Raw genomic sequence first — 55059 nt, 5'->3', positions numbered from 1 at the left:
GCCCAGCGGCTCGGCAGCATCGAGCGGGTCACGGCGGAGCGGCACGGCGCGATCCGCGTCGGCACGCCACGCGAACTGCGTCAGGCTGCGCAGATCTTCGCCGCGCTCGGCATGGAGCCCGTCGGTTTCTACGATCTGAGGGACGCGACGTCGAGTGCCGTACCGGTCGTCTCCACCGCCTTCCGGCCGGTGCTGCCCGAAGAACTGGACCGCAATCCGTTCCGCGTCTTCACCTCGATGCTGACTCCTGCCGACCGCCGATTCTTCGACGCCGGCCTGGAGAAGCGGCTCGCGGCGTTCCTGGAACGCCGCGAACTGTTCCCGCCGGAGCTGCTGGATCTGGCGGCGCGGGCCGAGCGGGAGGCGGGCCTGCCCCAGAAGCGGGCCGAGCGGTTCCTCACGCTCGCGGTCGGCGCCTTCGAGCTGTCCCCGCAGCCCGTGGACCGCGCCTGGTACGCCGAGCTGGAGAAGGTCTCCGCGGTCGCCGCCGACATCGGCGGTGTGACCAGCACCCACATCAACCACCTCACCCCCCGTGTGCTGGACATCGACGAGCTGTACCGGCGCATGGAGGAGCGGGGCATCACGATGATCGACCGGATCCAGGGGCCGCCGCGCTGGGCGGGCCCGGATGTGCTGCTGCGCCAGACGTCGTTCCGGGCACTGGCCGAGCCGCGGACCTTCCGGGAGGCCGACGGCAGCGTCACCACCGGTTCGCTGCGGGTGCGCTTCGGTGAGGTGGAGGCGCGTGGCATCGCGCTCAGCCGCGAGGGCCGGGCCGTGTACGAACGGCTCGTCGACGGACCGGTCGAGGAGTGGGCCGCGCACTTCCCGCGCACCGAGCGCCAACTGGCCGTGGAGGGGCTGGGGTTCTTCACGTACGAGGCGGTCACGGACCGTCCGCGCGACGGGCGGCGTGCGCCCGACGATCTCGCCGGCCTGCTCGACGGCGGCTGGCTGACGGCCCGTCCCCTCGTCTACGAGGACTTCCTGCCGCGCTCGGCGGCCGGGATCTTCCAGTCGAACCTCACCGATCCGGGTGCCCGGGACTCCGCCCAGGCGGGCGCCCAATACGACCGGCACTGGATGTCGGGGGCGATCGGTCGCACGGTGCACGACCCGTTCGACCTCTACGCCGCGCAGCAGGACGAATCGCTGTCCCGGGCCCGACAGGCCCTGGCCGCAGCGTGAAACCGCAGCGGGTTCGCGGCACCGATCGCGGCACGAATCGCAGGGTCAATCGCAGCAGGAGCAGAGGAGAGCGACGCATGACCACCACCGCACTGCCCGGCACCGACGCACTGCGGGCGCGGGCCGAGGAAGCCCTGAGCCGCTGCGGTGCCCAGCCGCCGACCGGTGGCCAGGGCGTCACCGCCCGTACGCCGCTGACCGGCGGCACACTGTTCAGCCTGCCCGCCACCACCCGGGAGGGCGCCGATGCGGTGATCGCGGCGGCCGACACGGCCTTCCGGGAGTGGCGCACGGTCCCGGCGCCACGCCGGGGCGCCCTGGTCAAACGGCTCGGTGAGCTGCTCACCACGCACAAGGAGGATCTCGCCGAGCTGGTCACCATCGAGGCCGGGAAGATCCATTCCGAGGCGCTCGGCGAAGTGCAGGAGATGATCGACATCTGCGAGTTCGCGGTCGGTCTCTCGCGGCAGCTGTACGGGCGCACGATGGCGTCCGAGCGGCCCGGCCACCGGCTCTCCGAGAGCTGGCATCCGCTCGGCGTGGTCGGGGTGATCTCCGCGTTCAACTTCCCGGTCGCGGTCTGGTCCTGGAACACGGCGATCGCGCTCGTCTGCGGCGACCCGGTGGTGTGGAAGCCGTCCGAACTGACCCCGCTCACCGCTCTGGCCTGCGACGCGCTGCTCGGCCGCGCGGCGGCGGACAGCGGCGCGCCCGCGGGTGTGCACGGGCTGCTGCTCGGTGGCCGGGAATGCGGCGAGCGACTGGTCGACGACCCGCGGGTGGCGCTCGTCAGCGCCACCGGGTCCGTGCGGATGGGGCGGGAGGTGGGGCCGCGCGTGGCGGCCCGCTTCGGCCGCTGCCTGCTGGAACTGGGCGGCAACAACGCGGCGGTCGTCACCCCGTCCGCCGACCTCGACCTGTCGGTGCGCGGCATCGTCTTCTCGGCGGCGGGAACGGCGGGACAGCGCTGCACCACCCTGCGCCGGCTCATCGTCCACGAGGACATCGCCGACGAGCTGGTGGGGAGAATCGTTCACGCGTACGGCCGGCTGCCGATCGGGGATCCCTTCCGGGCGGACACGCTGGTCGGCCCGCTGATCTCGACGGCGGCGTACGACGCGATGACCAAGGCCCTCGAAGCGGCGCAGGCCGACGGCGGCAAGGTGCTGACGGGCGGCGACCGGAGGCTGCGGGACGAGGCTCCGGATGCCGCGTACGTCCGCCCGGCGGTGGTCCGCATGCCCGGGCAGACGGCGATCGTCCGCGAGGAGACCTTCGCGCCGATCCTCTACGTCCTCGCGTACCGCACGCTGGACGAGGCGATCCAGCTGCACAACGGTGTTCCGCAGGGGCTGTCCTCGTCGATCTTCACGCAGAGCCAGCGCGAGGCCGAACGGTTCCTGGCCGCGGACGGCTCCGACTGCGGGATCGCGAACGTCAACATCGGCACCTCGGGCGCCGAGATCGGCGGCGCGTTCGGCGGCGAGAAGGAGACGGGCGGCGGCCGTGAGTCGGGCTCGGACGCGTGGCGCGCGTACATGCGCCGGGCGACGAACACGGTGAACCACTCCGCCGCCCTGCCACTCGCGCAGGGGGTGAACTTCCTCTGACGCACCGGCCGAGGCACCGGGGAAGATCCATGACCCCTCCTCGGTTGGTGGAAGCGTGAACAAATTCGGGGCGCGGGACGTCGACGTGGTCGTCATCGGCGCCGGACAGGCAGGCCTGTCCGGCGCCTATCATCTGCGGCGCGCGGGGCTGCGCCCCGACGTGGACTTCGTGGTCCTGGACCATGCGCCACTGCCGGGCGGCGCCTGGCAGTTCCGCTGGCCGTCGCTCACATACGGCAAGGTCCACGGCATGCACGCGCTGCCCGGCATGGAGCTGACGGGCGCCGACGACAGCCGTCCGTCGTCCGAGGTGATCGGCGACTACTTCACGCGCTACGAGCGCGCCTTCGATCTACGGGTGCACCGGCCCGTGGATGTGCGCGCCGTGCGCGAGGGCGAGGGCGGGCGACTGCTGGTGGAGGCGTCGGAGGGTACGTACGCGACGCGGGCCCTCATCAACGCCACCGGCACCTGGGACCGGCCCTTCCTGCCCCGCTACCCGGGACAGGAGACCTTCCTCGGGCGCCAGCTGCACACGGCGCAGTACCCGGGGCCCGAGGCGTTCGCCGGCCTGCGGGTGGTGGTGGTCGGTGGTGGAGCATCGGGGACCCAGCACCTGATGGAGATCGCCGAGGTCGCGGCGGAGACCACGTGGGTCACGCGGCGCCCGCCGGTGTTCCGGGAGGGCCCCTTCGGCGAGGATCAGGGCCGGGCGGCCGTCGCCATGGTCGAGGAGCGCGTTCGGCGCGGGCTTCCTCCGCTCAGCGTGGTGTCGGTGACGGGGCTGCCCCTGAACGACGCGATACGGCGTGCCCGTGCCGAGGGCGTCCTGGACCGGCTGCCGATGTTCGACCGGATCACGCCGACCGGGGTGGCCTGGGACGACGGCCGGACGGTCGACGCGGACGTCATCCTCTGGGCCACGGGCTTCCGTGCGGCGATCGACCATCTCGCGCCGCTCAGACTCCGCGAGCCCGGCGGCGGCATCGCACTGGACGGCACCCGGGCCGTACGGGACCCACGCATCCACCTCGTCGGCTACGGCCCGTCGGCCTCGACGATCGGCGCCAACCGCGCGGGCCGCGCCGCCGTCCGGGAGATCCAGCGCCTCCTGGGCTACGACCCCGCGGGCCAGGACCCCACGCTCGTGGGCACGCCCGCCTGAGGAGCTCGGGCCGCGCGGCACCACGGGGCCGGGGCCGAGCGGCACGCCGGGGCCGAGTGGGACCGGGACAGGGGCGGGCGCGGAACCGGCAGCGGTCACGCCGTGACCACTGCCGGTTCTGCGTCGCGCCGCACGAGCGCCGCGTACCGCCCGTCGCGGTCCAGGAGCTCCGCATGGCTGCCGCGCTCCGCGATACGGCCTCCGTCCAGCACGACGATCTCGTCCGCCTCGCGCACCGTCGAGAGCCGGTGGGCGATCGTGATGGTGGTGCGGCCGGCCGACAGGGCGTCGATCGCCTGCTGCACCGCATGTTCCGTACGGGTGTCGAGGGCGCTGGTCGCCTCGTCCAGGATCAGCACCGGCGGGTCCCGCAGGATCGTGCGCGCGATCGCCAGGCGCTGCTTCTCACCGCCCGAGAAGCGGTAGCCGCGCTCGCCGACCAGGGTGTCGTAGCCCTCGGGCAGCGACGCGATGTGGTCGTGGATCTGGGCGGCGCGGGCGGCGGCCTGGATCTCCTCGTCGGTGGCGTCGGGCTTGGCGAAGCGCAGATTGTCCGCGACGGACGCATGGAAGAGGTACGTCTCCTGGGAGACGACGCCGACGGCCCGGGAGAGGCTGTCGAAGTCCAGGTCACGCACGTCGACGCCGTCGAGCGTGACCCGGCCGCCCGTCACGTCGTACAACCGGGGCACCAGGTAGCTGAGCGTGGACTTGCCGGATCCGGTGGGCCCGACGACGGCCAGGCTGCCGCCCGCCGGGACGGTGAGGTCGATGCCGTGGAGCGTCGGCAGCCCGCCCTTCCCGTCATAGCTGAAGTGGACGTCCTCGAGGCGCACTTCGCCGTGGACGACCTCCAACCGGACCGGCTTCTCCGGCTCGGTGATGTCCACCGGCAGGTCGAGGTACTCGAAGATGCGCTGGAACAGGGCGAGCGAGGTCTGCACCTGCACTCCGGTGGAGAGCAGGCTCACGGCCGGGCGGAAGAGGCCCTGCTGGAGCGAGACGAAGGCGACGAGCGTACCGATGGAGATCGCCGGCCCGCCGCGCTGGAGAGTGAGTCCCGCCGCCCAGTACAGCAGCGCGGGCATGGCGGCCATGACCATCCCGATCGTGGACATCCGCCAGCGCCCGGCCATGCTGGAGCGGACCTCGAGGTCGACCAGCCGCTCCGACTCGTGGGCGAACGAGCGCGTGAGCGAGTCGGCACGGCCCATGGTGCGGCCCAGCAGGATGCCGCTGACCGACAGCGATTCGGTGACCGTGGCGGCCATGGCCGCCATCTGCTTCTGCCGCTGTGTCGTGATCTTCTTGCGCTCACTGCCCACCAGGCGGCTTATCCAGACGAACACCGGCAGCAGGAGCAGCGAGACGACGGTGAGCCGCCAGTCCAGCGCGAGCATCGCGGCGATCGTGGCGACGACGGCCGTGAGATTGGAGACCAGGGACGTCGCGGTGGAGGTGACGGTCGCCTGCATGCCGCCGATGTCGTTGGCGATGCGCGACTGGACCTCGCCGGTGCGGGTCCGGGTGAAGAACGCCAGCGGCATGCGCTGCAGCTGGGCATAGACACCGGTGCGCAGGTCGTGCATGACGCGCTGGCCGACGGTCGTGGAGATCAGGGTCTGCAGCACGCCGAAGACACTCGTCGTCACGGCGATGAGGATCATGCCGAGGGCGAGCAGTGAGAGCAGGCCCGTGCGGCCCTGCGGGATCGCGGTGTCGAGGATCTCGCGCAGCAGGAACGGCGAGGCGACCGAGACCAGCGACGAGGCACCGACGAGCAGCCCGACGAGGGCGAGCCGGCCTCGGTAGGGACGGAAGAGCCGGAGGATGCGCCGCACCTGCGCGGGCGGCGCCGGCCGTGCGGGATCGAGCGGACGGCTGGGAGGGGTCCAGGACGGACCGTCGTCGTGAGGACGCATGGGCTCCTTCTGAGGCAGGACGGACAGACTTCAGGATCATAGCTCATTGTTACCTATACTCACAATGAACCTTGTCCTGATATTGTTCCCGTATGACCACCCCAGTCCCCGCACCCGACGCCGACGGCCTGCTGGCCGAGCAGCTGCTGCGGCTGACGCGCCGGCTCCACCGCATCCAGAAGCTGCATCTGGAGCCGGTCGGCATCACGCCCGCGCAGTCGCGGCTGCTGCGTGTCGTCGCGCACTACGACGGGCCGCCGCGGATGGCCGACCTCGCCGACCGCCTGGAGGTCGTGCCGCGCGCCGTGACCACCCTGGTCGACGGGCTGGAGGCCGGCGGCCGGGTCCGCCGCGTGCCGGACCCGACCAACCGTCGCGTGGTGCGCGTGGAGCTCACCGAGACCGGCCGCACCACGCTCCGGGAGCTGCGCACCGCGCGCCGCGCGGCGGCGGAGGACATCCTGGCCCCCCTGACGGCGGACCAGCGCGAGGTGCTCGGCGGCCTGCTGACCGCTCTGGTCGACGGAGTCCCTGCGCCCCGGTGCCAGGCCACGCCGGCGGCCCCTCACGAGGACCGCGCGCCCAGACCGAGCAGCTGACCCGGAGATCGGCCCAGTCCGCGTGGTCGTTGCCGTTGCCGTCGTCGGTCGTGGTGGAGACGAGGCTCACGAACTGGGCTCCGCCGACGTCCACTTCGAGATGCCGGGCCGGGTCCTGACAGGAGACCTTCCCCGTGTCCGCCACCTTCTGCCGGTCCTTCCACACCTCGAAGGTGACGGTGCCGCGCTGCGCCGCCACATGGTCCTGGCATCGTCGACACCGACGTCGGCGCTGAGTGTCGTGCAGCGGCCGGCCGTCGGGCCCGTCGCCAACTACATGGACGTCAATCGCGGCGACCGCGTCGTGAGCATCAGCAGCTTCGGCACGCCGGCGCTCGGCCTCGCCGAGTACCGCGCGGCGAACATGCCGCCGGGCGACCCGAGCTGGAAGGAGACGTACATCGAGAGCGACCGCACCATCAGCATGGTGCGGACGGCCAAGGGCCGGGTGATCCGCCTGGAGCACGATGTGTCGTCCCCACACCCCTACACCCGGATCTACAGCCTCGGTGGAACCAAGGGTGTCTTCGAGGACTACCCGGCCCGCATCTACAGAGAGCCGGACCATAAGGACGACCAGTGGAAGGACTTCGGCGCTACGCCGACTGGGACCACTGGCTGCGGAAGGAGCACGCCAATCCGCCCGGCGGCCACGGCGGCATGGACTACATCATGGTGTTCCGGCTCATGCAGTGCATGCAGCTGGGCCCTCGTACCCGACTTCGACGTGTACGACGCGGCAACGTGGACGCGGTGCCGCCGAGTCATCTGTCGGTGAAGGCGGGCGGCGCCCCGCGGAAGATACCGGACTTCACCCGGGGCGAGTGGAAGAACGCACGCTCCGGAGGGGACTCGGTGAAGCCATCGGTGTGAGCGCCGCGGGGCCCGGCCACCGGGACCGGGCCCCGCACACGCCGCCTCACGCGGAACGCCTCTTCTGCCGTCAGCAGCGCCTGCGGTCCTTCGTGAGCACCCCCTGCACCGATGTCAGGCTTCGGTCGTAGCAGCCGTCGGGCGTCTGCGAACCGTGCAGCCGGTAGCGTTCCGCGGTCGTGCCGACCGCGTGGCGCTGGTCGCGCGGCACATTGGCGGTGTATGTCGCGTCCCCCGCGTACGAGTCGTCGAGCCGCGACCATGCGAGGCGCTTCCCGCCGCGCAGCACCACAGTGTCGGCCCTGTCCCCGAGCGTGAGCACGGTCCGCAGCCGGTCGCCGGCGCCGAGGGTCGTCTCGCCGTCCATCGTGTACGTGCGGTGGGTGCGGGTGGCGGTCCGGCCCGAGGTCACGGTCTCGTCGTCGGTCCAGGTGCCCTCGAGGGCGTCCGGGTTCTCGCCCTCGCCCCAGCGGTGCACGGAGGTGTGGGCGAGCGAGCGGGACACCGTGGTCGCGATGCGCCCGTGCGAGGTGTTCAGGTATCCGGCGACGGTGAGCCGGTGCCCGGCTTCCGTGTCGAGCCGGTGCTGGGGTGAACCTGGCGTGTAGGTGGAGGAGTTGGCAAGGCCGCTCTCCTCGTGGCGCGTCAGGGCACCGGTGACGACCGACCGGCCCTCGTCCTGCCAGATCAAAACGTTCGTGGGCGTGCTCCAGCCCGTCTGCCCGGCAGGCACCCCGGCGACGGACACCTCGATCCGGTGCGGCCGGCCGTCGTTGAGCAGGCCCGCGAACGGTGTGAGGTCGTACTGGACGGGCTTGATGTCGAAGGCGCGCGGGCCCGGAACCACGTACCAGAGGAAGGGGTTGGACCAGCCGCCGGTCCACACGGTCGGGAACGGCGTGGCGATTCCCGCGAGTCGGCCGTCGACCCTGATCTGCACTTCGCGGTACGGCCCTTCGCCGGCCTTGCAGGAGTACGGGGCCGCGTCGGGGACCGTGAGGTACCAGTACTCCTCGCAGCCGCCGCCCGAGCCCGTCGCATACACCTCGGCGAGGATCCGTTCGGAGTTGCGCGGGGTGGTGAGCGGGGAACCGTCCAGCGGGAGCACGCGGTCCGGGGTCGCGGTCCGCTGTGTGCGGCCGTCCGAGGTGTAGAACGTGAGCGTCACCTTGACGTCGATGATCCCCGTGTACGTGTCGTTGACGACGTTGCCGATGAGCATCTCGACCGGCTGAGCCCGGCGCAGGGTGTCGCTGTAGCGGGTGACGTCCTTCTCGACGGACCAGGTGATGCCGTCGGGCGAGGGCTGCGGGGTGGACGTTCGGAAGATCTCGACGCCGCCGACGGTGAGATGGCCGAGCCGGTCGTACTGACGGCCCTTGACGTTGCCGTCGAGCCGCAGCACCACCGCGCTCCAGCGGTCGCCGCACTCCTCCGGGGGCGTGTAACTCCCCTGGTACGGCGTGAAGTCGCGGAACTGCGCCTCGGCAAGAGTGACCGAACAGGATCTCGTGGCCGGCCTGGTCACCGGCGGCGCCGCGGTGAGCGGATCGTGCCAGTCGCTGCCGAACTCCGCGGGCGGCGTCGGCCCGGCGTCCGGTGGTGTCGCCGCCCCGGCAGGGCTCGCGCCGAGCAGGGATCCGGCCGCCAGGGCAAGTCCCGCGAACATGGACATGATCTGTTGTCGTCTCATGCGTCGGGAGTGAAGCGCGAGCGGCCGTGCGGGCGCCAGGGGGCGTGGCGGCCCGGCCGGTGATCATGGCGGGATCTGTGCCATGACGCCCGAAAATCGGTTGCTACGGACAACTGCGGAGAGCGATCCTTGCACGTCCGAGCCGACTTTTCCGAACGATCTGGGACGTCATGCAGATTCGCGATCTTCCGTTTCCCGATCCTGGTGTGCCGGACACCCGGTCGGGATTCCGGTTTCTCGTCTGGCTCGGGCTGGGGCAGCTCCGCGGCCAGTTCAAGTCTCTCGCCTGGGGCATGCTGCACTTCGTCTCCGTGATGGCCCTTCCCTACGGCGTCGGTTTCGCCGTGCAGGCCGTCGTCGAGCGCTCCGGCTCCCGGCTCGCGCTCGCGGGCGGGCTGATCGCCCTGGCGACCGTCGGCATCGCGTTCGGCGACACCATGCTGCACCGTACGGCCGTCACCAACTGGATCACCGCGGCCGCGCGCGTGCAGCAGCTGCTGGCCCGCAGGACCGCCGAGCTGGGCTCCGCGCTCACCCGACGGGTCGCGGCGGGCGAGGTCGTCGCGGTCTCCACGGGTGATGTCGAGAAGATCGGCTGGTTCGTGGAGGCGGTCTCGCGCTTCCTCGCGGCGGCGCTGACGATCGTCGTGGTCGTGGTGGCGCTGCTGTTCTACCAGCCGGCACTCGGTGTCGTGGTCGCGATCGGCGTTCCGGTGCTGGCGCTCGGCGTGCTGCCGCTGCTCCCCCGGGCGACGCGGCTCGCGGACGTCCAGCGGGAGAAGGCCGGCAAGGCCACCGAGCTGGCCTCCGACACGGTCGCGGGGCTGCGGGTGCTGCGCGGCATCGGCGGCGAGGAGCTGTTCCTCCGGCGCTACCGCCGTGCCTCGCAGGAGGTACGGCGGGCGGCCGTCCGCAGCGCACGCATGTGGTCCCTGATCACGGCGCTGCAGGTGCTGCTGCCGGGTCTGCTGCTCATCTTCGTCGTCTGGTACGGGATCGGGCTGGTCGGCGACGGACGGATCGAGGTCGGTGAACTCGTCACCGTCTACAGCGCGGTGATGCTGCTGACCTATCCGCTCAGGCACTTCGAGGAGATCGCCATGGCGTACTCCTTCTCGCGGCCTTCCGCGCGCCGCGCGGCACGGGTGCTGTCGCTGGAGCGGCCGTCCGGCGGCTCCGGGAACGCGTCCGGCGACGTGCCCGCGGGCGATCTGTACGACCCGGCCAGCGGGCTGCTCGCCCCGGCCGGGGCGCTGACCGCCGTCGTGTGCGGCGATCCGGACGAGGCGGGGCTGCTGGCGGAGCGTCTCGGCGGACATGCGCCGGACGCGGAGGGCCTGCCGTCCGTCCTGCTCGGCGGCGTCGCGCTGGACGAGCGGCCGCGCGACGTCGCACGCGGCGTGGTCCTGGTGCAGGACAAGGACCCGGTACTGCTGTCCGGGAGCCTGACCGAGTTGCTCGACGTGCCCGCGTCCGGCGCGGTGTCCGCGGCCGATGCGCTGGCCGCGGCCGAGTGCGGGGACGTGCTGGACGCGCTGGCGCAGGCCGCGCTGGACGGGGACCCGATGGGCGCGCCCATCACCGAGCGCGGCCGCTCGCTCTCGGGCGGGCAGCGGCAGCGGCTGGCCCTGGCCAGGTCGCTGGTCGCCGATCCCGACGTACTGGTGCTCGACGAGCCGACCTCGGCGGTCGACTCGCACACGGAGGCGCGGATCGCCGAGGGTGTGCGGGCGCTGCGGTCGGGGCGCACGACGGTCGTCTTCACGTCGTCGCCGCTGCTGCTCGACCGGGCCGACCGGGTGGTGCTCGTCCGCGAGGGCGAGGTCGCGGCCGTCGGCGTGCACCGCGAACTGCTGCACAAGGAGCCGCGGTACCGGGAGGTGGTGACCCGGGAGACGGAGGACACCGAGGTGCCTCTCACCAGGCATCTCAGCCCACAGCCGAACGGGCAACGCGACGAGCGGCTGACCGACGCCGGAATCGACATCGAGGAGACGGCATGATCGGCGTGGCGCCACCGGCATACGACCCGGCGGCTCCCCGGACGGCGACCACCCTGCCGGTGGGCACGCCGGCGACGGTGCGCGCGTACGTACGCGAGCTGCTGCGGCGGCACCGCCGGGCGTTCGTGCTGCTCGTCGCCGTCAACACGGTCGCGGTCGTGGCCTCGATGGCCGGGCCGTGGCTGCTCGGCTCACTCGTGGAGCGGGCGGTGGACGGGGCGCGCGCGCTCCATGTGGAGCGCACCGTCGCGCTCTTCGCCGTGGCGCTCGCGATCCAGGCCGTGTTCGTACGGCTGGTGCGGCTGCGCGGCGCGATGCTCGGCGAGCGGATGCTGGCGGACCTGCGCGAGGACTTCCTCGTACGGTCGGTCGGGCTGCCGCCCGGCGTGCTGGAGCGGGCCGGTACCGGCGATCTGCTCTCCCGGATCACGACGGACATCGACCGGCTGGCGAACGCGATGCGCGAGGCCGTGCCGCAGCTGACGATCGGTGTCCTCTGGATCGTGCTGTTGCTCGGCGGGCTGACCGTGACAGCGCCGCCGCTCGCACCGGCCGTGCTGCTGGCGGTCCCGGTGCTGGTGATCGGCTGCCGCTGGTACTTCAAGCGGGCGCCGTCCGCGTACCGTTCGGAGGCCTCGGGGTACGCCGCGGTGGCCGCGGTCCTCGCCGAGACCGTCGACGCGGGGCGGACGGTGGAGGCGCACCGGCTCGGGGCGCGCCGGGTGGCGCTGTCGGACCGCCGGATCAAGGAGTGGACCGCGTGGGAGCGGTACACACTGTGGCTGCGGTCCGTGCTGTTCCCGGTCATCAACGTCACACACGCGACCGTGCTGGGGTCGGTACTGATGATCGGCGGCGTCTTCGTGCTGCAGGGCTGGATCGGGATCGGGCAGCTGACCACGGGGGCACTGATCGCGCAGATGATGGTCGATCCGGTGAACCTGATCCTGCGCTGGTACGACGAGCTCCAGGTGGCCCAGGTCTCGCTGGCGCGGCTCGTCGGCGTACGGGAGATCGAGCCGGACGCGGGTGACGTCGAGGTGCGGCCCGAGGGGCGCGCGGTGCGGGCGGACGAGGTGCACTTCGGATACCGAGAGGGCGTCGATGTGCTGCACCGGGTGTCGATGGACGTCGCACCCGGCACACGGCTGGCGCTCGTCGGCCCGTCGGGCGCCGGCAAGTCCACGCTGGGCCGGCTGCTGGCGGGGATCTACGCGCCGCGGACGGGCCGGGTCACGCTCGGTGCGGCCGAGCTGTCGCGGATGCCGGCGGAGCGCGTGCGCGAGCATGTGGCGCTGGTCAACCAGGAGCACCATGTCTTCGTGGGCTCCCTGCGCGACAATCTGCTGCTCGCGCGGGCGGACGCGGAGGACGCGGAGCTGTGGGCCGCCCTGGGTGCGGTGGACGCGGACGGGTGGGCGCAGGCACTGGCCGACGGCCTCGACACCGAGGTGGGCTCCGGCGGCCTCTTCCTGACCCCGGCCCAGGCCCAGCAGATCGCCCTGGCCCGCCTGGTCCTCGCCGACCCGCACACCCTGGTCCTGGACGAGGCGACGTCCCTCCTCGACCCGCGCGCGGCCCGCCACCTGGAGCGCTCGCTCGCCCGCGTCCTCGACGGCCGCACGGTCGTGGCGATCGCGCACCGGCTGCACACGGCGCACGACGCGGACGTGATCGCGGTCGTCGAGAACGGCCGCATCAGCGAACTGGGCAGCCACGGCGAACTGGTGGCGGCGGACGGGGCGTACGCGGCGCTGTGGCGGTCGTGGCACGGGTGAGCATGCGAAAAGCAGGACTGCTGTCGTCGGCGGTGCCCGCGTCGCCGCATGCGCTCCGAACGCCCCGAGAACCGTGCGGTGAGCCCGGGCCGTCCTCAAGCGCCGGACGGGCCGGGAATGCGCGCCGCACAGGTGGGGTGGCCCTCGTGGCCGCCGGACGGGCCGGGCGGTGCCCCCGCGTAGGGAAGCCGCGCATGTGTGCCGGGCCGGCGGTCGCCGGGGCCGGGGGTCCCACCGGCCCGCCCCGGACCTCAGATGACGTTCAGCGCTGCCGCGCCGCCCACCCCGCCCAGCAGCATGAAGACCGGCATCAGGACCTTCAGCTCCACCCAGCTGCCCGCCCGGAAGCGCATGCCCTTGGGCGGGCCCACCGGGTACCAGCGCTTGCTGCCGATGGGTATGGGCCAGAGGATCGGGCAGCCGGAGACCGTGAGTGCGTCGCCGATGTCGTGGACGAGGGCGCCCAGCACGATGGGGAGGCCGAGCCAGAGGTACTCCTGGCCGGGGCCGGTGAAGAGCCAGTCCGCGCCGCTGCCCGGTTTGTCCAGGACGCCTGCCAGGATCCACGCGCTGGTCGCACCGAGCAGCCAGACCAGCACGTCGCTGGAGACCCGCGCGGCGCGCCACAGCAGGCCCTCGACCGCGAGGACGAGGTGAATGAAGAGGATCGCGAGGACCGCCCAGCGTCCCCCGGTCACGGCCAGCGCGGACGTGCCGGCGCCGATCAGCACCGCCCACAGCCAGGTGTGCGTGAGCGTGCGGTGGCCGCCGGTCCTGCGGGGGTCGCCCTGCTTCTTCGTCGCCTTGTAGACCGCGTACGACAGCTTGTCGACCACCTCGCACACGCCTCGCGAGATGGGCCCGAAGGCCCGGGAGATGGTCGCCGCCTTGTGGTCGAGGTCGGGCGCGAGTGCCGCGCCCGCGCAGATCAGTGCGCCGACGACGAGTACGGGCCACGGCATCGGATGGCCCGCCGCGGCCGCCGCGGCCCCCACCCCCAGCCAGGCTGCGGCCCCGGACAGGGAGTGCGCCGGTCCCATCATGCTGTTCCCGCCCCATTTGTCGTGTGGTTGTGCTCAGTTGACGGGACAGGTTATCGGTAGCGATCTTCCTCTCGGTGGCCGGTTCCCTCATCCGGGCCGAAGCCAGGCAAGATGGGGGCGTGACCCTTATCGATCAGCTGCCGCCGGACGCCGACCCCGATGCCCTCTTCGAAGCCTTCTCGTCATGGGCCGAGGACCGGGGCATCACGCTCTACCCGGCCCAGGAGGAGGCGCTGATCGAGGTGGTCTCCGGGGCGAACGTGATCCTTTCCACCCCCACCGGTTCGGGCAAGAGCCTGGTCGCGGCAGGTGCGCATTTCGCGGCGCTGGCCCGGGACGAGGTCACCTTCTACACGGCGCCGATCAAGGCCCTGGTGTCGGAGAAGTTCTTCGACCTCTGCAAGCTCTTCGGCACCGAGAACGTCGGCATGCTGACCGGCGACGCCTCCGTGAACGCCGACGCGCCCGTCATCTGCTGCACCGCCGAGGTCCTGGCGTCCATCGCGCTGCGCGACGGCAAGGACGCCGACATCGGCCAGGTCGTGATGGACGAGTTCCACTTCTACGCGGAGCCGGACCGCGGCTGGGCCTGGCAGATCCCCCTCCTCGAGCTCCCCCAGGCACAGTTCGTGCTGATGTCGGCGACGCTCGGCGACGTCTCGATGTTCGAGAAGGACCTGACCCGCCGCACCGGCCGCGACACCGCCGTCGTGCGCTCCGCGACCCGCCCGGTCCCGCTCTCGTACGAGTACGTGACGACGCCGATCACCGAGACACTGACCGAGCTGCTGGAGACCAAGCAGGCGCCCGTCTACATCGTGCACTTCACGCAGGCCCAGGCGGTCGAGCGGGCGCAGTCGCTGATGAGCATCAACATGTGCACGCGCGAGGAGAAGGACCAGATCGCCGAGCTGATCGGCAACTTCCGCTTCACCACCAAGTTCGGGCGCAATCTCTCCCGCTACGTGCGCCACGGCATCGGCGTCCACCACGCCGGCATGCTGCCCAAGTACCGCCGCCTCGTCGAGAAGCTCGCCCAGGCCGGTCTGCTGAAGGTCATCTGCGGTACGGACACGCTCGGCGTCGGCGTCAACGTCCCCATCCGCACGGTGCTGTTCACCGCACTCACCAAGTACGACGGCAGCCGTGTCCGCACGCTCCGCTCCCGCGAGTTCCACCAGATCGCGGGCCGCGCCGGGCGGGCGGGCTTCGACACCGCCGGATTCGTCGTCGCGCAGGCGCCCGAGCACGTCATCGAGAACGAGAAGGCGCTCGCCAAGGCGGGCGACGACCCGAAGAAGAAGCGGAAGGTGGTCCGCAAGAAGGCCCCCGAGGGCTTCGTCGCGTGGTCCCAGAACTCCTTCGAGAAGCTCATCGCCTCCGATCCCGAGCCGCTGACCTCCCGCTTCAAGGTCACCCACGCCATGCTGCTGTCGGTGATCGCCCGCCCGGGCAATGCCTTCGACGCCATGCGCAAGCTGCTCGAGGACAACCACGAGCCGCGCAAGCAGCAGCTCAGGCACATCCGCCGGGCGATCGCGATCTATCGCTCGCTCCTCGACGGCGGCATCGTGGAGCGCCTCGAAACCCCCGACGCCCAGGGCCGAGTCGTCCGGCTCACCGTCGACTTCCAGCAGGACTTCGCGCTGAACCAGGCGCTGTCCACCTTCGCGCTCGCGGCCTTCGACCTGCTGGACCCCGAGTCGCCGTCGTACGCCCTCGACATGGTCTCGGTCGTCGAGTCGACGCTCGACGACCCGCGCCAGATCCTCGCCGCCCAGCAGAACAAGGCGCGCGGCGAGGCGGTCGGCGCGATGAAGGCGGACGGGGTCGAGTACGAGGAGCGGATGGAGCGGCTGCAGGACATCTCGTACCCGAAGCCGCTGGAGGAGCTCCTGTGGCACGCGTACAACCTCTACCGGAAGTCGCACCCGTGGGTCGGCGACCATCCGGTCTCGCCGAAGTCCGTCATCCGGGACATGTACGAACGGGCGCTGTCCTTCACCGAGTTCACGTCCTTCTACGAGCTGGCCCGCACCGAGGGCATCGTGCTGCGCTATCTCGCGAGCGCGTACAAGGCGCTCGACCACACCATCCCGGACGATCTGAAGACCGAGGACCTTCAGGACCTGATCGCCTGGCTCGGCGAGATGGTCCGCCAGGTCGACTCCAGCCTGCTGGACGAGTGGGAGCAGCTGGCGAACCCCGAGGTGGAGACCGCGGAGGAGGCCCAGGAGAAGGCCGACCAGGTCAAGCCGGTCACGGCGAACGCCCGCGCCTTCCGGGTGCTCGTGCGCAACGCGATGTTCCGCCGCGTGGAGTTGGCCGCGCTCGACCAGGTCGCCGCGCTGGGCGAGCTCGACGGCGAGTCCGGCTGGGACGAGGAGGCGTGGGGCGAGGCGATGGACGCGTACTGGGACGAGTACGACGACCTCGGCACCGGGCCGGACGCGCGCGGGCCGAAGCTGCTGTCCATCGAGGAGGACCCCGAGCACGGCCTGTGGCGGGTGCGGCAGACCTTCGCCGATCCCAACGGCGATCATGACTGGGGCATCGGCGCCGAGGTCGATCTGGCGGCCTCCGACGAGGAAGGGCGGGCCGTGGTCCGCGTCACCTCCGTGGGCCAGCTCTGAGGGCCCTTCCGTGAGACTGGAGAACACCGCATGACCAATCCCGCCGAGCGGCTCGTCGACCTGCTCGACCTGGAGCAGATCGAGGTCAACATATTCCGGGGGCTCAGCCCCAACGAGTCCCTGCAGCGGGTCTTCGGCGGTCAGGTCGCCGGGCAGGCCCTGGTGGCGGCGGGCAGGACGACGGACGGCGCCCGGCCGGTCCACTCCCTGCACGCGTACTTCCTGCGGCCCGGCATTCCGGGTGTGCCGATCGTCTACCAGGTGGAGCGGGTCAGGGACGGCCGGTCGTTCACCACCCGCCGGGTCACCGCCGTGCAGCAGGGCCGCACGATCTTCAATCTGACGGCCTCCTTCCACCAGCCCGAGGAGGCCGGCTTCGAGCATCAGCTGCCGCCCCGCCTCGACTTCCCGGCCCCGGAGACGTTGCCGAGTGTCACCGACGAGATCCGCGAGCACCTGGGCGCGCTGCCGGAGGCGCTGGAGCGGATGGCCCGGCGCCAGCCGTTCGACATCCGCTACGTCGACGGGTTGCGCTGGACCGACGAGGAGGTCAACGAGGCCGACCCGCGCAGCGCGGTGTGGATGCGCGCGGTCGGCCCGCTCGGCGACGACCCGCTCGTGCACACGTGCGCGCTGACGTACGCCTCCGACATGACCCTGCTCGACGCGGTCCGTATCCCGGTCGAGCCGCTGTGGGGGCCGCGCGGCTTCGACATGGCCTCACTGGACCACGCGATGTGGTTCCACCGGCCGTTCCGCGCCGACGAGTGGTTCCTGTACGACCAGGAGTCGCCCATCGCGACGGGCGGCCGAGGGCTGGCGCGCGGGAGGATCTACGACCGTGAGGGGCGGCTGCTGGTGTCGGTCGTGCAGGAGGGGCTGTTCCGGCCCGTGTAGCGGAGCGTGCGAGAGTGAGCGGCGAAGGACCGTTACCGAGGAGAAGCTGATGACTCTGCGCGACATCCCGCTGCGCACCCTGACCGGCGAGCCCACGTCTCTCGCCGACTACGCGGACAAGACCGTGCTGCTGGTCAATGTGGCGTCCAAGTGCGGCCTGACCCCGCAGTACGCCGGTCTCGAACGGCTGCAGAAGCAGTACGGGGACCGCGGATTCACCGTGCTCGGCGTGCCGTGCAACCAGTTCGCCGGGCAGGAGCCCGGCAGCGCCGAGGAGATCCGGACGTTCTGCTCGACGACGTACGGTGTCTCGTTCCCGCTGCTGGAGAAGACGGATGTGAACGGCGCGGACCGGCACGCGCTGTATGCCGAGCTGACGAAGGTCACGGACGCGGAGGGCGAGGCCGGCGACGTCCAGTGGAACTTCGAGAAGTTCCTCATCTCGCCGCAGGGCGAGGTCACCCGGTTCCGTCCGCGCACGGAGCCGGAGGCGCCGGAGGTCGTGGGCGCGATCGAGGCCCTGCTGGGCGCCTGACGACGGAGGAAGGGGCGGCGTACGGCTTGCGTACGCCGCCCCCGCACAGCCGGTGTCAGCAGTCGGCCGGCGTGCCGGCGGGGGAGGCCGGGGCCGGGGAGCGGGTGCGGGCCAGAAGCAGGGTGACGTCGTCGTGCGACGTCGTGGCCGGCAGGGTGTCGATCACCGCGGAGCAGAGGTCTTCCAGAGGGAGGCCGGGTTGCGCGAGTGCGGCGCTCACACGGTCCATCCCGACGTCGATGTCGTCGTGGCGGTCCTCGACAAGGCCGTCGGTGTAGAGGGCGATGACGCTTCCCTCGGGCAGTTCCACCGTTCCGGTCTCGTACGGGAGCAGCCCGATGCCGAGCGGGGGGCCGGCGGGGAGGTCGGGGAGGGTGACGCTGCCGTCCGGATGGACGATCGTGGGCGGAAGGTGTCCGGCCCGCGCCATGGTGCAGAGCCGGGTGGCCGGGTCGTAGACGGCGTACAGGCAGGTGGCGCTCATGATGCGGGCGGGGGTGTCGGGGCTGTCGCACTCCTCCTCGGCGAGGCGGACGACCGTCCGGTCGAGACTGGTGAGCAGTTCGTCCGGGGGCAGGTCGAGGTCGGCGAGTGTGCGTACGGCCGTCCGGAGCCGGCCCATGGTGGCGGCGGCGCCGATGCCGTGCCCGACCACATCGCCGACGACCAGGGCCACGCGGCCGCGGGGCAGGGGGATGACGTCGAACCAGTCGCCGCCGACGCCGTCCTCGACCTCCGCCGGCAGATAGCGGCAGGCCACCTCCACTGCGGGCCCGCCGTTCACCCTTTGCGGGAGCAGGCTGCGTTGCAGGGCGAGGGCGGTGGCGCGCTCGCGGGTGTACCGCCTGGCGTTGTCCAGGCTCAGCGCGGCTCTGGAGACCAGATCCTCGGCGAGCAGCAGGTCGTCCTCGTCGAACGGTGCCGGGTTGTCCGTGCGCACGAACACCGCCACGCCCAGAAGCACGCCGCGGGCGCGGACCGGCACGACCATCAGGGAGTGCATCCCGAACTCGTGGATCTTCTCGGCCCGTGCCGGATCCTCATCGAGCCACGAGGTGTCCAGGACCGGCTCGAGGACGGAGCGGCCGGAGGACAGGACCTGGGTGAAGGGTGAGGTCGGGGGGACGTACACCACTTCGCCGCCGTGCCAGAGGGATTCCGGCGCACCGGTGTGAATGGATGCCATGCCTGCCCGCCGGAACGCGGGGATGCGCCCGCCGTTCGGCCCGATCCGGGCCAGGGGCTCCTCACCGAGCCGTACCGAATCCGCCAGGTCCACGGTGACGTAGTCGGCGAGGAACGGGACGGCGAAGTCGGCCAGTTCCTGCCCGGTGCGCATGACGTCCAGCGTGGTGCCGATACGGGCGCCCGCCTCGTTGAGAAGGGCCAGGCGGTCCCCGGCCCACCGCCTGCCGGTGATCTGCACGACCACCAGGGCCACGCCCAGCGCCCGGCCGTCTCCGTCGTCCAGGGGGACGAAGGAGGCGGAGAGCGCACGGTTGCGGTGTGCGCCGTGCACGGCCGGCACACGGTACTCGCGGCCGACGACAGCGGTGCCGGTCGCCAGCACCTGCCGCATCACCCTCTCCAGCGCGCCGGCGTCACCGGGCAGCGCCGCGCCCGGCCGCCGCCCGAGCCGCTGATGCCCGGGGATTCCGTCGTAGTGCTCCAGAGTGTCGTTGACCCAGGTGCACCGCAGGTCGGCGTCCCAGACCGCGAGGCCGAGCGCCGAGCGGGTGAGGAGGGATCCCAGCGCCGCTCCGGTCACGCCCACCGCGGACTGCAGGATGCCGGCCAGGTCTTTCGGTACGGGTATCGGCACTCGTGCTGCCATGACTGCCTCGGTTCTCCGACTCTGCCGCCGGGGGTTGCCATCTTCCAGTGTTTCAGCCCCGGGGGCCGTTCAACCGTGGGAGTTGCGGTGGCGCGGGCCATGGCAACCGACGACCCCGCGCTTCCCGCCTCCGGGAACAGCGCAGGTGCGCGCCGCCGGCAGTCCCGCCACCACGAGCGACAGCGTCGTGGCTTTCCGTCATCGCTTGCATGGCCACGGTCACCTCTCCGTGCGGCGCGTGGAGCCCGCTCCGGTGACACGCCGGGCGGCGGCACGTGGGCGAATCAGTCGGTGGACGCGCTGGGGCATGTCCGGAGGCAGTGTTCGAGGCGTCGTAGGAATCCGTCGAAGGACTCGTCTTCGGGCCAGGTCTGATAGGCGGTGTGGGTGGCGGCCACGGCGAGGTTCAGGCGCAAGGTCGCGGTCAACTCGTCGGACCCGCTGGTGCGGTCCGCCACCCAGTTCCGCAGATCGGTGAAGAACTGCTCGCCGAAGCTCTGGCCTGACTGGGCGAGGGCGGGCGACTGCGCCTTGAGTCGGCGCTGCAGCGGCATGCGCTCGCGCAGGCTCTCGCAGAACCCCGTCAGGATGGCGGCCAGCGAATCCCAGAGCGGCTCGTCGGCGGGGCGGTTGTTCATCAGGGCCTGCCAATGGCGCCGCTCCTCGGGGTCCTGGTCGAAGACGACGGCCTCCTTGCTGGCGAAGTAGTTGAAGAAGGTGGCGCGCGAGACGTTCGCCGCGGCCGCGATCTGCTCGACGGTCGTGGTCTCGAAGCCTGCCTCGTCGAAGAGCCGCAGGGCGGCGGAGCGGATGGCGCGCCAGGTCGCCAGCTTCTTGCGCTCTCGCAGATTCATGGTTCCTGCCATGGCGGCATTGTACGTCTCGATTTATAGACGAGTGCATATTTGGACGAGTCTAAGTTTGTGGGTTACGGTGAAGCCGGCCCCGGGAGGTCAGTTCCGGTAGGCCGACCCCGAAGGAGAAGTCATGAGCAAGGTCTGGTTCATCACCGGTACGTCCCGCGGCCTGGGGCGCGCCTTCGCACAGTCCGCGCTGGAGCGTGGGGACAGGGTCGCCGCGACCGCCAGGAACGTGGCCGCACTGGACGATCTGGTCACCAAGTACGGCGACGACGCGGTCCTGCCGCTGGCGCTGGACGTCACCGACAAGGCGGCCGCCTCCGCCGCGGTGGCCGCCGCGCACGACAAGTTCGGTCGCCTCGACGTCGTGGTCAACAACGCCGGCTACGGACTGTTCGGCATGATCGAGGAGATCACCGAGCAGCAACTGCGCGACCAGATGGAGACGAACCTCTTCGGCGCGTTCTGGGTCACCCAGGCCGTGCTGCCGATCCTGCGCGCGCAGCGGAGCGGCCACATCGTGCAGGTGTCGTCCGTCGGCGGCATCGCCGCGTTCCCGTCTCTGGGCGCGTACCACGCGTCCAAGTGGGCGCTCGAGGGCTTCAGCGAGTCTCTTGCCCAGGAAGTCGCAGGCCACGGGATCAAGGTCACCCTTGTCGAGCCGGGTGGCTTCACCACGGACTGGGCCGGCTCCTCCGCCTCGCACGCCCAGCCGAACCCCGCCTACGACCAGGTCCGCGAGGCCATCGCGGCCCGCTTCGGCGACGCCCGGTACGCCGCCACCGCCGACGCGGGCGCCGCCCTGCTGCAGATCGTCGATGCTGAGAACCCGCCGCTGCGGGTGCTGTTCGGTACGGAACCCATCGAGATCATCGAGCCCGTCTATGCCCAGCGCCTTCAGACCTGGGCCGACTGGGAGCACGTCTCCCGGATCGCGCAGGGCTGACCCGGGAGAGGCCCGGTCGCGCTTCTGCGCGTGGGCGGACGACGCCCGACCCCGACCCCGACCCCGATCGTCGAGGCGCCGAGCGCGCACGGCGGGCGAGCTACAGACGACGCGGGCCTCGGTTCTCTCACGTCATTCCAGTCAGGAGATTCATCTCATGTCCGTACCTCACAGGCCCCTCACGTTCGGGGCGAGCACCACCGCCGCCGACGTACTCGACGGTGTCGACCTGCACGGCCGCCGGGCCGTGGTGACCGGAGCCAGTTCCGGAATCGGGGTGGAGACAGCCCGGGTGCTCGCCGCCGCGGGCGCCGATGTCACCCTGGCCGTGCGGGAAACCGCCGCGGGGGCCCGCGTGGCGGCGCGTCTGGAGGCGGAACTGCCGCCCACGGCAGGGAAGTTGACCGTGGGGCGGCTCGACCTGGCCGACCGGTCGACGGTCGCCGAGTTCGCGGCAGCCTGGCACGGCCCGCTGCACATCCTGGTCAACAACGCGGGAGTGATGGCCACGCCGCAGCTCACCCGTACACCTGACGGCCAGGAGTGGCAGTTCGCCGTCAACCACCTGGGCCACTTCGCCCTCGCCACTGGCCTCCATCCGGCGCTCGCGGCGGCGAACGGTGCACGGATTGTCTCGGTGAGCTCCATCGGCCACCTCTTCTCACCGGTCGTCTTCGACGACGTGGCCTACCGCTTCCGCCCCTACGACCCGTGGACCTCCTACGGGCAGTCGAAGACCGCCAACGCCCTGTTCGCCGTCGGTGCCGCCGAGCGATGGGCCGACGACGGGATCACCGCCAACGCACTGATGCCGGGCAACATCGCGGACACATCCCTGGCCCGGCACATGGACATGCAGCAGGTGGCCGCCTTCATCGCCTCGGGTGAACTCGCACTGCCGCCGGGCAAGACGGTGGAGCAGGGCGCCGCGACCTCGGTGTTGCTGGCCGCCTCACCGACGGTGGAGGGCGTCACCGGCCGCTATTTCGAGGACTGCGCGCAGGCCGAGCCGGTCGCCGAGCGAGCCGGTGCCGTCGCCGGTGTCGCGCCGTACGCCCTGGACCGGGACAACGCGGCACGCCTGTGGGCCGTATCCGAGGCTCTCGTCCGCTGACGATCCACGCTGCGCGTGTGGCCTCGGGACGTGATCACTGGGCCCGGCTGCGTCGTCAGCTGTGGCGGCCCCCGCGCGCCCATGGCGAGCAGCCGCGCGAGCGGGTGGTCGGCCCGCTCGAGCTGCTCCACGACCTGGTCGTGGTGGTGCTGGTCGCCCAGGCCGCCCACCACTTGGCCGGGCACCTCACCTGGAGCGGTACGGGTGCGTTCATCCCCGAAGCGGACGGCGCACGCGGAGCCGCGTTCGCCGTGAACGCGGAGGTGCTGTTCGCGGTTCCTCGCGGTGCTGTGGCTGCTCGCCGCGCGCGGTGACAGCCCCGAATTCCGCCGTCCCGGCACGCCGTGCGTGGCCGGGACGGCGCTGTGTGCGGTCGTCCTGGCCGCGAGCGCCGCCCTGCCCGCGGACCTTCGCGTGCTGACCCGGGGCCTTTGGGCCGGCGCCGCCGAGCCCGCCGCACCGGTCGGCGTCACCAGCCGGGCCCTCGCGCTGCGCGAGGCCCTCCGCGACAGCCTCACCAGCGCCCTCGCACCCACCGAGCGCGACCCGCTGACGGAATGGCTCGACCGCATGGCCGACACCACCGCACACCACCCTCACGCCACGGAAGGGCCCTGACGACCCGCGGGTCGGCCGCCCGAGCCCACCGCGGACGACCGACCCGAGGTCAGCGACTTCCGGACGTGAGGATTCAGCGGATCGGCATGCCCGACAGCGTGCGGGCGATCACGAGACGCTGGATCTCGCTCGTCCCCTCGAAGATCGTGTAGATCGCGGCGTCGCGGTGCATGCGCTCCACCGGGTACTCGCGGGTGAAGCCGTTGCCACCGAGGATCTGGACCGCCTGGGCAGTGACCTTCTTGGCGACCTCGCTGGCGAAGAGCTTGGACATCGAGCCCTCGGCCGAGGTGAACGGCTTGCCGGTCACCGCCATCCACGAGGCGCGCCAGACCAGCAGCCTGGCCGCGTCGATCTGCGTGCGCATGTCGGCGAGCTGGAAGGCGATGCCCTGGTTGTCGATGATCGGGCGACCGAACTGCTCGCGCTCCTTGGCGTATTCGAGCGCGTAGTCGTACGCGGCACGGGCCGTGCCGACCGCCATCGCGCCCACGGCCGGGCGGGAGGCCTCGAACGTGGCCATGGCGGCGTTCTTCACGCGCTCGCCACCGCCGGACTTGGCGCGCTCTCGGGCGCGGGCGAGGCGCTCGTCGAGCTTGTCCTTGCCGCCGAGGAGGCAGGAGCCGGGGACACGGGCGTCCTCGAGGACGACCTCGGCGGTGTGGGATGCGCGGATGCCGTGCTTCTTGAACTTCTGGCCCTGGGAGAGGCCGGGGGTGCCGGGGGGAACGATGAAGGAGGCGTGGCCCTTGGTGCCCAGCTCCGGGTCGACGACGGCGACGACGACGTGGACGTTGGCGATGCCGCCGTTCGTCGCCCACGTCTTCGTGCCGTTGAGGACCCACTCGTCCTTGGCCTCGTCGTAGACGGCGCGGGTCCGCATCGAGCCGACGTCGGAGCCGGCGTCGGGCTCGGAGGAGCAGAAGGCGGCGACCTTGACGTCGTCGACGTCGCCGTACATCTGCGGGATCCAGGTGCCGATCTGCTCCTCGGTGCCGTTGGCGAGGACACCGACGGCGGCGAGTCCGGTGCCGACGATGGACAGGGCGATGCCGGCGTCCCCCCAGAAGAGCTCCTCCATGGCCATCGGGATGCCGAGGCCGGTGGGGTCGAAGAACTGCTGGGCGTAGAAGTCGAGGGAGTAGATTCCGACCTTGGCGGCTTCCTGGATGACCGGCCAGGGGGTTTCCTCACGCTCGTCCCACTCGGCGGCGGCCGGGCGGATCACGTCCTTCGCGAAGCCGTGCAGCCAGTCGCGGACCTGCTTCTGGTCGTCGTTGAGATCGAGCGTGAACTCGGTCATGTCCCCTCCTGATGTGCACCACGTGACGCATCCACCCGCACGTTACTTACGGTAACAGCAGTCTGTTACCGGCAAGTAGATGCTGTCAACCTGCACCGGTTGGGTCGGCGCCCTGTCCCTGCGGAGTGTTACGTTGCGCAGGCCTCAGGACAACGACGGGCGGGGAGACGCCATGGAGACCACGACTCACCAGACCGAGCAGCAGCGGTCGGCGGACCAGCGGCGGCGGGAACTGCTCGAAGCCGCGGACCGGGTGGTGCTCCGCGACGGGCCCCAGGCCTCCATGAACGCGATCGCGGCGGAGGCGGGGATCACCAAGCCGATCCTCTACCGGCACTTCGGTGACAAGGGCGGACTGTACCGGGCCCTCGCCAAGCGCCACACCGACGCCCTCCTGGACGCGCTGCGCGCCGCGGTGGACGCGCCTGCCGACCGGCGCGAGCGGGTCGAGAACACCCTCGACACCTACCTGGCGGCGATCGAGGCCCGGCCGCAGGTGTACCGCTTCCTCATGCACCCGGCCGAGGACTCCCAGCAGTCGGAGCAGCCCGAGCAGGGCTTCGACGTCGGCCGGCACTCGGCACCCCTGCTGCGCCGCCTCGGCGAGGAGCTTGCCAAGGTCATCGAGGACCGCGTCGACCTCGGGCCCGCGGGGCGCGAATTGGCGCGGGTGTGGGGTCACGGGATCGTCGGCATGATGCACGCGGCGGGCGACTGGTGGCTGGGCGAACGCCCTTGCTCCCGCGAGCAGTTGGTGAAGAGCCTCACCGATCTGCTCTGGGGCGGCCTGGCCCTCTCCGCGGACCGCGAGGGCAGTCCGGGGTTCTGAGCCGGGGCCCCGCCCCCGCACCCCTCCCCTGCGCCCTGGCGGGCGCGGTGCACGGGGCACCGAAGGAGCCCGACGGGATCAGGCCCGTCCGGCGCACGACGACGGACACCCGGGACCCGCCGCCCCGTACCGGGAGACCGATCAAGCCCGCCCTGCGACAGAGGACGGACACCCGGGCCGACCGGACGGTACCGGGCACTCCCCGGGGCCCGGACGGAGCCCCGCAGCGGGGTCGGGGCCGAGCCCCGGCAACGGCCTCTGGGGCGAAGCCCCGAGCCAGGCACGGGGCGGAGCCCCCGACACAGGGCCCGGGGCGGAGCCCCGGTTCGGGCAGGGGCGGCGTGGGGGAGACGGCCCTACGGGCGGGACCACGGCGCGCGTCGGATCGCGCGGATCGCGCGGGCGCGGCGCCAGCCGATGACGTGGTCCAGGTAGACCCCGCCCTCGAGGTGGTCGCACTCGTGCTGCAGGCACCGCGCGAAGAACCCCGTCCCGTCCACCCGCACCGGCTCGCCGTCCATCGTCACGCCCTCGACGACCGCCTGGTCGAACCGTGGCGTACCCGCCTCGACGCCCGGCAGCGAAAGGCAGCCCTCCGGGCCGCGCACCGTGACCCCGTCGGTCACGACGAGCCGTGGATTGACCATGTGCCCGAGGTGGCGGACGTCCTCGTCGTCGGGACAGTCGTAGACGAAGACCCGCAGCGGGACGCCGATCTGGTTGGCCGCGAGGCCGACGCCGTTCGCCGCGTACATGGTCGCGAACATGTCCTCGACGAGCTTCGCGAGGGACGGACCGAAGTCCGTGACGGGCTCGCAGGGGGCGTGCAGCACCGGATCTCCGAGCAGCCTCATGGCTCGTACGAGTCCGGAACTGCCGGGGATCGGACGGTTTCGCATGGCGGTAAGGGTACGTTCCGCCCGCCGCGGCGGTGACCTCCAGGTTTCGTCCAGGAGCCGCTGTTCGGGCCGCCGGCCGGATCTCGATAGGCTGGGCCCCGACCGACGCAAGGAGGATCAAGGACGATGGCAGGCAACTCGGAGCCGCTGTCGCCGCGGGCCAAGCTGGCCGTGACGGCAGGCAAGGCCGCAGCGGCGGTGTCGCGCGCCGCGGGACGCGGCAGCGGATCGGTGATCGGCGGCCGGGTGGCGCTCAAACTCGACCCGGATCTGCTGAGCCGGCTGGCACAGCATCTCGACGTCATTCTGGTGTCGGCGACGAACGGCAAGACCACCACCACGCGGCTGATCGCCGAGGCCCTGCGCGCCAGCGGCCCGGTCGTCTCCAACGCGCTGGGCGCGAACATGCCCGCGGGCATCACCTCCGCCCTCGCCGGCGGCTCCGACGCCCGGTACGGCGTGATCGAGGTGGACGAGAAGTACCTGGCCGGCGTCGCCCGCGACACCACCCCCAAGGCCATCGCCCTGCTCAACCTCTCCCGCGACCAGCTGGACCGCGCGGCCGAGACCCGCATGCTCGCGGAGAAGTGGCGCGAGGGCCTGTCCGGTACGAAGGCCGTGGTCATCGCCAACGCCGACGACCCGCTGGTCGTCTGGGCCGCGTCCTCCTCCGCGAATGTGGTCTGGGTCGCCGCCGGGCAGGAGTGGAAGGACGACGCCTGGTCCTGCCCTTCCTGCGGCGGTGTCATGCAGCGCCCCGGCGACGACTGGTTCTGCGGCGAGTGCGGCTTCCGCCGCCCCGCCGTCAGCTGGGCGCTGAGCGGCGACCACGTGCTCGACCCGCACGGCTCGGCCTGGCCGATCCATCTCCAGCTGCCGGGCCGCGCCAACAAGGCGAACGCCGCGACCTCCGCCGCGGTCGCCGCGGTCTTCGGCGTCCCGCCGCAGGTCGCCCTGGAGCGCATGTACCAGGTGCAGGCCGTCGCCGGACGGTACGACGTGGTGTCCTTCCTCGGCCGCGACGTGCGCCTGCTGCTCGCGAAGAACCCGGCCGGCTGGCTCGAGACGTTCTCGCTGATCGACCCGCCCCCGACCCCGGTGATCCTCTCCGTCAACGCGCGCGGCGCCGACGGCACGGACACCTCCTGGCTCTGGGACGTCGACTACACCCGGCTCGCCGGGCACCCGATCTTCGTGATCGGCGACCGCCGGCTGGACCTGGCCGTACGTCTCGAGGTCGCGGGCCTGGAATTCCGGGTCTGCGACACCGTCGACGAGGCCGTGCAGCTCGCCCCGCCCGGACGGATCGAGCTCATCGCCAACTACACGGCGTTCCAGGACGTCCGCCGCCGCGTCGGCAACTGACCCCGAGGAGACGAGAGCATGAGTAACAGCAGCCTGCGGCTTGTCTGGGTCTACCCGGACCTGCTCAGCACGTACGGGGACCAGGGCAACGCCCTGGTCGTGGAGCGCCGGGCGCGCCAGCGCGGACTCGGCGTCACACGCGTCGACGTGCGCAGCGACCAGCCGGTGCCGACCTCCGGAGACATCTATCTCATCGGCGGCGGCGAGGACCGTCCGCAGCGGCTCGCGGCCGAGCGCCTGCGGCGCGACGGCGGCCTGGCGCGGGCCGCGTCCAACGGCGCGATCATCTTCTCGGTGTGCGCCGGGTACCAGATCCTCGGCCACGAGTTCATCAACGACCTGGGGGAGCGCGAGCCGGGCCTCGGCCTGCTCGACGTGGTCTCCACCCGGGGCGAGGGCGAGCGCTGCGTCGGCGACGTCCTGGCCGACATCGACCCTCGGCTGGGCCTGCCGCAGCTGACGGGCTTCGAGAACCACCAGGGCATCACCCACATCGGCCCGTCGGCGCGCCCGTTCGCCCGCACGGTGCTCGGCAACGGCAACGGCACCGGCGACGGCACCGAGGGCGCGTACAACGACACCGTCTTCGGCACGTACATGCACGGCCCGGTGATGGCCCGCAACCCGCAGATCGCGGATCTGCTGCTGAAGCTGGCCCTCGACGTGAACGCGCTGCCGCCGACCGACGACCGGTGGTACGAGGCGCTGCGGGGCGAGCGCATCGCCGCCGCGACCCAGCCCGTCTGACAGCCCGCCGTACAGGCAGTACGCACGGATTTCGCCGTCGTACGAATCCACGGTGTCCACGGTGCGGACGTCCGGTTCGGTCCCCGCCGTCCCGCGCCGGTAGGGTGGCGGGGATCCAACCGGACAACGTGGTCCGGGAGTCGGCCCACGTTGCAAAGGTATTCGGGCTAATGCGCATTGGTGTCCTCACCTCCGGCGGTGACTGCCCCGGTCTGAACGCAGTCATCCGTTCCGTCGTGCACCGCGCCGTCGTCGACCACGGAGATGAGGTCATCGGCTTCCACGACGGGTGGAAGGGTCTGCTGGAGGCCGACTACCGCAAGCTGGACCTGGACGCGGTGGCCGGCATCCTCGCCCGTGGCGGCACGATCCTCGGCTCGTCCCGGGTGCAGCCCGCGCATCTCGTCGACGGTGTCGAGCGGGCCAGGGGCCATGTCGCCGAGCTGGGGCTCGACGCGATCATCCCGATCGGCGGCGAGGGGACGCTGAAGGCCGCCAACCTGCTCTCCGAGGCGGGTCTGCCGATCGTCGGCGTGCCGAAGACCATCGACAACGACATCGCGTCGACCGATGTGACGTTCGGCTTCGACACCGCCGTCGGCGTCGCGACGGAGGCGCTCGACCGGCTGAAGACCACCGCCGAGTCCCACCAGCGCGTCCTGATCGTCGAGGTCATGGGCCGGCACACCGGCTGGATCGCCCTGCACTCGGGTATGGCGGCAGGCGCGCACGCCATCGTCGTCCCGGAGCGTCCTTTCGACATCGACGAGCTGGCCAAGCGGGTCGGCGCGCGCTTCGAGGCGGGCAAGCGCTTCGCGATCGTCGTCGTCGCCGAGGGCGCCAAGCCGCGCGAGGGCACCATGGACTTCGACGAGGGCGGCAAGGACATCTACGGCCACGAGCGTTTCGCCGGTGTCGCCCGGCAGCTCTCCGTCGAGCTGGAGCAGCGGCTCGGCAAGGAGGCCCGGCCGGTGATCCTCGGGCATGTACAGCGCGGCGGTACGCCGACCGCGTACGACCGTGTCCTCGCCACCCGGTTCGGCTGGCACGCCGTGGAGGCCGCGCACCGCGGCGAGTTCGGCATGCTGACGGCGCTGCGCGGCACGGACATCACGATGGTGCCGCTGGCGCAGGCCGTGGAGACGCTGAAGACGGTCCCGGAGGAGCGGTACGCCGAGGCCGAGTGCGTGCTGTGAACCGGTCGCACACGCTGCACGTGTGAGGAACCGCCCCCGGTCGCAGCAGCGGCCGGGGGCGGTTCTAGTCTGGTGCGGCGGACAACAACCGCGAATCGGGACGCTCCAGGAGTACACAGATGGATCACAGCGGGCACGGCGAGCACGGTATGCCGATGGATCTGCCGCCGTTCACGCTGGGGCGGGGCCTGGAGTTCTCCGCGGACCCCTTCTTCCTGGTCGGCTGCCTCGTCGGTCTCGGGCTGTACGCCTGGGGTGTCGTCCGGCTGCGGCGACGCGGCGACGCATGGCCGGTGGGGCGGACCGTCTTCTTCACCGTCGGTGTGCTGACCATCGCGCTGGTGATGTGCACCGGGCTGAACGACTACGGCATGGTCATGTTCAGCGTGCACATGGTGCAGCACATGGTGATCAGCATGCTCTCGCCGATCCTCCTGCTGCTCGGCGCTCCGGTGACGCTGGCGCTGCGCGCGCTGCCGGTCGCGGGGCGGGGACGCACGGGACCGCGCGAGCTGCTGCTGGCCCTGCTGCACAGCCGCTACATGAAGATCGTCACGCACCCGGCGTTCACGATCCCGATGTTCATCGCGAGCCTCTACGCGCTCTACTTCACCCCGCTGTTCGACTTCCTCATGGCGTCGAAGGTGGGGCACATCGGGATGATGGTGCACTTCCTCGCGGTCGGCCTGATCTTCTTCTGGCCGATCATGGGCGTGGACCCGGGGCCGCACCGTCCCGGCTACGTGATGCGGATGCTGGAGCTGTTCGCGGGCATGCCGTTCCACGCCTTCTTCGGCATCGCGCTGATGATGGCGTCCGAGCCGATGGTGAAGGCCTACGCGGATCCGCCGGCGTCGCTCGGGATCACCGCGCTCGCGGACCAGAACGCGGCGGGCGGCATCGCCTGGGCGTTCAGCGAGATCCCGTCCGTGCTGGTGCTGATCGCGCTGGTGTTCCAGTGGTACCGCTCCGAGCAGCGTCAGGCCGTCCGCCAGGACCGGGCCGCGGACCGGGACGGGGACAAGGAGCTGGAGGCGTACAACGCGTATCTGGCCTCTCTCCAGGCGCGCGGGCGGTGAGCACCGCACGCCAGTGGTGCGCGGCAGTAGCGCGCGGGCCTCTTCAGGGGTGACCATGGCTGCACGGCCATGGCCATGGCTTCCAGCCACGGCACACCGGCCCGGAGGAGGACGCGCATGTCCGGTTCCACGAAGACGATGGGTGTGCTCACCCTCGTGGCTCTGGTGGTCGTGACGGCCTACACGGTCGCGCTGGGCAGCAACGGCTGGCTGTGGTTCGGCTGGGTCGTGCTCGGTCTCGTGACCCTCGGAATGGTGGCTTCCAAACCCACGTAGTACCGATGCGTGGCTCCGCCGCGGATGGCGGAGCCACGCGGCGGGCCTCCAGGTGCGGCTCGGCGGGGACTGGTTCCCCAGGCACGGCGGCCGGCGACGTCCAGGCCGTGCTGGGGGCCACCACCAACCGGGAGGGGCCCAGCTCTCGGTCGAGGTCTCCCGCCCCTCGGACGCGCCGGCGGCGAAGAAGGCCACAGACGACGCGCTGAGCGGAATGCTGCTCGGCCGCCTCGGCGGCGTCAGGGGTGTGTCTCCTCGGCATCGGTGTCACGGCCTCGCACGCGACGTATCAGGGCCGGCGACGGTGGTCCCCGCCCGGGCCCATGGCGGGCGGCGTGGGAGCCGTCCCGGTCATCGGCGCTCCGGCGGGCGCCCACCCGGCGGCTCGGGCCGCGCGCCTGCCCTCGACCGAGGCACTGGATCGCCGCCCGAGCGAGCCGGGGCGGGGCGGGGCGGGGCGGGGCGATGAGTTTTCCGGTCGGCCCGAGTCTTCCTTTCCGTCACCGCGACCGCGGAAGCCCCTAGGGAAGGAACCACCCGCCATGACCACCACCCGCACCCTCGACGTCCCCGGAGCACGCCTGCACTACGAGGTGCGCGGCACGGGACCGCTGCTGCTCGTCACGGGGGCGCCGATGGCCTCGGCGGACTTCGCGCCGCTGGCCGACGCGCTCGCGGCCGACCACACCGTCGTCACCCATGACCCGCGGGGCATCTCGGGCAGTGTCCTCGACGACCCGGAGCAGGACTCCACGCCGGAGCTGCGGGCGGACGACCTCGCCGCCCTCATGGACGCCCTCGGCGCCGATTCCGCCGACGTGTTCGGCAGCAGCGGCGGCGCGGTGACCGGTCTCGCGCTGGTCGCGCGGCACCCCCGGCGGGTACGCACGCTCCTTGCGCACGAACCTCCCCTGCTGGAGCTGCTCCCCGATGCCGCTGAGCAGCGCGCCGCGACGGACGACATCGTCGAGACCTTCCACCACGAGGGCGTGGGGGCCGCGTGGATGAAGTTCATGGTCAACGCGGGCTTCGACATCGGTGGTGAGGATGCCCCCACTCCGCCGCCCGGGGAGCCCTCGGAGCAGCAACTCGCCGACAGTGCCCGCTTCTTCACCCATGAGCTGCGGGGCACCACCCTCTACGTGCCGGACATCCCGGCGCTGCAGGCCGGCCCGGCCCGGGTGGTCGTCGGCATCGGCGCCGCCTCGGGCGGCCTGCTCACCTACCGGACCTCCATGGCGCTCGCCGAGCTGCTCGGTGCGCCGCCGGTCGAGTTCCCCGGCGATCACGGCGGCTTCCTCGGGCAGCCCAAGGAGTTCGCCGCGGTGCTGCAGGCGGTGCTGTCGGGCCAGCAGGACGGGTGAGAAGGACGGTCGAGGCGGCGAGCGGACCGGTTCCACGCCGGCGGCCGCCCTTGCACCGGTGATCCGGTGCAAGGGCGGCCGCCTCTGCGGGGCCGTTACTGCAGCGGCCGCTGGATCTGGCGCTCGGTCACCTGGTCCACGCGCTGCGTCTGCTCGTTCTTGATGGCGTACTTCGCCTTGTCCCCGCTGCCCTCGGCGCGCTGGATCTGGCCTTCCTGCATCCGGTTCTGTTCGTCCCGGTACTCCACGCGCTGTCCCTTGTTGTAGGGCATGGATCTCTCCAAGTCTCGTGTCGGTGGGCAGGGCGGCCGCACGCGTTCGGCGCGGAACAGCCCTGCTCGGCGCCCCGCGACCGTCGCTGGGCGCTCTGCCAGGACACCTCCGCCACCGCGGCGGAGCAACCGCTGTAGGCCGAACGGGGGACGTCCCCACCGCCGTGCACCGGCCGACGGAACAGGCCGGTTGGACGGCACCGGCGGACCGTACCGCCCGGCACGGGCCTCCGCCTCTCTCACCGCCCGCGCCTCCGGCTCACCGCCCGGCACGGGCCCCCGCCTCTCACCGCCCGCGCCTCCGGCTCACCGCCCGGCACGGGCCCCCGCCTCTCACCGCCCGCGCCTCCGGCTCACCGCCCGGCACGGGCCTCCGCCTCTCTCACCGCCCGCGCCTCCGGCTCGTAGTGGCCGTGCCGCCACCGAACGACGAGGGCCGCGGCCAGGTACGCGGCGGCGATCTGGGCCCAGAGCCAGTCGTGGCCGGTGCCTTCGTCGGAGTCCTCGGGCGCCGTGGCGGTGGTCTGCTCGACGGGGCCCGGCCCTGCCTGCTGGGGCTCGGGGGCCGAGGGCGGTCCCAGCGAGCCCACCGGACGGACGTGTTCCGCGGCGTCGAAGCCCCAGTCGAGCAGGGACCGGGCCTCTTCGTACACCGCGCGTCCGTCGCCGCTCTGCGGGTTCATCACGGTCACGAGCACGGTGCGGCCGTCCCGGCGGGCCGCGGCGATGAGGGTGTTGCCCGCGTGGGTGGTGTAGCCGTTCTTCACGCCGATGATGCCGGGGTACCGCCCCACCCCGTCGGCGCCGGTCAGCAGGCGGTTGGTGTTCCGGATGCCGTACGTCCAGGTGGGGGTTCCGTCGTCGAAGGTGCCGCCGGGAAACCTCGCGTCGACGGTCGCCGCGTACCGGGCGAACTTCCGGTTCGCGAGCCCGGTCCGCCCGAAGACGGCCAGGTCGAACGCGGAGGAGACCTGGCCGGGTTCGTCGTAGCCGTCCGCGGAGACGACGTGCGTGTCGAGTGCGCCCAGGGCACGGGCCTTGGCCTGCATCTGCCTGGCCGTGGTCCGCCAGCCGCCGTTCAGCTCGGCCAGTACGTGCACGGCGTCGTTGCCGGAGCTCAGGAAGACGCCCCGCCACAGGTCCGCCAGCCGGTATGTGCGGCCGGCGGCGAGGCCCACGAGGCTGCTCCCCTCCCCCACCCCGGCCAACTCCTCGTCGGTGACCGTGTGCACGCGCCTGCCGGAGAGCCGGGGCAGGGCGGTGAGGGCGAAGAGGGTCTTCAGTGTGCTGGCCGGCGGCAGTCGGCGGTGTGCGTTGTGGGCGGCGAGGACATCACCCGTGCGCGCGTCGGCGACCAGCCAGGACAGGGCGGACACCTCGCTCGGCAGGTCCGGGGCGTCGTCGTCGGGCCGCACATGGGTGCCCGAACGGTGCAGCAGGGACGCATCGGCGGACACCGGCCGCGGCGGCAGCGGTTCCTCCCGAGGGACCGCTGCCGCCGGTGCGGGCAGGACGGTCAGCGCTGCGGCGGCGAGGGCCAGCACACCCGAAACCGCGGTCCGGGGCAGAAGACTGATCATCATTCATTCACCGTAGAAACCGGTGACGCCTTGCGCGGGCCCGAGTGAGCCGACTGGCCTACTCCGAGGTGCGGGGGCATCGCACGGCGGCAGGACACCGGGCGTGCAGGAGGCGACGGCGGCGCCGGCCGCCATCCGGCCGGCGCCGCGTCGTACGCCTGCACCTGCACCTGCACCTACGCCTGTACCTGCGAGCGGTGGAGCCCGAACTCCGCGATGTGCGCAGCGTGCCGGGACCCGAGCACCCTCAGCCGCCACTGACGGACCGTCACCGGGGCCGGCAGCACCAGGATGCGGGAGGCGCCGATGGTGCCGACCGCGGCCACCGTCTGCCGGCCCTCGCCCGTGCGCGCCTCCACGACCGCCGACTCGACCTGCCGGCCCTGCCGGATGTCCTCGGCGAGGCGGATCCGGTCGATCCCGTGCTCACGGCCGAGGTCGACGGTGAGTGTCCCCTTCGACGGTGCGGGGGCGTGCCAGGCGGTGTCGGGGTCGCCGTCGACGGCCCGGCCGGCGGCCGCCGTCCCGTGGTACTTCTCGCCGAGCGCGACGAGCCTGCGGATCTCGTCCTTGGTGTAGTCGCCCCAGGTGTTGGCCTCCGGGTGCTCGTCGCTCTTCACCTTGAGCTCGAGGAGCAGCTGGTTGAGCTTGCTGTACGCCATGTCGCGTACGAGGTTCTCCAGCCACTCGGGCGTGATGTGGATGTAGCAGGCGCAGACCCCGACGCCGCGCTCGGCGTACTGCGGAATGCCGACGGTGCGGCCTGCGGGGATCCGGTCGCCGGCGGTGAGCAGCTGGAGCAGGGTACGGGTGCCGTAGCAGGCGCCGGCCCCGGTCGCACCGGTGATGCGGAGCGTGCGGCCCGCGGTGAGCTCGTAGCCCTCCTCGCCGAGGCTCTTCTGCCGCGCGGGTTCGACGGCGACAACGGTGTCCCCGGACCGTGGGCCGCCGTGCACGACGGCTACGGTGCCACGGTCGGCGGCGCGGAGGTCCCCGGCGAGTGTGGTGGCGACCCGGCGGGCGGCCGTGTCGCGCGGGGCGACGACGAGCCGGGCGGTCCTGGCGAAGGAGTAGCGACTCCCGTCCACAGGCGTCCAGTTGGTGAGCGTCGGGACGGTGACGGGCGGTCCGGTCTCGGCTCCGGCCGAGGCGCGGGCGGCGGGTACGGGCCCCGCGAGCAGCGGCAGGGCGGCCGCCGCGGCGCCACCAGCCGGGAAAAGGATCCTCTGCGCAGCACTGCAACTCCCGTCGGACGGGGAAGGGGTGACGTGGCGGATTCATCGGATCTTGCCGTCCCGATCCAATCCAGCCGCGAGGGAGTTGGTCAAGATTTCCTGCAGAGACACCAAGGAAGTCCAAGCCGTTTGGACATTTGAGTGTGGACAGGTCCGATCACTGGCATGCCGAGGGCCGGCTGCTCGCCGGGGTGGGGCTGTTATCGGCGGGGCGGAAGCCGGTGGAGAAGCACGTCGGTGAGCCGGCCCTGCGCCGCCACGGCCGTCATGTACGTGCCGTACGGCTGCCGCCGCCGGTCGGTCGGCGAGCCGGGGTTGAGCAGCCGCAGTCCGCCCGCGGCCGTGGTGTCCCACGGGATGTGGCTGTGCCCGAACACGAGCACGTCCAGGTCGGGAAAGCGCTCGGCGCACCGCCGCTCACGCCCCTGCGCGGCACCCGTTTCATGGACGATCCCGAAGCGCAGCCCGCCGAGCTCCGCGCGCGCCACTTCGGGCAGCCTCGACCGCAGCTCCGGACCGTCGTTGTTGCCGTACACGGCGATCAGGCGCCGGGCCCGGGCGGTGAGCAGATCCAGGGTCGCCGAGTCCACCCAGTCGCCCGCGTGGATCACGGCATCGGCCCGGTCGATCTCCTCGAGCAGCGGGCCCGGCAGCTCCCGTGCGCGTTTGGGCACATGGGTGTCGGAGGTCAGCAGCAGCCTCATCCGCCACCTCCTGCTCGCGCTGCCCGCAGCACTGGGGGCAATGCCGCGCCCGACGCTATGAAGTATGGAGCTGCGGAATGAAGGGGGACACCTGGAAGCCCTCACGGTGGGCCTCGGCGGCGACCGGACCGCCGAGCGGTCCGATCCGCCCGGTCGGCCCGCCCAGGCCGTGAGCCCGCCCAGGCCGTGCCCGCCGCCGGGCACATCGGGGTCAGGTGCCCGCCGAGGAGGGGTGTTCGTCGTGGTCATCCGAATCCCGTCCGCCTTGCAGTCCGCGAGGACGGTCACGTCGGTACCAGCAGCCACGGCACCGGCCCGGAAAGCAGCCGGGGAGGCGGGTCCGCCCCCGTCTCCCCGGTTGTCCCGTCGGCCTTCCCTCAGGCCCGCCCCAACTCCATGATCATCACGGGATAGGCGGACACCTCAGGCGTCGCGTACTCCTCGGGCAGCACATTGTCCATCCGCATCCGAAGCTCCTTGCCGGAACCCGCCTCGAACACGATGCGCCAGCCCCAGTCCTCGCCGTAGCTGCCGTCCAGCACGAACGCCCCCTCCGCCCCTCGCCGTCCCGACAGCGACATCGGCACCGGCTTCTGGTGCCAGGAGTCGCCCCAGGTCGCGACGAGCGAGTCGTCCTCACCGCCCGCCCCGATGACGATCAGCCCTTCCTGCGGCCCGTCGTCGGGGTGTTCCCAGGCGTACGTGACCGTGGTCAGGTGACCGCCGGCGGCGACCGTCACGGTCGCCGATGCGGGAAATCCGGCGAGCGGATCGGCAGGCATCAGCCGGAACCCGTTCGTGCCCGCCCATGTGCCGGTGAATTCGGAGAGGATCGCCATGGGCCAATCTTGGCATAGCGGAACATATGCCCAGGGCAGCGTCGGCGAAGGCCCGTCCTGCGGCCGCGTGCCCCTGTCCTCGCCGGAGGGATTCCCGGCTGGTCGGGCTACGATCGATCACTGCGGTACGAGTGGTACAGCGCCGCTCAACCGCAACCTGAGGGGTCGTCGTCAAAGTCAGCAAGGAGTCGGCATGAGTCCGATCGCTTCTGATCAACTAGGTCACACCGGCGGATCTGCCGGCCCGTGTCGATCCACGCGTTGACCTCGCAGAGCGTGGCACCAGTGCCGATCCGACAGAGTTGGGAGCGCTCCCGTGTTCTACTACGTGCTCAAATACGTCGTTCTGGGGCCGCTGCTGCGGCTGCTGTTCCGGCCCCGGATCGAAGGGCTCGAGCACATTCCGGCGGACGGGGCGGCGATCGTCGCGGGGAATCATCTGTCGTTCTCCGACCACTTCCTGATGCCGGCGATCCTCAAGCGCCGGATCACCTTCCTCGCCAAGGCCGAGTACTTCACCGGGCCGGGGCTCAAGGGCCGGCTGACCGCGGCGTTCTTCCGCAGCGCGGGGCAGATCCCGGTCGACCGCTCGGGGAAGGACGCCGGGCAGGCGGCCATCCGCGAAGGGCTCGGGGTGCTCGGGAAGGGTGAGCTGCTCGGGATCTACCCCGAGGGCACGCGCTCGCACGACGGGCGGCTCTACAAGGGCAAGGTCGGGGTCGCGGTGATGGCCATCAGGGCGCAGGTGCCGGTGGTGCCGTGTGCGATGGTCGGGACGTTCGAGATCCAGCCGCCGGGGCAGGTGGTCCCGAAGATCAAGAGGGTGACGATCCGCTTCGGGGAGCCGCTGGACTTCTCGCGCTACGCCGGGATGGAGGGCGAGAAGGCGGTGCTGCGGGCGGTGACCGACGAGATCATCTACGAGATCCTCGCCCTGTCCGGGCAGGAGTACGTGGACGAGTACGCGGCCAAGGTGAAGGCGGCGCAGGCCGCTTCGCAGGCGCAGCCCAGGAAGTTCCCGCGGCTGCGCCGCCGCTGAGGCCCGGCCGCTGGGGACGGGTCAGCCGGCGGCCAGGGCAGCGTCGAGGTCGAGCAGCCGGCGCAGGGCGAGCGCGTCCGGGGCGACCGCGGTGATCAGCACCGCGGGGCCGGCGAGCGGCGTGAGCACGGCCGTGTCGCCGAGCTGCCGCGACTTGACGGGCTTCTCCTCGAACTCCGGGTCGACGACGAGGAGTTGCCCCATCGCGCGGTGTCCGGCGAGCACGGCGGGGCCGTCCCAACCGCCGGGTGCGCAGGGACCGTATGCCAGTTCCTGGTCGAGCAGGGGGCGGCCGGCACGGTGGACGGTGAGGCGTGTGGTGAGGCTGCCGGTGTCCTCCCCGTACCGGCCGAGGATCTGTTCCTCGCGCAGCACCAGCCGTGCGGTCGCGGCGAGTTCGACGCGGGTGCGCAGGCGCAGGTCGCTGCCGCGGGCGGTGATGAGCTGTTCGGGCAGCCAGCGCAGCTCGGCCCCCTCCCCCACGGTCAGCGCGATGTCGTAGGTGGCCGGATCCGGGGTGTACCCGGGCAGGGCGACCGTTGCGGCGGCGGAGTCGATGTGGAGTCTGGCGCCGTCGCGGACGTCCGCCTCGATGGCCAGCCGGTCGCCGCCGAGGGGCGCGCTCATGGCGCCGACGACGGTGACGCGGGTGTACGGTCCGGCGGCCCTGGTCCGGCGCAGCGCGAGGGGCCCGGCGCTCTCGAGCACGGGCAGGCCGCCGTCGCGCGTGGCGACGACGCGGGCCGTGGCCTGGACGCTCACGCGGCCGCGGCCCAGGCGGCGAGCTGTGCGCGTACCCAGTCGGCGACGGGGCCGACGCCTTCCTCGCCGGTGAGGGAGGTGAAGGCGACAGGGAGTTCGCCGCGCTGCTCCTTGGCGTCGCGGGCCATGCGCTGCAGATCGGAGCCGACGTACGGGGCGAGGTCGGTCTTGTTGACGACCAGCAGGTCGGCGGTGGTGACGCCGGGGCCCCCCTTGCGCGGGATGTCGTCGCCGCCCGCCACGTCGATGACGAAGATCTGCACGTCGACGAGGCCCTTGGAGAAGGTGGCGGTGAGGTTGTCGCCGCCCGACTCGACGAGGATCAGATCGAGCGGCCCCACCGAGTCCTCCAGGTCCTCGACGGCTTCGAGGTTGGCGGAGATGTCGTCGCGGATCGCGGTGTGCGGGCAGGCGCCGGTCTCGACGGCCTGAATGCGCTCCGGCGGCAGGACGGCGTTGCGGAGCAGGAACTCGGCGTCCTCGCGGGTGTAGATGTCGTTGGTGACGACGGCGATCGACACCTGGTCGCGCAGGGCACGGCAGAGCGCGGCGACGGTCGCGGTCTTCCCGGACCCGACGGGTCCGCCGAGGCCGATCCGCAGGGCGCGGCGGGTGCCGTCGGGACGTGCGGCGTCGGCGCTGACGGCGGTGCCGGTGTCATGGCGGTGGTCGAGGTGCATGGTGCGGCTCCTTGGGGCCTACGAGGCGAAGAGTCGTACGGGCCAGGCGGCGTGCTGCTCGGCGGTGATGTCGAGCAGCGGCGCCGACGCGGCGGGCAGGGCGTCGACGCCGAGCCCGGCGGCCTGCCGGGCCGTATCGGCGGCGCGTCGGGCGACCCGGTCCATGTCGGGGGCGAGCCGGGCGAGGACGGCGGTGGCCTCGAAGGGGTCCAGGCCGAGAAGCCGGACCACGGCGGCGGCGGGCCCGCCGACCGTCTCGTACGCGACACAGTGCGCGGCGTCCTCGGGCCCGAGGCCCGCGGCGCGCGCGGCGATCCCGAGCACGACGGGCTGATGGGCGCCTTTGGGGAACGCCCTTGCCAGCGCGTCCAGTTCGGCCGACGGCCAGGCGGCCCTGGCGGCCCGCAGCAGCTGCCTCCCGAGCTTGCGGGACGTGGCCCGCAGCACGGGTGAGGGCGTGCGGGCGTCGGCGGCCGCGTCCAGCTCGTCGGGATCCATCCCCAGCGCCGCCGCCGCGGCCAGCGCGGCGCCGGTCATCCCGGCGGTGTGCAGCCGCCCTCGGCAGAACCCGGCAAGCCCCCCGGCATCCCGGATCCGTCCCGCCTTCACGGCCGCCTCGGCCCCACCGGAATGCGCGTGCCCCCCTGCGGGAAACCTCCCGTCGGCCAGCACCAGCAGCGCCGCCCGCGCGCCCTGCCCGCCCTCACCGGACGCCCCGTGCCGGGCGGCCGGGTCCGGTGCGGCGCGCCGCGTCGACGCGGAAGCGGAAGCGGAAGCGGGACGGACTGCGCCGACTCCATCGGCCGACGACCCCGACACCCCTGCGGCGCCGGGACGGCCGAACGGCGCCGGAACGCCCGGCTCCAGGCCGAACTCCCGCACGCCTCCCACCGGCCCCGAGTCGATCGGCGACACGGTCGACATCGCCGCCGACGACACCGGCACGCCACAACCGGACACCGCAGCCTCATCGCGCACGACGAACCCCTTCTCGGCCCACACCTCCGACACCCCTGCGGCGCCGGGACGGCCGAACGGCTCCGGAACGCCCGGCGGCAGGACGCCCGGCCGCCCGAACGCGGCCCCGGTGGCCGCGGCGTCCGTGGCGCCGGCTGCCGCTCCGGTGCTCCCGGATCGAGTCGCCCGGGCCGGTTCGCTTCGCTCCCTGTGCGTGGGCGTGGTCATCGTCAGAAGAGGAAGTAGCGCTGGGCCATGGGCAGTTCCTCCGCCGGAGCCGGTTCGACGGCTTCGCCGTCGATCGTCACCGTGAAGGTGTCCGCGTCGACCTCGACGCGCGGCAGGGCGTCGTTCTCGCGCATGTCCGACTTCGTCACGCCGCGGGTGCTGCGGATCGAGGCGAAGCGCTTGCCGAGGCCGAGACGGTCGGGCAGGCCGGTGTCGATCGCCTGCGCCGTGGCGAAGTTGACCGAGTTCGTGGCGGGCGCCCGGCCGATGGCGCCGAACATCGGGCGGGGCATGACCGGCTGGGGCGTCGGGATGGACGCGTTGGCGTCGCCCATCTGGGCACAGGCGATCTGGCCGCCCTTGATGACGAGTTGCGGCTTGACGCCGAAGAAGGCCGGTTCCCAGAGCACCAGGTCGGCGAGCTTGCCCGGTTCGACCGAGCCGATCTCGTGGTCCATGCCCTGGGCGACGGCCGGGTTGATCGTGTATTTGGCGACATAGCGACGCGCCCGCAGATTGTCGGCGCGCCCGTCCCCAGGAAGTGCTCCCCGCCGCTGCTTCATGACGTGGGCGGTCTGCCAGGTCCGCAGGATCACCTCACCCACGCGCCCCATGGCCTGGGAGTCCGAGGAGATGATGGAGATCGCCCCGAGGTCGTGCAGCACGTCCTCCGCGGCGATGGTCGACGGCCGGATCCTCGACTCGGCGAAGGCCAGGTCCTCGGGGACGGCCGGGTTGAGATGGTGGCAGACCATCAGCATGTCGAGGTGTTCCTCGATGGTGTTGATGGTGTGCGGCCGGGTGGGATTGGTGGAACTCGGCAGGACGTACGGCTCCGAGACGACGGTGATGATGTCCGGCGCGTGCCCGCCGCCCGCTCCCTCGGTGTGGTACGCGTGGATCGTCCGTCCCGCGATCGCGGCGAGGGTGTCGCCGACGAACCCTGCCTCGTTCAGGGTGTCGGTGTGGACGGCGAGTTGCGCGCCGGTCTCCTCGCAGACGCGGAGGCACGCGTCGATGGCCGCGGGCGTGGCACCCCAGTCCTCATGGATCTTGAACCCGACGGCACCGCCCCGCAGTTGTGCGTGCATCGCCTCGCGCGACACGGTGTTGCCCTTGCCGAGCAGCCCGATGTTGACCGGGTAGTGCTCCAGGGCCTCGAACATCCGGGCAAGGTGCCAGGAGCCGGGCGTGATCGTCGTGGCCTTGGTGCCCTCGGCGGGACCGGTGCCGCCGCCGACGAGTGTGGTGATGCCGGACGAGAGCGCCTGGTCGACGATGGTCGGCGAGATGAAGTGGACATGGGCGTCGATGGCGCCCGCGGTGACGATCTTCCCGTTGCCCGCGACGACTTCGGTCTCGGGGCCGATCACCAGCTCCGGGTGGACCCCGTCCATGGTGTCGGGGTTGCCCGCCTTGCCGATGCCGGTGATCCGGCCGTCGCGGATGCCGATGTCGGCCTTGACGATGCCCCAGTGGTCGAGGATCACCGCGCCGGTGATGACCGTGTCGGGTGCGCCGTCGGCGCGGGTCGCGCGGGACTGGCCCATCGACTCGCGGATCACCTTGCCGCCGCCGAACACGGCCTCGTCGCCCGCGCGTCCGGGCCCGCCGGAGCGGTCCTCCTCGATCTCGACGAGCAGCCCGGTGTCGGCGAGCCGGATCCGGTCGCCGGTCGTGGGCCCGAAGAGGTCCGCGTACACGGCACGTGTCAGCTCAGGCATCGAGTCCACCTCTGGTCTCTCCCCGCAGCCCCGGTACGACACGGAGACCGGCCAGGGGTACGAGTTCGACGTCGACGGGGATGCCGGGCTCGAAGCGCACGGCGGTGCCGGCCGCGATGTTCAGCCGCTGTCCGCGGGCCGCGGCGCGGTCGAAGTCGAGACCGGGATTGGCCTCGGCGAAGTGGTAGTGGGAGCCCACCTGGACCGGGCGGTCGGCGGCGTTGAGCACGGTCAGACGGGTGACTTCGCGGCCCTCGTTCAGCGTGAGGGGCTCGTCCGCGTACAGGAACTCTCCGGGAATCATCGCGGCGCCCCCCGTCAGACGATCGGGTCGTGGACGGTGACGAGCTTGGTGCCGTCCGGGAAGGTGGCCTCGACCTGCACGTCGTGGATCATCTCGGGGATGCCCGCCATGACGTCGTCGCGGGTGAGCACCTTCCGTCCGGAGGCCATGAGCTCCGCGACGGTACGTCCGTCGCGGGCGCCCTCCAGGATGTGCGAGGTGATGAGGGCGATCGCCTCGGGGTGGTTGAGCTTCACCCCGCGGGCCCGGCGCTTCTCGGCCACGTCCGCGGCGACATGGATGAGCAGTCGTTCCTGCTCGTGCGGGGTCAGTTGCACGCTTCCACCTCACAAGTGGTCCGGCGTGGGCCTGTTCGGGCCGACGCGAAGGCCGGCCCTCGTCAACAACGCGTTGACCGCGATGCAAGCACCGCGTGACCGACGCTTGAACGGTAGGGCGGAAGTTTTTCCGGCGCGTTAACTGACCTCCGCCACCTGCATGGACATCAGTGCGCGGAGTCCGTCCTCCAGGACCTCGACCCGCACGTCGCCGAAGAGCGCCTGCTGGGCGATGAATCCCTGCGCCGTCGCGATGAGGGTCCGCGCGACATGGTCGGCCGGCACGTCGACGGCCAGAATCCCGTTGTCCCGGTAGGCGTCGACCAGCTTCGACCACGCCTGCCGCATGCCGTCGTACCCCTCGCGGAGGATGCCGGCGAGATGGTCGTTGCGGAGCGTCTCGCCCCAGACCTGGAGGACGAGCCGGGCGAACGCCTGTCGGTCCCCCCGGGGACCTGCTCCTCCAGGAACATGTGCAGCACCCGGCCGAGCAGCACGTCGGGGGTCGAGGGCGGGCTCGTGCGCGCCGCCTCCTCGAAAGCCCCGCGAATCCCCGCGAACGCCCCCTCCGCGATGGCCGAGATGAGCTCGTCCTTGCCGCGGAAGTAGCGGTAGACGGCTCCTGCCGAGAGACCCACCTCGCCGAGGACGTCCTGCATCGACGTGGCATGGAAGCCGTTGCGTGCGAAGCAGCGGGCGGCGCCGTCGAGGATCTGGCGGCGGCGGGCGTCGAGATGTTCCTGGGATACACGGGCCATGCGGCAAATCCAAAACGAACATTCCTTGGGGCGCGCATCTAAAACGAACGATGCTTCTCTTTGAATCGAGTACAGCATGTCCGCTGCTCCGGCCCGTCGCACGGCCGCGGTGATGATCCTGGTCCCGGTCGTCGTCGCCCTCGCGCTGCGGGCCTTCGCGTGGCCGGCCGCACGCATCGCGCCCCGGGACCTCCCGGTCGGCGTCGCCGGACCGGCCGCGGCCACCGCACAGCTGGAGCAGCGTTACGAGCACCGGGAGGGCGCCTTCGACGTCCACCACTACGCCGACGAGGCCGCGGCCAGGGACGCGGTGGAGGACCGGGTCGTATACGGCGCGGTGGTGGTCGCCCCCGAGGGGCCGAAGGTGCTCACGGCGTCGGCGGCGAGCCCTGTCGTGGCGCAGCTGCTCAAGGAGTCGGCGGCGGGAGCGGCGCCGGCCGGCGCGCAGCCGGCGGTCGAGGATGTCGTGCCCGCCCCGGCCGGCGCCCCCCGGGGCGGTGCGCCGGCCTCCAGCGTCCTTCCGCTCGCCCTGGCGGGCGTGATGGCCGGAGCCATGGTGACCGTGCTCGGGCTGCGCCGGGTGCGGGCGGCGACCGCGCTGCTGGGCTCGGCCGTCCTGGTCGGGATCACCGCGACCGCCGTCGGGCACTCCTGGCTGGGGGTCCTGACCGGCGACTGGTGGGCGGAGGCGGGGTCCTCGGACTGACAGCGCTGGCCGTGGGCAGCAGTGTCGCGGGGCTCGCCGCGCTGATCGGACCGGCCGGGATCGGCCTGGGCTCCCTGCTGGTCGTGCTGATCGGCAACCCGTTCTCGGGCGTCGCCAGCGCGCCGGAGCTGCTGCCGGAGCCATCGGCCAGTGGCTGCCGCCGGGCGCGGGCGGATCGCTCCTGCGGTCGGTGGCGTACTTCGACGGCAGCGCGGCCGGCGGACCGACGCTGACACTGTGGGCGGCGCTCGGGCTGGCCGCCGTGCTGGCCGGTGACCAAGCCTCGCGGCCAGGTCGGCCGACCGGTCCCGTACCGCCGGAGCGGCCGCACCGGCACCGGTCGGCTGAGGCCGCCGACGGCCCCTGCCGGTCCCCTGAGCGACCGCGCGTCCCCGCTGTGGCGGACGGGGGCGCGCGGTCTTTCACGCTTCCCGTACGCGCCGCCGGAAAGCGGCGCCTCAGGCACCGCCACCCTGCGGCCGGTGCTCCGCTGCGATGCCGAAGCGGCCCCGTTCGCCCGGAGCGGACGACGACGGCGTGTGCAGCCTCGACACCGACGCGGCCACCGGCTCGTCGGCCGGCTGCCCGGCAGCCTCGGAGCCCGCAAGCGCCTCGAGTCGTTCCAGGTCAGCGGCGGAGACCAGGGCCACGAGCGGTTTTCCGTGGCGGGTGACGACCACCCGTTCGCCGCCGTACACGACGCGATTGATCAGGTCGGCGAGCTCTGCCCGTGCTTGCGTCACCGGAATCTCATAGGCCATGCTCCCCATCATAACGGCCTGTACGTCCTGTACATTTTTTACAGAGACGCGTTGCACGAGGAGAGGTACGCCATGCACCGACCCGCCGCCCGCTACGTTCTGCCGGAGTTCACCGAGCGCACCAGCGCCGGCCTCCGCACGCTCGACCCGTACTCCAAGCTGCTGGAGGAGCGGATCGTCTTCCTCGGCACGACCGTCGACGACACGTCCGCCAACGACGTCATCGCCCAGCTCCTGTACCTCGAGTACGCCGCCCCCGACCAGGACATCAACCTCTACATCAACTCCCCCGGCGGCCCGATCAGCGCGATGACGTCGATCTACGACACGATGCAGGTGCTGACCTGCGACGTCGCGACGACCTGCCTGGGCCAGGCCGCCTCCACCGCCGCCGTACTGCTCGCGGCCGGTGCGCCGGGGAAGCGGATGGCCCTGCCGGGCGCACGCGTCGTGATCCGGCAGCCCGCCCTTCCGGAGCCCGTGCAGGGGCAGCCGACCGATCTGGGCATCCAGGCGCAGGAGTTGCTGCGGCTGCGTGAGCAGATCTCCGCCATGCTGGTGCGCCACACCGGTCAGAGCCCCGAGCGCGTCGCCGCCGACATCGAACGTGACACGGTGTTCGACGCGGCCGGGGCCGTGGAGTACGGCCTGGTCGACCACCTCATCAAGAACCGCAGGACGTCCGCCGCTTCGCCCGGGGCGCGGTGAACCCGCCGTGCTGCCCCCAGAACTGCCCCCGCTTCCCGCACTGACCCGCGCCGAAAGCGAGTTCATCGACCGCTATCTCGAAGTGGTCGACCAACTGGGTCGGATCAATCCGGCCAGGTGCGCCCACACCTATGGCGCGCTCCGCGCCGCTCAGGCCCTTGCCGCACGGGCGATCGCCCTGCGGGACGCGCTCGCGCTGATGCACGCCCGCGGCGAGAGCGAACTGCACGCGCCGACTTTGACCCGCGCATTGAGGGTGCTGGACGGGGAGCGGAGGGCCGAGCGGGTCACCGTCCCGCCGGAGTCGGCGAGTTGACCAAGGCGGCGGCGAGCCGACGTCGGCGACGCGCCGGGAGGGCCGCAGGCGTACGAGTGGGTGTCGCCCATCCGGCGGAGGTGCGACTTCAACTTTCATGCCTGCCGAGTTGCGCAGCGGGATGGGCCATCCGGTGAAACGGGCAGCTCCGTTGCTGGTACGAGGCTCGTCATCCGGCCACTCGAAGTGGGCCGAACGGCTTGGCCCACTCGATCGGATCAGTCATGAGGAGCCTCACATATCCTCGTTTCAACTCGGAAATCGGGCAGTTCGTGCGTCAAGATCCCTGGGGACGACAAGCCCCCGCCACCGCGGCGGGGCGGTCCGGGCGGACGCCGAATCCTGCCGCCGCTCCGGATGCCTGGTCGACATGAGTGCTTCGGCAGGAGTGGAGGACCCGAGCAGTTCGGGCCGGCCGCGCACCGCGGCCGGTCCTCGGGGTGAAGCCGCATCCGCGGCCGGGCATCTTCGCAGGTCCGAACCCGACAGGTCATCCTTCACAGGCGGCTGACGAAGGGTTGCGCATGACTGCGCAGACACATTGTCCGTCCCTGCTCTCGCGGACGGGTGCCGTCTCGGCTCTCACTCTCGCCGCCGTCGGCGGCTCACTGTTGGTCCCGGGCGGCGCACCGGAGGCGCACGCCGCGTCGGGCCACGCGCTCAAGGCCCTCAAGGTGGCCGCGTCCAAGAGGGGCTCCCCCTACCGGTGGGGAGCCATCGGCCCGTACCGGTTCGACTGCTCGGGGCTCACGCTCTACTCGTACAAGCAGGCGGGAAAGCGGCTGCCGCGCACGGCGCAGGCCCAGTACAACCGCACGCGCCACATCTCGGCCTCCCACCGGCAGATGGGCGACCTGGTGTTCTTCCACGCCGGCGGATACGTGTACCACGTCGGCATCTACGCGGGAGGCGGAAGGATCTGGCACTCCCCCAAGACCGGCTCCGTCGTCAAGCTGAGCAAGATCTGGACCAAGAGCGTCCGGTACGGGCGCGTGCGCTGACCGGCCGGATCAGCCGGTCGGCTCATTCGGGACATGTTTCGCGGGGCGCGGGCTACTCGTACGGTATGCCTGACGACCAGAGCCCCGACGCCCCGCGGAACGACGACGCACGACCGGACGACGAACGGCGCGACGACGGACGGCGCGAGACGGAGCCGGAGCGCGCCGACCGCAACTTCGCCGAGCTCCTGCAGGAGCTGCGGGTCATCCAGACAGGCGTCCAGATCCTGTTCGCCTTTCTGCTCACGCTGGCCTTCACGGCGCGGTTCCCGTCCCTCGACTCGTTCCAGCGCGGCACGTACGTGACCACGCTGCTGCTCGCCGTGGCGGCCGCGGCGCTGTTCACCGCGCCCGCCGCGGTGCATCGGGGCCTCTTCCGCAGGGGTGCCAAGGAGGAGATCGTGCAGGTCTCCTCCCGGCTGGCGGGCATCGGCCTGACGGTGCTCGCGCTGGCGCTGGCCTCCGCGATGCTCCTGGTCGTCGACGTCGTGCACGGCACACCGGAGGGCATCGCGGCCGCTGCGGTGACGCTGCTCATCTGCGCCGCGCTCTGGGCCGTCCTGCCGTGGGCCATGGCCCGCAGCCTCAACGGGCGAGGGGAGCGCTCACCAGCGTCGGCCCGAGGGCCGTCAGAGCCCCGCCGCTGACCCCCTCCACGGTCCGTGCGGTACGCGGCCGCCGCAGCCACCGCCCCAGCCGGTCCACGAGCAGCGCGACGAGCGGGAACCAGACCGGTGCGAGCACGACCACGAGCCCGGCCGGCAGCAGCGTCCGCGGCAGCACGGGCGCGCCGCCGGGACGAGCTGCGGCAGCAGGCTGAGGAAGAGCACCGGGGCCTTGGGGTTCAGCACATTGGTCAGAAAGCCCTGACGCAGGCTGCGCACGGTCCCGGCGGGCACCGGCCGCTCGCCCTCGTCCCGGGCCGCCCGTACCGGCCGGAGCGCGCTGCGCAGGGCCTGCACGACCGACGTAGAGGACGTACGCACCGCCCGCGAACTGCAGCGTCCGGTAGAGCACGGGGACCGCCACCAGCAGCGCCGCCGGCCCGGCCACGGCAGGCCCGGTGTGGACGACCAGCCCGCCGGCGACCCCGAGAGCGGCCGCGACGCCGCCCCGTCGCGACGTCAGCGCACTGCGGACGACGACCGTGAAGTCCGCGCCCGGCATGGCGACCCTGCCTGTGGCGACCCCGATGAAGGCGATCAGCCGTGCGTCCATGCGTCCAGGGCCGGCCGCTGATCAGCAGCGCGCCCTCACGTCCCGCTCGCAAGGGCGTCGAGAGCGCATGGGCGCGGGCCGGGGCGACACCGGCCGTGGTGTGCGAGTCGCCGGGCTACGCCCTGGTCAGCGCCGGCCTCGGGGTCGCCGTCGTGCCGGATGGTGGCCGCGACGGCGACGACGCCGCTCGGGGTGAGGCCGCTGGAGCCCGCCGCCTTCCGGCGGACGATCTCGGTGGCACACCGCGGCGACGACTCCGGTCCCGCTGCCCGCTCCCTGCGGGCGCTGCTGCGGACGGGGTTCGCGCGGGCCGCGCAAGGCGGTCGTGCGAGGCTCAGTGAACGGAGAACCCGCCGTCGACGAAGATCGACTGCCCGGTCACATAGGCGGAGGCGCGGCTCGCCAGGAACACCGCCGCGCCCGCGAAGTCCTCGGCCAGCCCGTTGCGCCCGACCATCGTGCGCGCGGCCAGCGCCGCCACCTTGTCGGGGTCCGAGGACAGCCGCGTGTTGAGCGGCGTCATCACGAATCCCGGCACCAGCGTGTTGCAGGTGACGCCGTACGGCGACCATGCCTCGGCCTGTGAGCGGGCCAGCGACTCCAGCGCCCCCTTGGAAACCCCGTATGCGCCGCTCTGGACGAACGCTCGGTGCGCCTGCTGGGAGGTGATGTGGATGATCCGGCCGAATCCTCGTTCGGCCATACCGGGCCCGAACCGCCGGCCCAGCAGATACGGCGCCTCCAGGTTCACGGCCATGGTGGTGTCCCACACGTCCTCGCCCAGCTCGCCCATCGGCGGACGCAGGTTGACCCCGGCGCAGTTGACGAGGACGTCGGGCTCCCCGAACGCCTCGACCGCCTCCTCGGCCGCCGCGCGCACACCGTCGCGGGTGCTCAGGTCGGCGCTCACCCAGGCCGCCCGGCAGCCGTGGGCGGCCAGCTCGCCAACCGTGGCGGCCAGCTCCGCCTCCCTGCGTGCCACGACCACGACTTCCGCCCCTGCGCGCGCGAGAGCCCCGGCGATGGCCCGGCCGATGCCCGAACTGCCGCCGGTCACCACGGCCACCCGGCCTTCCAGCGAGAACAGTTCGGAGAGATACGCCTGCGAGATCATCCCCGCACACTAGTCGGCAGGCCATCGGGGCGGGGCCGGGGCGGTGCCGACCGGTTCAGTCCGGGTTCCGGACGGGGGCCGTGGTCCACGGGAGCGCGATCCAGACGGTCTTGCCGCCGTCGGGAGTCGGGGTCACGGAGAGCTGTCCGCCGTACTCGGTGGTGAGCCAGCGGATGATCACCATGCCGCGTCCGTTGTCCTGTTGGACGGTCGCGGGCAGCCGCTGCGGCCAGCGAGGATGGCTGTCGGTGACCCCGACCCGCAGGTGCTCGTCGCGCTCCAGGCGGAGGTCGACGGTGAAGGTCGGCGACTGCCCGAAGGTGTGCTGCACGGCGTTGGTGGCGAGTTCGGAGACGATCAGCCGGACGGTGTCGGCCGTTTCCGCCTCATCGGGGAGGCCCCATTCGGCGAGGACTCCGGTGACGTATCGCCGGGCGGCGGAGACCGAGGCGGGATCGCTCGGCAGAGTGACGGAGGCTTCCAGGTGGTCTGCCATGGCGAGCTGTCCCTTTCCCACCGGGGCCGGATGCCGGCACGTGGCGACACGTAGCGGATGATGCACCGGAGCGGCCTCGGACTGTGCTTCGCGCCAGACTGCCACCGTTGATGCCGCTGTTGGCGGCGATCCACCAGGATATGCATATATCTGTCGCTCAAAGCGGTGAACTCTGCTACGCGAGAACGTATTTGGGCGCAGACTTGGTGGCTGCCGTTTCGGTGCCCGCGGTCCGCCGGGCAGCTCGGGTCCGATCCGGAGGAAGGCCCTGGTACCGGAAGGAGGCGGCGGGCATGCGGCACGGTCCCGCGGTGCGTCGGCGCAAGCTCGGTGAGGAGCTGCGCGGGCTGCGCCTCGGCGCGGGTCTCACCAGCCGGGACGCCGCCCGGCTCGTGGGGTGGCACCAGTCGAAGGTGAGCCGGATCGAGACCGGCGCGAGCGGTGTGAAACCGGCCGATGTGGTGCGGCTGCTCGATGCGTACGACGTCACCGACGCGCGGCTGCGCGAACTGCTCGAGGCGCTGGCCGGCTCGGCAGGCGGCGGGGGCACCGGCTGGTGGCACGCCTATCGCGGGGTGATCCCGCCCCAGTACCGGGACTTCATCAGTCTGGAGTCGCAGGCGAGGGCCGCGCGCACGCTGGAGACCTCGGTGGTGCCGGGGCTCCTGCAGACCCCGGACTACGCACGGGCGGTGACCCGTTCCGCGCTGGACGGGGTGCCTGCGGCGACCGTGGACTCGCTGGTGGAGGTGCGGCTCGCCCGCCAGGAGGTGCTGCGCGCGGAGTGTCCCCTGGCGTTCAGCGCGGTCCTGGACGAGGCGGTGCTGCGGCGGCAGGTGGGCGGGCCACGGGTGATGCGCGGGCAGCTGGCACGGGTGCTGGAGCAGGCCCAACTCCCCCATGTGCGGCTGCAGGTGCTTCCGTTCTCGACGGGCGGCTATGCGGGCCTTACCGGACCTTTCGTAATTTTCTCGTTCCCGACCACTTCTGATCTGGACGTGGTTGTTCTTGACCATCTGACGAGTAGCCTCTACCTGGAGCGGAAAGAAGACCTCGAGGCGTACGGCGCCGCGTTCCGCACCATGCAGGCGCATGCCCTGTCGTTCCAGGACTCGTTGGACCTCATCGCCGGGATCGCTGACGGCGCGTAGGGAAGGCACACACATGTCTGCTCACCACGCACGGATACGCACCCAGATCTGCACCCCTTGGCGGCGCAGCAGCCGCAGCGTCGGAATGAACAACTGCGTCGAGACGGCCCGATACGCGGACGGCGGCCTGGCCGTGCGCGACTCGAAGAACGTCGAGCGGCCGCATCTGCGTCTCTCTCCCGAGGCATGGACCGGTTTCCTGCGCGGGCTGCGACGCGAGGACGCCTGACCGGTCGGCGGCCGGCGGCCGCGGAACTCACCGCGGCGGCGCGGTCCGCAGGATCGTGCCGAGCGCCGCCTCGATCTGCTGTTCCGTGAGGTCGGCCCGCGCAGTCAGCCGGATCCGCGAGATCCCGTCCGGCACGGACGGCGGCCGGAAGCACCCGACGGCCAGACCCGCGGCACGGCAGTCCGCCGCCCACCGCACGGCCGACTCCGGCGACGGAGCCTGTACGGACACGACGGCCGCGTCCGGACGGGCGGCGGTCAGTCCGGCTCCGGTCAGCCGCTCGTACAGCGTCGTGGCGACGGTACGGGCCCGCTCGGCGAGTGCCGGCTCGCGTCGCAGCAGCCGCAGGCTCGCCAGGGCGGCGCCCACCGCGGCCGGGGCGAGGCCGGTGTCGAAGATGAACGTCCGCGCGGCGTTGACCAGATGGTCGATCACCCGCGCCGGGCCGAGGACCGCACCGCCCTGGCTGCCGAGGGACTTGGAGAGCGTCAGGGTGGCGACGACGCCCGTGGCACCCGCGAGCCGGGCGGCGTGCAGGGCGCCCCTGCCGCCGTCCCCGAGCACCCCGAAGCCGTGCGCGTCGTCGACCACGAGAGCGGCCCCGTGCGTGCGGCAGGCCTCGGCGAGACCGGTCAGCGGGGCGGCGTCACCGTCCACCGAGAAGACCGAGTCGGTGACGACGAGGGCGCGCCGCCCGGGATGCGCTTCGAGCGTCTTGCGCACGGCCTCGGGATCGGCGTGCGGGACGACCGCCGTCTCGGCCCGCGAGAGCCGGCAGCCGTCGACGATGGAGGCATGGTTGCCCGCGTCCGAGACGATCAGGGAGCCATGGGCGCTGAGCGCGGTGAGTGCGGCGAGGTTCGCGGCGTACCCGGAGGAGAACACCAGCGCGGCCTCGAAACCGCAGAACTCGGCCAGTTCGCACTCCAGTTCCGCGTGCAGCTCGGTGCTGCCGGTGACGAGCCGCGAGCCGGTTGCCCCGGCGCCCCAGCGCCGGGAGGCCTCGGCCGCCGCCTCGGTGATCTCCGGCCGCCGGGTGAGGCCGAGATAGTCGTTGCTCGCGAGATCGAGCACGGCGGCGTCGGCGGGGCGCGGCCGGAGTGTCCGTACGAGACCGGCGTCCGCCCGGAGGCGTGCCGCGTCGGCGGTCCACTCGAAGGGATCCTGGGGCAGGGCCTGCGGCATGACGGTCCGGTCCTTTTGTAGGCAGCGGACAGACCCTAGCCCGGGACAGCAGAGGTCAGAGTGTGGCCATGCACACACCTCATTCCGCGCGTGTTGTCGAGTTCCTCCTTGGCCCGGGGGTGTCCGGTAGGCAAGGATCTGCGCCATGGACCTCCTGAACACGCTGGTGGACAAGGGCCTGCGGCGCGAGCTGCCGACCCGCGAAGAAGCGCTCGCCGTGCTGGCGACCTCCGACGACGATCTGCTCGAAGTGGTGGCCGCGGCCGGAAAGGTGCGCCGTCAGTGGTTCGGGCGGCGGGTGAAGCTGAACTATCTGGTCAACCTCAAGTCGGGCCTGTGTCCCGAGGACTGCTCCTACTGTTCCCAGCGGCTGGGCTCCAAGGCGGACATCCTCAAGTACACCTGGCTGAAGCCCGACGAGGCGTCGAAGGCGGCCGCCGCCGGGGTCGCGGGCGGCGCGAAGCGGGTGTGCCTGGTCGCCAGTGGCCGCGGTCCGACGGACCGGGACGTCGACCGGGTGTCGCAGACCATCGAGGCGATCAAGGAGCAGAACGAGGGCGTCGAGGTGTGCGCCTGCCTCGGCCTGCTCTCCGACGGGCAGGCCGAGCGGCTGCGGTCCGCGGGCGCCGACGCGTACAACCACAACCTCAACACGTCCGAGGGGACGTACGGGGACATCACGACCACGCACACCTACTCCGACCGGGTGGACACCGTCCAGAAGGCGCACGCGGCCGGGCTGTCGGCGTGCTCCGGTCTGATCGCGGGCATGGGCGAGAGCGACGAGGACCTGGTCGACGTGGTGTTCGCGCTGCGCGAGCTGGACCCGGACTCGGTGCCGGTGAACTTCCTGATCCCGTTCGAGGGCACGCCGCTCGCCAAGGAGTGGAACCTGACGCCGCAGCGGGCGCTGCGGATCCTCGCCATGGTGCGGTTCGTCTGCCCGGACGTGGAGGTACGGCTCGCGGGCGGCCGCGAGGTGCATCTGCGCACGCTCCAGCCGCTGGCGCTGCACCTGGCCAACTCGATCTTCCTCGGCGACTACCTGACCAGCGAGGGCCAGGCGGGCCATGCGGACCTCGAGATGATCGCGGACGCGGGCTTCGAGGTCGAGGGCGCGGACACGACGACGCTGCCGGAGCACCGGGTGAACGCGCCGGCGGGCGGCTGCGGCTCGCACGGGGGCGGCGGCTGCGAGCCGTGCGGTGACGCCGCGCCGGAAACCCCGGAGACCGCGAGCGCCACCTCGGCACGGCCCGATCTGGTGGCGGTGCGCCGCCGGGGCGCCGGGACGGACCTCGCACCCAATGCGTAGCCCCGGCGCGCGCGAACTCGTGGCCCTGGACCGGGCCCATGTCTGGCACCCGTACGGCCCGATGCCGGGCCGTACGGACCCGCTGGTCGTCGAGTCCGCGTCCGGCGTACGGCTCCGGCTCGCCGAACCGGCGTACGGACAGCGCGAGTTGGTCGACGGCATGTCCTCGTGGTGGTCGGCGGTCCATGGCTACAACCACCCCGTGCTCAACGAGGCGGCACGCGGCCAGCTGGACCGCATGAGCCATGTGATGTTCGGCGGCCTCACCCATGAACCGGCCGTCCGGCTCGCCACCCGGCTGGTCGAGATCACCCCTGAGCCGCTCCGGCACGTCTTCCTCTGCGACTCGGGCTCGGTGTCCGTCGAGGTCGCGGTGAAGATGTGCCTGCAGTACTGGCGCTCGGTCGGCCGTCCGGCCAAGCAGCGGCTGCTGACCTGGCGCGGCGGGTACCACGGGGACACCTGGCAGCCGATGTCGGTCTGCGACCCCGAGGGCGGCATGCACGACCTGTGGTCGGGTGTGCTGCCACGGCAGATCTTCGCGGACGCGCCGCCGGTCGCGTACGAGGAGACGTACGCGGACCATCTGCGCGCGCTCGTCGCGCGGCACGCCGACGAGCTGGCCGCGGTGATCGTGGAGCCGGTGGTGCAGGGAGCGGGCGGGATGCGCTTCCACTCCCCCGCGTATCTGCGGGTGCTCCGGGAGGCGTGCGACGCGCACGGCGTGCTGCTCGTGTTCGACGAGATCGCCACCGGCTTCGGGCGGACGGGCACGCTCTTCGCTGCGGAGCACGCGGCTGTCTCGCCCGATGTCATGTGCCTCGGCAAGGCGCTGACCGGCGGTTATCTGACGATGGCAGCGACCCTGTGCACGGGGCGGGTCGCGGACGGGATCTCACAGGGTGAGGTGCCCGTCCTCGCCCACGGGCCGACGTTCATGGGGAACCCGCTGGCGGCGGCGGTGGCGTGCGCCTCGATCGACCTGCTGCTCGGTCAGGACTGGGCGCAGGAGGTCAAGCGCCTGGAGGCGGGCCTGCGGGAGGGGCTTGCGGAGGCGGCGTCGCTGGACGGGGTGCGGGACGTCCGCG

Annotated in this window: 51 protein-coding genes, 6 pseudogenes and 1 riboswitch (2 of these 58 running past the window's edge); of the genes and pseudogenes, 32 read left to right on the top strand and 25 right to left on the bottom strand. The window is 71.9% G+C overall.

Annotated features, from left to right (window positions below):
• The 3 genes from hglS to ACWCP0_RS16350 all read left to right on the top strand — a co-directional run.
• Window positions 1-1191, top strand: the 3' portion of a protein-coding gene (gene hglS, locus ACWCP0_RS16360; protein WP_451079470.1) for a 2-oxoadipate dioxygenase/decarboxylase. The gene continues 141 nt to the left of window position 1, outside the view; the window shows 1191 of its 1332 coding nt (coding positions 142-1332); its start codon lies off the left edge, out of view; the stop codon is at window positions 1189-1191.
• A 77-nt stretch (window positions 1192-1268) separates the two neighbouring features.
• Window positions 1269-2801 carry an L-piperidine-6-carboxylate dehydrogenase gene (gene amaB, locus ACWCP0_RS16355; RefSeq protein ID WP_451079469.1) on the top strand — a complete coding sequence of 511 codons (1533 nt, stop codon included), beginning with the start codon at window positions 1269-1271 and terminating at the stop codon, window positions 2799-2801.
• A 55-nt stretch (window positions 2802-2856) separates the two neighbouring features.
• On the top strand, window positions 2857-3966 hold the full coding sequence (locus ACWCP0_RS16350) for an NAD(P)-binding domain-containing protein (RefSeq protein WP_451079468.1): 1110 nt from the start codon (window positions 2857-2859) through the stop codon (window positions 3964-3966).
• A 95-nt stretch (window positions 3967-4061) separates the two neighbouring features.
• On the opposite strand, the gene ACWCP0_RS16345 is transcribed toward ACWCP0_RS16350, so the two are convergent.
• The gene (locus tag ACWCP0_RS16345; RefSeq protein WP_451079467.1) at window positions 4062-5888 is read right to left on the bottom strand and encodes an ABC transporter ATP-binding protein; all 1827 of its coding nucleotides are present in this window, start codon (window positions 5886-5888) and stop codon (window positions 4062-4064) included.
• A 92-nt stretch (window positions 5889-5980) separates the two neighbouring features.
• On the opposite strand from ACWCP0_RS16345, the gene ACWCP0_RS16340 reads away from it, so the two are divergent.
• Window positions 5981-6487 carry a MarR family winged helix-turn-helix transcriptional regulator gene (locus tag ACWCP0_RS16340; protein WP_451079466.1) on the top strand — a complete coding sequence of 169 codons (507 nt, stop codon included), beginning with the start codon at window positions 5981-5983 and terminating at the stop codon, window positions 6485-6487.
• A gap of 10 nt (window positions 6488-6497) precedes the next feature.
• Here the strand turns inward: ACWCP0_RS16340 and ACWCP0_RS16335 are convergent.
• Window positions 6498-6686 (bottom strand): annotated as a pseudogene (locus ACWCP0_RS16335) (NPCBM/NEW2 domain-containing protein); the annotation flags it as partial.
• Between the two features lie 60 nt (window positions 6687-6746).
• Here ACWCP0_RS16335 and ACWCP0_RS16330 point away from each other — a divergent pair.
• Window positions 6747-7360 (top strand): annotated as a pseudogene (locus ACWCP0_RS16330) (gfo/Idh/MocA family oxidoreductase); the annotation flags it as partial.
• Window positions 7361-7430: 70 nt separating this feature from the next.
• Here ACWCP0_RS16330 and ACWCP0_RS16325 read toward each other — a convergent pair.
• Window positions 7431-9053, bottom strand: a complete 1623-nt coding sequence (locus ACWCP0_RS16325) for a peptide-N4-asparagine amidase (protein ID WP_451079465.1) — start codon at window positions 9051-9053, stop codon at window positions 7431-7433.
• A gap of 170 nt (window positions 9054-9223) precedes the next feature.
• Between ACWCP0_RS16325 and ACWCP0_RS16320 the strand changes: the two genes are divergently transcribed.
• Both ACWCP0_RS16320 and ACWCP0_RS16315 read left to right on the top strand, forming a co-directional pair.
• Window positions 9224-11056: an ABC transporter transmembrane domain-containing protein gene (locus ACWCP0_RS16320; RefSeq protein ID WP_451079464.1), complete on the top strand. Its 1833-nt coding sequence runs from the start codon at window positions 9224-9226 to the stop codon at window positions 11054-11056.
• Window positions 11053-12834 carry an ABC transporter ATP-binding protein gene (locus tag ACWCP0_RS16315; protein ID WP_451079463.1) on the top strand — a complete coding sequence of 594 codons (1782 nt, stop codon included), beginning with the start codon at window positions 11053-11055 and terminating at the stop codon, window positions 12832-12834. The genes ACWCP0_RS16320 and ACWCP0_RS16315 overlap by 4 nt, the downstream gene beginning before the upstream one ends.
• Window positions 12835-13085: 251 nt before the next feature.
• On the opposite strand, the gene ACWCP0_RS16310 is transcribed toward ACWCP0_RS16315, so the two are convergent.
• Window positions 13086-13877 carry a metal-dependent hydrolase gene (locus ACWCP0_RS16310; RefSeq protein ID WP_451079462.1) on the bottom strand — a complete coding sequence of 264 codons (792 nt, stop codon included), beginning with the start codon at window positions 13875-13877 and terminating at the stop codon, window positions 13086-13088.
• Between the two features lie 119 nt (window positions 13878-13996).
• Between ACWCP0_RS16310 and ACWCP0_RS16305 the strand changes: the two genes are divergently transcribed.
• From ACWCP0_RS16305 to ACWCP0_RS16295, 3 genes are read left to right on the top strand one after another with little or no spacing between them, the layout of a single operon-like run.
• Window positions 13997-16510, top strand: coding sequence for a DEAD/DEAH box helicase (locus ACWCP0_RS16305; RefSeq protein WP_451079461.1), 2514 nt, complete (start codon window positions 13997-13999; stop codon window positions 16508-16510).
• A 30-nt stretch (window positions 16511-16540) separates the two neighbouring features.
• Window positions 16541-17407: an acyl-CoA thioesterase gene (locus ACWCP0_RS16300; protein ID WP_451079460.1), complete on the top strand. Its 867-nt coding sequence runs from the start codon at window positions 16541-16543 to the stop codon at window positions 17405-17407.
• A 49-nt stretch (window positions 17408-17456) separates the two neighbouring features.
• Window positions 17457-17942, top strand: coding sequence for a glutathione peroxidase (locus tag ACWCP0_RS16295; RefSeq protein WP_451079459.1), 486 nt, complete (start codon window positions 17457-17459; stop codon window positions 17940-17942).
• 55 nt (window positions 17943-17997) lie between these two features.
• On the opposite strand, the gene ACWCP0_RS16290 is transcribed toward ACWCP0_RS16295, so the two are convergent.
• Both ACWCP0_RS16290 and ACWCP0_RS16285 read right to left on the bottom strand, forming a co-directional pair.
• Complete coding sequence (locus tag ACWCP0_RS16290) at window positions 17998-19776, bottom strand: SpoIIE family protein phosphatase (protein ID WP_451079458.1); 1779 nt, start codon at window positions 19774-19776, stop codon at window positions 17998-18000.
• 284 nt (window positions 19777-20060) lie between these two features.
• Window positions 20061-20642, bottom strand: a complete 582-nt coding sequence (locus tag ACWCP0_RS16285) for a TetR/AcrR family transcriptional regulator (protein WP_451079457.1) — start codon at window positions 20640-20642, stop codon at window positions 20061-20063.
• Window positions 20643-20763: 121 nt separating this feature from the next.
• Here ACWCP0_RS16285 and ACWCP0_RS16280 point away from each other — a divergent pair, with 121 nt between their 5' ends.
• The 4 genes from ACWCP0_RS16280 to ACWCP0_RS16265 all read left to right on the top strand — a co-directional run bounded on the left by ACWCP0_RS16280 (window position 20764) and on the right by ACWCP0_RS16265 (window position 23314).
• Window positions 20764-21582: an SDR family oxidoreductase gene (locus ACWCP0_RS16280; protein WP_451079456.1), complete on the top strand. Its 819-nt coding sequence runs from the start codon at window positions 20764-20766 to the stop codon at window positions 21580-21582.
• 157 nt (window positions 21583-21739) lie between these two features.
• Window positions 21740-22696, top strand: coding sequence for an SDR family NAD(P)-dependent oxidoreductase (locus ACWCP0_RS16275; protein ID WP_451079455.1), 957 nt, complete (start codon window positions 21740-21742; stop codon window positions 22694-22696).
• A 17-nt stretch (window positions 22697-22713) separates the two neighbouring features.
• A complete protein-coding gene (locus ACWCP0_RS16270) occupies window positions 22714-23010 on the top strand; it encodes a hypothetical protein (protein WP_451079454.1) in 297 nt (98 codons plus the stop codon).
• Entirely contained in the window at window positions 22982-23314 is a 333-nt protein-coding gene (locus tag ACWCP0_RS16265) for a hypothetical protein (protein ID WP_451079453.1), read from the top strand. The genes ACWCP0_RS16270 and ACWCP0_RS16265 overlap by 29 nt, the downstream gene beginning before the upstream one ends.
• A 73-nt stretch (window positions 23315-23387) precedes the next feature.
• Here the strand turns inward: ACWCP0_RS16265 and ACWCP0_RS16260 are convergent, their stop codons facing one another.
• Window positions 23388-24617, bottom strand: a complete 1230-nt coding sequence (locus ACWCP0_RS16260) for an acyl-CoA dehydrogenase family protein (RefSeq protein WP_451079452.1) — start codon at window positions 24615-24617, stop codon at window positions 23388-23390.
• A gap of 172 nt (window positions 24618-24789) precedes the next feature.
• On the opposite strand from ACWCP0_RS16260, the gene ACWCP0_RS16255 reads away from it, so the two are divergent.
• Entirely contained in the window at window positions 24790-25446 is a 657-nt protein-coding gene (locus ACWCP0_RS16255; protein WP_451079451.1) for a TetR family transcriptional regulator, read from the top strand.
• 356 nt (window positions 25447-25802) lie between these two features.
• On the opposite strand, the gene def is transcribed toward ACWCP0_RS16255, so the two are convergent.
• Complete coding sequence (gene def / locus ACWCP0_RS16250; RefSeq protein ID WP_451079450.1) at window positions 25803-26345, bottom strand: peptide deformylase; 543 nt, start codon at window positions 26343-26345, stop codon at window positions 25803-25805.
• A gap of 126 nt (window positions 26346-26471) precedes the next feature.
• On the opposite strand from def, the gene ACWCP0_RS16245 reads away from it, so the two are divergent.
• The 6 genes from ACWCP0_RS16245 to ACWCP0_RS16220 all read left to right on the top strand — a co-directional run bounded on the left by ACWCP0_RS16245 (window position 26472) and on the right by ACWCP0_RS16220 (window position 32372).
• Entirely contained in the window at window positions 26472-27710 is a 1239-nt protein-coding gene (locus ACWCP0_RS16245; protein ID WP_451079449.1) for a MurT ligase domain-containing protein, read from the top strand.
• An 18-nt stretch (window positions 27711-27728) separates the two neighbouring features.
• Window positions 27729-28457, top strand: coding sequence for a type 1 glutamine amidotransferase (locus ACWCP0_RS16240; RefSeq protein ID WP_451079448.1), 729 nt, complete (start codon window positions 27729-27731; stop codon window positions 28455-28457).
• Window positions 28458-28627: 170 nt separating this feature from the next.
• On the top strand, window positions 28628-29653 hold the full coding sequence (locus ACWCP0_RS16235; RefSeq protein ID WP_451079447.1) for a 6-phosphofructokinase: 1026 nt from the start codon (window positions 28628-28630) through the stop codon (window positions 29651-29653).
• A gap of 119 nt (window positions 29654-29772) precedes the next feature.
• Window positions 29773-30732 carry a cytochrome c oxidase assembly protein gene (locus ACWCP0_RS16230; RefSeq protein WP_451079446.1) on the top strand — a complete coding sequence of 320 codons (960 nt, stop codon included), beginning with the start codon at window positions 29773-29775 and terminating at the stop codon, window positions 30730-30732.
• Between the two features lie 117 nt (window positions 30733-30849).
• Window positions 30850-31008: a hypothetical protein gene (locus tag ACWCP0_RS16225; RefSeq protein WP_351234154.1), complete on the top strand. Its 159-nt coding sequence runs from the start codon at window positions 30850-30852 to the stop codon at window positions 31006-31008.
• A 542-nt stretch (window positions 31009-31550) separates the two neighbouring features.
• Window positions 31551-32372, top strand: a complete 822-nt coding sequence (locus ACWCP0_RS16220; protein WP_451079445.1) for an alpha/beta fold hydrolase — start codon at window positions 31551-31553, stop codon at window positions 32370-32372.
• Window positions 32373-32467: 95 nt separating this feature from the next.
• Here the strand turns inward: ACWCP0_RS16220 and ACWCP0_RS16215 are convergent, their stop codons facing one another.
• The 5 genes from ACWCP0_RS16215 to ACWCP0_RS16195 form a co-directional block, all read right to left on the bottom strand.
• Window positions 32468-32644 carry a hypothetical protein gene (locus ACWCP0_RS16215; protein ID WP_451079444.1) on the bottom strand — a complete coding sequence of 59 codons (177 nt, stop codon included), beginning with the start codon at window positions 32642-32644 and terminating at the stop codon, window positions 32468-32470.
• 353 nt (window positions 32645-32997) lie between these two features.
• A complete protein-coding gene (locus ACWCP0_RS16210) occupies window positions 32998-34227 on the bottom strand; it encodes a D-alanyl-D-alanine carboxypeptidase family protein (protein ID WP_451079443.1) in 1230 nt (409 codons plus the stop codon).
• A 173-nt stretch (window positions 34228-34400) separates the two neighbouring features.
• Complete coding sequence (locus ACWCP0_RS16205; protein WP_451079538.1) at window positions 34401-35405, bottom strand: glycoside hydrolase family 20 zincin-like fold domain-containing protein; 1005 nt, start codon at window positions 35403-35405, stop codon at window positions 34401-34403.
• A 254-nt stretch (window positions 35406-35659) separates the two neighbouring features.
• Window positions 35660-36163 (bottom strand): metallophosphoesterase family protein, encoded by a 504-nt coding sequence (locus ACWCP0_RS16200; RefSeq protein WP_451079442.1) that lies wholly within the window; start codon window positions 36161-36163, stop codon window positions 35660-35662.
• 377 nt (window positions 36164-36540) lie between these two features.
• A complete protein-coding gene (locus ACWCP0_RS16195) occupies window positions 36541-37002 on the bottom strand; it encodes a hypothetical protein (protein ID WP_451079441.1) in 462 nt (153 codons plus the stop codon).
• A gap of 316 nt (window positions 37003-37318) precedes the next feature.
• Between ACWCP0_RS16195 and ACWCP0_RS16190 the strand changes: the two genes are divergently transcribed.
• Window positions 37319-38041 (top strand): lysophospholipid acyltransferase family protein, encoded by a 723-nt coding sequence (locus ACWCP0_RS16190; protein WP_351234137.1) that lies wholly within the window; start codon window positions 37319-37321, stop codon window positions 38039-38041.
• A 21-nt stretch (window positions 38042-38062) separates the two neighbouring features.
• On the opposite strand, the gene ACWCP0_RS16185 is transcribed toward ACWCP0_RS16190, so the two are convergent.
• From ACWCP0_RS16185 to ACWCP0_RS16155, 7 genes and pseudogenes are all read right to left on the bottom strand, one after another.
• Window positions 38063-38803: an urease accessory protein UreD gene (locus ACWCP0_RS16185; protein WP_451079440.1), complete on the bottom strand. Its 741-nt coding sequence runs from the start codon at window positions 38801-38803 to the stop codon at window positions 38063-38065.
• Window positions 38800-39483, bottom strand: coding sequence for an urease accessory protein UreG (gene ureG, locus ACWCP0_RS16180; RefSeq protein WP_451079439.1), 684 nt, complete (start codon window positions 39481-39483; stop codon window positions 38800-38802). The genes ACWCP0_RS16185 and ureG overlap by 4 nt, the downstream gene beginning before the upstream one ends.
• An 18-nt stretch (window positions 39484-39501) precedes the next feature.
• Window positions 39502-40161 (bottom strand): urease accessory protein UreF, encoded by a 660-nt coding sequence (locus ACWCP0_RS16175; RefSeq protein ID WP_451079537.1) that lies wholly within the window; start codon window positions 40159-40161, stop codon window positions 39502-39504.
• A gap of 509 nt (window positions 40162-40670) precedes the next feature.
• Window positions 40671-42392: an urease subunit alpha gene (locus ACWCP0_RS16170; protein ID WP_451079438.1), complete on the bottom strand. Its 1722-nt coding sequence runs from the start codon at window positions 42390-42392 to the stop codon at window positions 40671-40673.
• Window positions 42385-42696: an urease subunit beta gene (locus ACWCP0_RS16165; RefSeq protein WP_451079437.1), complete on the bottom strand. Its 312-nt coding sequence runs from the start codon at window positions 42694-42696 to the stop codon at window positions 42385-42387. Before ACWCP0_RS16165 ends, ACWCP0_RS16170 begins: the two co-directional genes overlap by 8 nt.
• A gap of 14 nt (window positions 42697-42710) precedes the next feature.
• Window positions 42711-43013 (bottom strand): urease subunit gamma, encoded by a 303-nt coding sequence (locus tag ACWCP0_RS16160; protein WP_351234124.1) that lies wholly within the window; start codon window positions 43011-43013, stop codon window positions 42711-42713.
• A gap of 138 nt (window positions 43014-43151) precedes the next feature.
• Window positions 43152-43771, bottom strand: a pseudogene (locus ACWCP0_RS16155) (TetR/AcrR family transcriptional regulator).
• Between the two features lie 76 nt (window positions 43772-43847).
• Here ACWCP0_RS16155 and ACWCP0_RS16150 point away from each other — a divergent pair.
• Window positions 43848-44799: pseudogene (locus tag ACWCP0_RS16150) on the top strand (ABC transporter permease); the annotation flags it as partial.
• Between the two features lie 136 nt (window positions 44800-44935).
• On the opposite strand, the gene ACWCP0_RS16145 reads toward ACWCP0_RS16150, so the two are convergent.
• On the bottom strand, window positions 44936-45238 hold the full coding sequence (locus ACWCP0_RS16145; protein ID WP_451079436.1) for a type II toxin-antitoxin system Phd/YefM family antitoxin: 303 nt from the start codon (window positions 45236-45238) through the stop codon (window positions 44936-44938).
• 72 nt (window positions 45239-45310) lie between these two features.
• On the opposite strand from ACWCP0_RS16145, the gene ACWCP0_RS16140 reads away from it, so the two are divergent.
• From ACWCP0_RS16140 to ACWCP0_RS16125, 4 genes are all read left to right on the top strand, one after another.
• Entirely contained in the window at window positions 45311-45946 is a 636-nt protein-coding gene (locus tag ACWCP0_RS16140) for an ATP-dependent Clp protease proteolytic subunit (RefSeq protein ID WP_451079435.1), read from the top strand.
• A 7-nt stretch (window positions 45947-45953) separates the two neighbouring features.
• Window positions 45954-46262, top strand: a complete 309-nt coding sequence (locus ACWCP0_RS16135; RefSeq protein WP_451079434.1) for a hypothetical protein — start codon at window positions 45954-45956, stop codon at window positions 46260-46262.
• Window positions 46263-46627: 365 nt separating this feature from the next.
• Window positions 46628-46783: riboswitch (cyclic di-AMP (ydaO/yuaA leader) on the top strand.
• A 3-nt stretch (window positions 46784-46786) separates the two neighbouring features.
• On the top strand, window positions 46787-47263 hold the full coding sequence (locus ACWCP0_RS16130) for a C40 family peptidase (protein ID WP_451079433.1): 477 nt from the start codon (window positions 46787-46789) through the stop codon (window positions 47261-47263).
• Between the two features lie 65 nt (window positions 47264-47328).
• Window positions 47329-47910, top strand: a complete 582-nt coding sequence (locus tag ACWCP0_RS16125; RefSeq protein WP_451079432.1) for a DUF6328 family protein — start codon at window positions 47329-47331, stop codon at window positions 47908-47910.
• Here ACWCP0_RS16125 and ACWCP0_RS16120 read toward each other — a convergent pair.
• Window positions 47849-48481: pseudogene (locus ACWCP0_RS16120) on the bottom strand (LysE family translocator). The gene ACWCP0_RS16125 and the pseudogene ACWCP0_RS16120 sit on opposite strands and share 62 nt — an antisense overlap.
• A gap of 8 nt (window positions 48482-48489) precedes the next feature.
• Between ACWCP0_RS16120 and ACWCP0_RS16115 the strand changes: the two are divergent.
• Window positions 48490-48796 (top strand): annotated as a pseudogene (locus tag ACWCP0_RS16115) (LysR substrate-binding domain-containing protein); the annotation flags it as partial.
• Window positions 48797-48815: 19 nt separating this feature from the next.
• On the opposite strand, the gene ACWCP0_RS16110 reads toward ACWCP0_RS16115, so the two are convergent.
• Together ACWCP0_RS16110 and ACWCP0_RS16105 are read right to left on the bottom strand one after the other, a co-directional pair.
• A complete protein-coding gene (locus ACWCP0_RS16110; protein ID WP_451079431.1) occupies window positions 48816-49595 on the bottom strand; it encodes an SDR family NAD(P)-dependent oxidoreductase in 780 nt (259 codons plus the stop codon).
• Between the two features lie 55 nt (window positions 49596-49650).
• Window positions 49651-50091, bottom strand: coding sequence for an ATP-binding protein (locus ACWCP0_RS16105; RefSeq protein WP_451079430.1), 441 nt, complete (start codon window positions 50089-50091; stop codon window positions 49651-49653).
• A gap of 293 nt (window positions 50092-50384) precedes the next feature.
• On the opposite strand from ACWCP0_RS16105, the gene ACWCP0_RS16100 reads away from it, so the two are divergent.
• Complete coding sequence (locus ACWCP0_RS16100) at window positions 50385-51242, top strand: helix-turn-helix domain-containing protein (RefSeq protein WP_451079429.1); 858 nt, start codon at window positions 50385-50387, stop codon at window positions 51240-51242.
• A gap of 13 nt (window positions 51243-51255) precedes the next feature.
• Complete coding sequence (locus ACWCP0_RS16095) at window positions 51256-51471, top strand: DUF397 domain-containing protein (protein ID WP_351234105.1); 216 nt, start codon at window positions 51256-51258, stop codon at window positions 51469-51471.
• Between the two features lie 27 nt (window positions 51472-51498).
• On the opposite strand, the gene ACWCP0_RS16090 is transcribed toward ACWCP0_RS16095, so the two are convergent.
• Window positions 51499-52644 (bottom strand): 8-amino-7-oxononanoate synthase, encoded by a 1146-nt coding sequence (locus tag ACWCP0_RS16090; RefSeq protein WP_451079536.1) that lies wholly within the window; start codon window positions 52642-52644, stop codon window positions 51499-51501.
• 157 nt (window positions 52645-52801) lie between these two features.
• Here ACWCP0_RS16090 and bioB point away from each other — a divergent pair, with 157 nt between their 5' ends.
• Window positions 52802-53971 carry a biotin synthase BioB gene (bioB, locus tag ACWCP0_RS16085; RefSeq protein WP_451079428.1) on the top strand — a complete coding sequence of 390 codons (1170 nt, stop codon included), beginning with the start codon at window positions 52802-52804 and terminating at the stop codon, window positions 53969-53971.
• A protein-coding gene (locus tag ACWCP0_RS16080; RefSeq protein WP_451079427.1) for an adenosylmethionine--8-amino-7-oxononanoate transaminase crosses the window boundary here: on the top strand, window positions 53964-55059 show its 5' portion. Its footprint extends 194 nt past the window's final position; only the first 1096 of its 1290 coding nucleotides appear in the window; it begins with the start codon at window positions 53964-53966; its stop codon lies beyond the right edge, outside the window. Before bioB ends, ACWCP0_RS16080 begins: the two co-directional genes overlap by 8 nt.

The sequence above is a fragment of the Streptomyces sp. NPDC001970 genome, assembly GCF_053594115.1.
The sequence above is the reverse complement of the archived record's forward strand: the minus strand, read 5'-3'. Positions and strand labels throughout refer to the sequence as shown.

Coding starts and splice junctions, on each gene's coding strand:
- amaB (WP_451079469.1), top strand. CDS start 1,269: ATGACCACCACCGCACTGCCCGGCACCGACGCACTGCGGGCGCGGGCC.
- ACWCP0_RS16345 (WP_451079467.1), bottom strand. CDS start 5,888: ATGCGTCCTCACGACGACGGTCCGTCCTGGACCCCTCCCAGCCGTCCG.
- ACWCP0_RS16340 (WP_451079466.1), top strand. CDS start 5,981: ATGACCACCCCAGTCCCCGCACCCGACGCCGACGGCCTGCTGGCCGAG.
- ACWCP0_RS16325 (WP_451079465.1), bottom strand. CDS start 9,053: ATGAGACGACAACAGATCATGTCCATGTTCGCGGGACTTGCCCTGGCG.
- ACWCP0_RS16320 (WP_451079464.1), top strand. CDS start 9,224: ATGCAGATTCGCGATCTTCCGTTTCCCGATCCTGGTGTGCCGGACACC.
- ACWCP0_RS16315 (WP_451079463.1), top strand. CDS start 11,053: ATGATCGGCGTGGCGCCACCGGCATACGACCCGGCGGCTCCCCGGACG.
- ACWCP0_RS16310 (WP_451079462.1), bottom strand. CDS start 13,877: ATGATGGGACCGGCGCACTCCCTGTCCGGGGCCGCAGCCTGGCTGGGG.
- ACWCP0_RS16300 (WP_451079460.1), top strand. CDS start 16,541: ATGACCAATCCCGCCGAGCGGCTCGTCGACCTGCTCGACCTGGAGCAG.
- ACWCP0_RS16295 (WP_451079459.1), top strand. CDS start 17,457: ATGACTCTGCGCGACATCCCGCTGCGCACCCTGACCGGCGAGCCCACG.
- ACWCP0_RS16290 (WP_451079458.1), bottom strand. CDS start 19,776: ATGGCAGCACGAGTGCCGATACCCGTACCGAAAGACCTGGCCGGCATC.
- ACWCP0_RS16285 (WP_451079457.1), bottom strand. CDS start 20,642: ATGGCAGGAACCATGAATCTGCGAGAGCGCAAGAAGCTGGCGACCTGG.
- ACWCP0_RS16280 (WP_451079456.1), top strand. CDS start 20,764: ATGAGCAAGGTCTGGTTCATCACCGGTACGTCCCGCGGCCTGGGGCGC.
- ACWCP0_RS16275 (WP_451079455.1), top strand. CDS start 21,740: ATGTCCGTACCTCACAGGCCCCTCACGTTCGGGGCGAGCACCACCGCC.
- ACWCP0_RS16260 (WP_451079452.1), bottom strand. CDS start 24,617: ATGACCGAGTTCACGCTCGATCTCAACGACGACCAGAAGCAGGTCCGC.
- ACWCP0_RS16255 (WP_451079451.1), top strand. CDS start 24,790: ATGGAGACCACGACTCACCAGACCGAGCAGCAGCGGTCGGCGGACCAG.
- def (WP_451079450.1), bottom strand. CDS start 26,345: ATGCGAAACCGTCCGATCCCCGGCAGTTCCGGACTCGTACGAGCCATG.
- ACWCP0_RS16245 (WP_451079449.1), top strand. CDS start 26,472: ATGGCAGGCAACTCGGAGCCGCTGTCGCCGCGGGCCAAGCTGGCCGTG.
- ACWCP0_RS16240 (WP_451079448.1), top strand. CDS start 27,729: ATGAGTAACAGCAGCCTGCGGCTTGTCTGGGTCTACCCGGACCTGCTC.
- ACWCP0_RS16235 (WP_451079447.1), top strand. CDS start 28,628: ATGCGCATTGGTGTCCTCACCTCCGGCGGTGACTGCCCCGGTCTGAAC.
- ACWCP0_RS16230 (WP_451079446.1), top strand. CDS start 29,773: ATGGATCACAGCGGGCACGGCGAGCACGGTATGCCGATGGATCTGCCG.
- ACWCP0_RS16225 (WP_351234154.1), top strand. CDS start 30,850: ATGTCCGGTTCCACGAAGACGATGGGTGTGCTCACCCTCGTGGCTCTG.
- ACWCP0_RS16220 (WP_451079445.1), top strand. CDS start 31,551: ATGACCACCACCCGCACCCTCGACGTCCCCGGAGCACGCCTGCACTAC.
- ACWCP0_RS16215 (WP_451079444.1), bottom strand. CDS start 32,644: ATGCCCTACAACAAGGGACAGCGCGTGGAGTACCGGGACGAACAGAAC.
- ACWCP0_RS16210 (WP_451079443.1), bottom strand. CDS start 34,227: ATGATGATCAGTCTTCTGCCCCGGACCGCGGTTTCGGGTGTGCTGGCC.
- ACWCP0_RS16200 (WP_451079442.1), bottom strand. CDS start 36,163: ATGAGGCTGCTGCTGACCTCCGACACCCATGTGCCCAAACGCGCACGG.
- ACWCP0_RS16195 (WP_451079441.1), bottom strand. CDS start 37,002: ATGGCGATCCTCTCCGAATTCACCGGCACATGGGCGGGCACGAACGGG.
- ureG (WP_451079439.1), bottom strand. CDS start 39,483: ATGCACCTCGACCACCGCCATGACACCGGCACCGCCGTCAGCGCCGAC.
- ACWCP0_RS16170 (WP_451079438.1), bottom strand. CDS start 42,392: ATGCCTGAGCTGACACGTGCCGTGTACGCGGACCTCTTCGGGCCCACG.
- ACWCP0_RS16165 (WP_451079437.1), bottom strand. CDS start 42,696: ATGATTCCCGGAGAGTTCCTGTACGCGGACGAGCCCCTCACGCTGAAC.
- ACWCP0_RS16145 (WP_451079436.1), bottom strand. CDS start 45,238: ATGGCCTATGAGATTCCGGTGACGCAAGCACGGGCAGAGCTCGCCGAC.
- ACWCP0_RS16140 (WP_451079435.1), top strand. CDS start 45,311: ATGCACCGACCCGCCGCCCGCTACGTTCTGCCGGAGTTCACCGAGCGC.
- ACWCP0_RS16130 (WP_451079433.1), top strand. CDS start 46,787: ATGACTGCGCAGACACATTGTCCGTCCCTGCTCTCGCGGACGGGTGCC.
- ACWCP0_RS16125 (WP_451079432.1), top strand. CDS start 47,329: ATGCCTGACGACCAGAGCCCCGACGCCCCGCGGAACGACGACGCACGA.
- ACWCP0_RS16110 (WP_451079431.1), bottom strand. CDS start 49,595: ATGATCTCGCAGGCGTATCTCTCCGAACTGTTCTCGCTGGAAGGCCGG.
- ACWCP0_RS16105 (WP_451079430.1), bottom strand. CDS start 50,091: ATGGCAGACCACCTGGAAGCCTCCGTCACTCTGCCGAGCGATCCCGCC.
- ACWCP0_RS16100 (WP_451079429.1), top strand. CDS start 50,385: ATGCGGCACGGTCCCGCGGTGCGTCGGCGCAAGCTCGGTGAGGAGCTG.
- ACWCP0_RS16095 (WP_351234105.1), top strand. CDS start 51,256: ATGTCTGCTCACCACGCACGGATACGCACCCAGATCTGCACCCCTTGG.
- bioB (WP_451079428.1), top strand. CDS start 52,802: ATGGACCTCCTGAACACGCTGGTGGACAAGGGCCTGCGGCGCGAGCTG.